At 71.4% G+C, this 55,705-nt stretch carries 53 protein-coding genes (1 of these 53 cut by a window edge); 23 read left to right on the top strand and 30 right to left on the bottom strand.

The window, feature by feature from the left end:
• From ygfZ to VT50_RS13190, 3 genes are all read right to left on the bottom strand, one after another.
• Positions 1–687, bottom strand: the 5' portion of a protein-coding gene (ygfZ, locus tag VT50_RS13200; RefSeq protein ID WP_046087790.1) for a CAF17-like 4Fe-4S cluster assembly/insertion protein YgfZ. The gene continues 279 nt to the left of window position 1, outside the view; the window shows 687 of its 966 coding nt (coding positions 1–687); its start codon is at positions 685–687; its stop codon lies beyond the left edge, outside the window.
• Between the two features lie 9 nt (positions 688–696).
• Positions 697–1,206, bottom strand: coding sequence for a Fur family transcriptional regulator (locus tag VT50_RS13195; RefSeq protein WP_046087789.1), 510 nt, complete (start codon positions 1,204–1,206; stop codon positions 697–699).
• A gap of 89 nt (positions 1,207–1,295) precedes the next feature.
• Complete coding sequence (locus VT50_RS13190; protein ID WP_046087788.1) at positions 1,296–1,859, bottom strand: heme-binding beta-barrel domain-containing protein; 564 nt, start codon at positions 1,857–1,859, stop codon at positions 1,296–1,298.
• 270 nt (positions 1,860–2,129) lie between these two features.
• Here VT50_RS13190 and VT50_RS13185 point away from each other — a divergent pair, with 270 nt between their 5' ends.
• On the top strand, positions 2,130–2,495 hold the full coding sequence (locus VT50_RS13185; RefSeq protein ID WP_046087787.1) for a DsrE family protein: 366 nt from the start codon (positions 2,130–2,132) through the stop codon (positions 2,493–2,495).
• 106 nt (positions 2,496–2,601) lie between these two features.
• On the opposite strand, the gene VT50_RS13180 is transcribed toward VT50_RS13185, so the two are convergent.
• The 7 genes from VT50_RS13180 to VT50_RS13155 form a co-directional block, all read right to left on the bottom strand.
• Positions 2,602–2,859, bottom strand: a complete 258-nt coding sequence (locus tag VT50_RS13180; RefSeq protein ID WP_014053929.1) for a DUF3099 domain-containing protein — start codon at positions 2,857–2,859, stop codon at positions 2,602–2,604.
• Between the two features lie 115 nt (positions 2,860–2,974).
• Positions 2,975–3,262 (bottom strand): DUF1416 domain-containing protein, encoded by a 288-nt coding sequence (locus VT50_RS13175; RefSeq protein ID WP_046087786.1) that lies wholly within the window; start codon positions 3,260–3,262, stop codon positions 2,975–2,977.
• 32 nt (positions 3,263–3,294) lie between these two features.
• Entirely contained in the window at positions 3,295–4,134 is an 840-nt protein-coding gene (locus VT50_RS13170) for a sulfurtransferase (RefSeq protein WP_046087785.1), read from the bottom strand.
• Positions 4,135–4,291: 157 nt separating this feature from the next.
• On the bottom strand, positions 4,292–4,372 hold the full coding sequence (locus tag VT50_RS41340) for an Ms5788A family Cys-rich leader peptide (protein WP_351229977.1): 81 nt from the start codon (positions 4,370–4,372) through the stop codon (positions 4,292–4,294).
• A 211-nt stretch (positions 4,373–4,583) separates the two neighbouring features.
• On the bottom strand, positions 4,584–5,270 hold the full coding sequence (locus VT50_RS13165; protein ID WP_046087784.1) for an LmeA family phospholipid-binding protein: 687 nt from the start codon (positions 5,268–5,270) through the stop codon (positions 4,584–4,586).
• An 86-nt stretch (positions 5,271–5,356) separates the two neighbouring features.
• Positions 5,357–6,655: a hypothetical protein gene (locus VT50_RS13160; protein WP_046087816.1), complete on the bottom strand. Its 1,299-nt coding sequence runs from the start codon at positions 6,653–6,655 to the stop codon at positions 5,357–5,359.
• An 11-nt stretch (positions 6,656–6,666) separates the two neighbouring features.
• Positions 6,667–6,942, bottom strand: a complete 276-nt coding sequence (locus VT50_RS13155; RefSeq protein WP_206269403.1) for a MoaD/ThiS family protein — start codon at positions 6,940–6,942, stop codon at positions 6,667–6,669.
• A gap of 121 nt (positions 6,943–7,063) precedes the next feature.
• Here VT50_RS13155 and VT50_RS13150 point away from each other — a divergent pair, with 121 nt between their 5' ends.
• Complete coding sequence (locus VT50_RS13150) at positions 7,064–8,806, top strand: ABC transporter ATP-binding protein (RefSeq protein WP_158083204.1); 1,743 nt, start codon at positions 7,064–7,066, stop codon at positions 8,804–8,806.
• 34 nt (positions 8,807–8,840) lie between these two features.
• A complete protein-coding gene (locus VT50_RS13145) occupies positions 8,841–10,802 on the top strand; it encodes an ABC transporter ATP-binding protein (RefSeq protein WP_046087783.1) in 1,962 nt (653 codons plus the stop codon).
• A gap of 77 nt (positions 10,803–10,879) precedes the next feature.
• On the opposite strand, the gene VT50_RS13140 is transcribed toward VT50_RS13145, so the two are convergent.
• Positions 10,880–11,839, bottom strand: coding sequence for an alpha/beta hydrolase (locus VT50_RS13140; RefSeq protein ID WP_078840806.1), 960 nt, complete (start codon positions 11,837–11,839; stop codon positions 10,880–10,882).
• Positions 11,840–12,093: 254 nt separating this feature from the next.
• Between VT50_RS13140 and VT50_RS13135 the strand changes: the two genes are divergently transcribed.
• The 5 genes from VT50_RS13135 (at position 12,094) to VT50_RS13115 (ending at position 17,608) form a co-directional block, all read left to right on the top strand.
• Complete coding sequence (locus VT50_RS13135) at positions 12,094–12,993, top strand: response regulator transcription factor (RefSeq protein ID WP_046087782.1); 900 nt, start codon at positions 12,094–12,096, stop codon at positions 12,991–12,993.
• Positions 12,994–13,066: 73 nt separating this feature from the next.
• On the top strand, positions 13,067–14,089 hold the full coding sequence (locus VT50_RS13130) for a LacI family DNA-binding transcriptional regulator (protein ID WP_046087781.1): 1,023 nt from the start codon (positions 13,067–13,069) through the stop codon (positions 14,087–14,089).
• Positions 14,090–14,225: 136 nt separating this feature from the next.
• Positions 14,226–15,365, top strand: coding sequence for a S1C family serine protease (locus VT50_RS13125; protein WP_046087780.1), 1,140 nt, complete (start codon positions 14,226–14,228; stop codon positions 15,363–15,365).
• 84 nt (positions 15,366–15,449) lie between these two features.
• Positions 15,450–16,190 carry a response regulator transcription factor gene (locus VT50_RS13120; RefSeq protein WP_046087779.1) on the top strand — a complete coding sequence of 247 codons (741 nt, stop codon included), beginning with the start codon at positions 15,450–15,452 and terminating at the stop codon, positions 16,188–16,190.
• A gap of 47 nt (positions 16,191–16,237) precedes the next feature.
• Positions 16,238–17,608 carry a HAMP domain-containing sensor histidine kinase gene (locus VT50_RS13115; RefSeq protein ID WP_240529159.1) on the top strand — a complete coding sequence of 457 codons (1,371 nt, stop codon included), beginning with the start codon at positions 16,238–16,240 and terminating at the stop codon, positions 17,606–17,608.
• Positions 17,609–17,666: 58 nt separating this feature from the next.
• Here VT50_RS13115 and VT50_RS13110 read toward each other — a convergent pair whose 3' ends face one another.
• Positions 17,667–18,680, bottom strand: a complete 1,014-nt coding sequence (locus VT50_RS13110) for an LmeA family phospholipid-binding protein (RefSeq protein ID WP_240529155.1) — start codon at positions 18,678–18,680, stop codon at positions 17,667–17,669.
• Positions 18,681–18,779: 99 nt separating this feature from the next.
• Here VT50_RS13110 and VT50_RS40400 point away from each other — a divergent pair, with 99 nt between their 5' ends.
• A complete protein-coding gene (locus VT50_RS40400) occupies positions 18,780–18,926 on the top strand; it encodes a hypothetical protein (protein WP_240529154.1) in 147 nt (48 codons plus the stop codon).
• A gap of 155 nt (positions 18,927–19,081) precedes the next feature.
• On the opposite strand, the gene VT50_RS13105 is transcribed toward VT50_RS40400, so the two are convergent.
• From VT50_RS13105 to VT50_RS13090, 4 genes are all read right to left on the bottom strand, one after another.
• The gene (locus VT50_RS13105) at positions 19,082–19,342 is read right to left on the bottom strand and encodes an RNA recognition motif domain-containing protein (RefSeq protein WP_046087776.1); all 261 of its coding nucleotides are present in this window, start codon (positions 19,340–19,342) and stop codon (positions 19,082–19,084) included.
• A 114-nt stretch (positions 19,343–19,456) separates the two neighbouring features.
• Positions 19,457–20,590 carry an NADH:flavin oxidoreductase gene (locus tag VT50_RS13100; RefSeq protein ID WP_046087775.1) on the bottom strand — a complete coding sequence of 378 codons (1,134 nt, stop codon included), beginning with the start codon at positions 20,588–20,590 and terminating at the stop codon, positions 19,457–19,459.
• An 882-nt stretch (positions 20,591–21,472) separates the two neighbouring features.
• A complete protein-coding gene (locus VT50_RS13095; protein WP_046087774.1) occupies positions 21,473–21,667 on the bottom strand; it encodes a DUF397 domain-containing protein in 195 nt (64 codons plus the stop codon).
• Between the two features lie 11 nt (positions 21,668–21,678).
• Positions 21,679–22,569 carry a helix-turn-helix domain-containing protein gene (locus VT50_RS13090; RefSeq protein WP_046087773.1) on the bottom strand — a complete coding sequence of 297 codons (891 nt, stop codon included), beginning with the start codon at positions 22,567–22,569 and terminating at the stop codon, positions 21,679–21,681.
• Positions 22,570–22,749: 180 nt separating this feature from the next.
• Here VT50_RS13090 and VT50_RS13085 point away from each other — a divergent pair, with 180 nt between their 5' ends.
• Both VT50_RS13085 and VT50_RS13080 read left to right on the top strand, forming a co-directional pair.
• Positions 22,750–23,184, top strand: a complete 435-nt coding sequence (locus tag VT50_RS13085; protein WP_046087772.1) for an ATP-binding protein — start codon at positions 22,750–22,752, stop codon at positions 23,182–23,184.
• A complete protein-coding gene (locus VT50_RS13080; protein ID WP_046087771.1) occupies positions 23,181–23,405 on the top strand; it encodes a hypothetical protein in 225 nt (74 codons plus the stop codon). Before VT50_RS13085 ends, VT50_RS13080 begins: the two co-directional genes overlap by 4 nt.
• On the opposite strand, the gene VT50_RS13075 is transcribed toward VT50_RS13080, so the two are convergent.
• Entirely contained in the window at positions 23,347–26,382 is a 3,036-nt protein-coding gene (locus VT50_RS13075; protein WP_046087770.1) for an NACHT domain-containing protein, read from the bottom strand. The two genes, VT50_RS13080 and VT50_RS13075, sit on opposite strands and share 59 nt — an antisense overlap.
• A 329-nt stretch (positions 26,383–26,711) precedes the next feature.
• On the opposite strand from VT50_RS13075, the gene VT50_RS13070 reads away from it, so the two are divergent.
• Entirely contained in the window at positions 26,712–27,338 is a 627-nt protein-coding gene (locus tag VT50_RS13070) for a M23 family metallopeptidase (RefSeq protein WP_046087769.1), read from the top strand.
• Positions 27,339–27,366: 28 nt separating this feature from the next.
• Here the strand turns inward: VT50_RS13070 and VT50_RS13065 are convergent, their stop codons facing one another.
• Positions 27,367–27,945, bottom strand: coding sequence for a TetR/AcrR family transcriptional regulator (locus tag VT50_RS13065; RefSeq protein ID WP_046087768.1), 579 nt, complete (start codon positions 27,943–27,945; stop codon positions 27,367–27,369).
• A 160-nt stretch (positions 27,946–28,105) separates the two neighbouring features.
• On the opposite strand from VT50_RS13065, the gene VT50_RS13060 reads away from it, so the two are divergent.
• The 3 genes from VT50_RS13060 (at position 28,106) to VT50_RS13050 (ending at position 30,885) form a co-directional block, all read left to right on the top strand.
• Positions 28,106–29,743, top strand: coding sequence for an MDR family MFS transporter (locus VT50_RS13060; protein ID WP_276207305.1), 1,638 nt, complete (start codon positions 28,106–28,108; stop codon positions 29,741–29,743).
• 83 nt (positions 29,744–29,826) lie between these two features.
• Positions 29,827–30,345, top strand: coding sequence for a helix-turn-helix transcriptional regulator (locus VT50_RS13055; RefSeq protein WP_079343826.1), 519 nt, complete (start codon positions 29,827–29,829; stop codon positions 30,343–30,345).
• Positions 30,346–30,414: 69 nt separating this feature from the next.
• Positions 30,415–30,885, top strand: coding sequence for a VOC family protein (locus VT50_RS13050; protein WP_046087766.1), 471 nt, complete (start codon positions 30,415–30,417; stop codon positions 30,883–30,885).
• A 21-nt stretch (positions 30,886–30,906) separates the two neighbouring features.
• Here VT50_RS13050 and cseC read toward each other — a convergent pair whose 3' ends face one another.
• The 5 genes from cseC to VT50_RS13025 form a co-directional block, all read right to left on the bottom strand.
• On the bottom strand, positions 30,907–32,229 hold the full coding sequence (cseC, locus tag VT50_RS13045; protein ID WP_046087765.1) for a two-component system sensor histidine kinase CseC: 1,323 nt from the start codon (positions 32,227–32,229) through the stop codon (positions 30,907–30,909).
• Positions 32,230–32,235: 6 nt separating this feature from the next.
• Positions 32,236–32,943, bottom strand: coding sequence for a two-component system response regulator CseB (gene cseB, locus VT50_RS13040; RefSeq protein ID WP_046087764.1), 708 nt, complete (start codon positions 32,941–32,943; stop codon positions 32,236–32,238).
• A gap of 9 nt (positions 32,944–32,952) precedes the next feature.
• Positions 32,953–33,651 carry a hypothetical protein gene (locus VT50_RS13035; RefSeq protein WP_053048654.1) on the bottom strand — a complete coding sequence of 233 codons (699 nt, stop codon included), beginning with the start codon at positions 33,649–33,651 and terminating at the stop codon, positions 32,953–32,955.
• A 26-nt stretch (positions 33,652–33,677) separates the two neighbouring features.
• Positions 33,678–34,286 (bottom strand): SigE family RNA polymerase sigma factor, encoded by a 609-nt coding sequence (locus VT50_RS13030; protein WP_046087763.1) that lies wholly within the window; start codon positions 34,284–34,286, stop codon positions 33,678–33,680.
• Between the two features lie 256 nt (positions 34,287–34,542).
• A complete protein-coding gene (locus tag VT50_RS13025; RefSeq protein ID WP_046087762.1) occupies positions 34,543–35,469 on the bottom strand; it encodes an HhH-GPD family protein in 927 nt (308 codons plus the stop codon).
• 301 nt (positions 35,470–35,770) lie between these two features.
• Between VT50_RS13025 and VT50_RS39965 the strand changes: the two genes are divergently transcribed.
• A complete protein-coding gene (locus VT50_RS39965) occupies positions 35,771–36,646 on the top strand; it encodes a hypothetical protein (protein WP_046087761.1) in 876 nt (291 codons plus the stop codon).
• A 234-nt stretch (positions 36,647–36,880) separates the two neighbouring features.
• Here VT50_RS39965 and disA read toward each other — a convergent pair whose 3' ends face one another.
• Together disA and radA are read right to left on the bottom strand one after the other, a co-directional pair.
• Positions 36,881–37,939 carry a DNA integrity scanning diadenylate cyclase DisA gene (disA, locus tag VT50_RS13015; RefSeq protein ID WP_046087810.1) on the bottom strand — a complete coding sequence of 353 codons (1,059 nt, stop codon included), beginning with the start codon at positions 37,937–37,939 and terminating at the stop codon, positions 36,881–36,883.
• A gap of 394 nt (positions 37,940–38,333) precedes the next feature.
• A complete protein-coding gene (gene radA, locus VT50_RS13010; protein WP_046087760.1) occupies positions 38,334–39,758 on the bottom strand; it encodes a DNA repair protein RadA in 1,425 nt (474 codons plus the stop codon).
• Positions 39,759–39,932: 174 nt separating this feature from the next.
• On the opposite strand from radA, the gene VT50_RS13005 reads away from it, so the two are divergent.
• Complete coding sequence (locus VT50_RS13005; RefSeq protein WP_046087759.1) at positions 39,933–41,636, top strand: BACON domain-containing protein; 1,704 nt, start codon at positions 39,933–39,935, stop codon at positions 41,634–41,636.
• A gap of 509 nt (positions 41,637–42,145) precedes the next feature.
• On the opposite strand, the gene VT50_RS13000 is transcribed toward VT50_RS13005, so the two are convergent.
• Positions 42,146–43,045 carry a DUF3109 family protein gene (locus tag VT50_RS13000; RefSeq protein WP_046087758.1) on the bottom strand — a complete coding sequence of 300 codons (900 nt, stop codon included), beginning with the start codon at positions 43,043–43,045 and terminating at the stop codon, positions 42,146–42,148.
• 178 nt (positions 43,046–43,223) lie between these two features.
• On the opposite strand from VT50_RS13000, the gene VT50_RS12995 reads away from it, so the two are divergent.
• The 4 genes from VT50_RS12995 to ilvD all read left to right on the top strand — a co-directional run bounded on the left by VT50_RS12995 (position 43,224) and on the right by ilvD (position 47,907).
• Positions 43,224–44,153 carry a Ppx/GppA family phosphatase gene (locus VT50_RS12995; protein WP_046087757.1) on the top strand — a complete coding sequence of 310 codons (930 nt, stop codon included), beginning with the start codon at positions 43,224–43,226 and terminating at the stop codon, positions 44,151–44,153.
• Between the two features lie 193 nt (positions 44,154–44,346).
• Entirely contained in the window at positions 44,347–45,192 is an 846-nt protein-coding gene (locus VT50_RS12990) for a sugar phosphate isomerase/epimerase family protein (protein ID WP_046087756.1), read from the top strand.
• On the top strand, positions 45,189–45,824 hold the full coding sequence (locus tag VT50_RS12985) for a TetR/AcrR family transcriptional regulator (RefSeq protein WP_046087755.1): 636 nt from the start codon (positions 45,189–45,191) through the stop codon (positions 45,822–45,824). The genes VT50_RS12990 and VT50_RS12985 overlap by 4 nt, the downstream gene beginning before the upstream one ends.
• 232 nt (positions 45,825–46,056) lie before the next feature.
• Positions 46,057–47,907 (top strand): dihydroxy-acid dehydratase, encoded by a 1,851-nt coding sequence (gene ilvD / locus VT50_RS12980; RefSeq protein WP_046087754.1) that lies wholly within the window; start codon positions 46,057–46,059, stop codon positions 47,905–47,907.
• Positions 47,908–48,030: 123 nt separating this feature from the next.
• Here ilvD and VT50_RS12975 read toward each other — a convergent pair whose 3' ends face one another.
• Positions 48,031–50,352 (bottom strand): serine/threonine-protein kinase, encoded by a 2,322-nt coding sequence (locus VT50_RS12975; RefSeq protein WP_046087753.1) that lies wholly within the window; start codon positions 50,350–50,352, stop codon positions 48,031–48,033.
• 146 nt (positions 50,353–50,498) lie between these two features.
• Here VT50_RS12975 and VT50_RS12970 point away from each other — a divergent pair, with 146 nt between their 5' ends.
• Positions 50,499–50,819, top strand: a complete 321-nt coding sequence (locus tag VT50_RS12970; protein WP_046087809.1) for an SH3 domain-containing protein — start codon at positions 50,499–50,501, stop codon at positions 50,817–50,819.
• Positions 50,820–50,931: 112 nt separating this feature from the next.
• On the opposite strand, the gene VT50_RS12965 is transcribed toward VT50_RS12970, so the two are convergent.
• Together VT50_RS12965 and VT50_RS12960 are read right to left on the bottom strand one after the other, a co-directional pair.
• Complete coding sequence (locus VT50_RS12965; RefSeq protein WP_075200551.1) at positions 50,932–52,506, bottom strand: SulP family inorganic anion transporter; 1,575 nt, start codon at positions 52,504–52,506, stop codon at positions 50,932–50,934.
• 199 nt (positions 52,507–52,705) lie between these two features.
• Entirely contained in the window at positions 52,706–53,137 is a 432-nt protein-coding gene (locus tag VT50_RS12960; protein WP_240529153.1) for a hypothetical protein, read from the bottom strand.
• Positions 53,138–53,402: 265 nt separating this feature from the next.
• On the opposite strand from VT50_RS12960, the gene proC reads away from it, so the two are divergent.
• On the top strand, positions 53,403–54,212 hold the full coding sequence (gene proC / locus VT50_RS12955) for a pyrroline-5-carboxylate reductase (RefSeq protein WP_046090180.1): 810 nt from the start codon (positions 53,403–53,405) through the stop codon (positions 54,210–54,212).
• Positions 54,213–54,264: 52 nt separating this feature from the next.
• Here the strand turns inward: proC and trpS are convergent, their stop codons facing one another.
• Positions 54,265–55,284 (bottom strand): tryptophan--tRNA ligase, encoded by a 1,020-nt coding sequence (trpS, locus tag VT50_RS12950; RefSeq protein ID WP_046090179.1) that lies wholly within the window; start codon positions 55,282–55,284, stop codon positions 54,265–54,267.
• Between the last annotated feature and the right edge of the window lie 421 nt (positions 55,285–55,705).

Here is a 55,705-nt window from a genome sequence, read left to right as displayed (position 1 = left end):
CTGACCGCGGTAGCAGCCCTTCTGGAGGTGGACGGCGGAGCCGATCCAGCCCAGCTCGTGCGGGATGGTGCGGTGGTCGGTCTCCAGGCCGACCCGCGGCCGGTGGGCCTCGACCCGCAGCGCCTCGTACGCCAGCACCCCGATCGGCGGGCCGCTCTCCTCGGCGAAGGCGGTAAGGCGCTCACGGGGCAGGAAGAGGTCCCGGCCGTGCGGGGTCTCACGGACGACGGCGTCCTCGGGGGAGTCGGTGATGCTGCCCGCCGGGAGGTGGACGACCGCGTACTCATCGGTGCGGTCCGCGATGTCCACCCGGTAGAAGAACTTCATGCTCTCCAGGTAGGCGATCAGATCGCCCTGGCTGCCGGGCTCCACATGGGCCCAGGTGGTGTCGCCGTCGTCGACGAGGTAGAGCGCGTGTTCGATGTGGCCGTGGGCGGAGAGGATCAGGGCTTCGGTGGCCCGGCCCGGCGGTAGTTCGCTGACGTGCTGGGTGAGCAGCAGATGCAGCCAGCTGAGCCGGTCGGCACCGCTGACCGTGACCACTCCGCGGTGCGAGAGGTCCACGAAGCCGGTGCCGTCGGCGAGCGCGCGCTGCTCGCGGAACAAGTCGCCGTAGTGGGCGGCGACGCCTTCGTCGGGGCCCTCGCCGGGGACGGCGCCGGGCAGCGACAGCAAAGGGCTCTTCATGAACTCAGCCTACGACCTGTGGGCTCGGCCCTCACCGGAGCGGTTTTCCGCCCCGCCTCCACCGATCCGTCCGGGGCCTCCGCCGGCCTCTCCGGCGCGCTGCCGGGCGGAGCAGGAGGCACACCGGCCGAAGATCGCGAAGTGCTTCAGATCGGTGTCGAAGCCGAAGTCCGCCCGCAGCTGCCGGGTGAAGGCGTCGGCCACGGAGACATCGGCCTCGATCACGTCCGTGCAGTCACGGCACACCATATGGATGTGATGGTGCCGGTCGGCAAGGTGGTACGTGGGGGCGCCGTGGCCGAGATGGGCATGGCTGACCAGGCCCAGCTCCTCCAGCAGCTCCAGCGTGCGGTAGACCGTGGAGATGTTGACGCCGCTCGCGGTGCGGCGCACCTCGGTGAGGATCTCATCCGGAGTGGCGTGCTCCAGATGATCGACGGCTTCGAGCACGAGCTGGCGCTGCGGGGTCAGGCGGTAGCCGCGCTCCCGCAGATCGCTCTTCCAGTCGGTGGTCGCCACGGTGCAAGTGTAGGCGGGCCCGCGACAACCGGCCGTACGCACGGGGGAGAACCGGACGCGCTACGGAGGGGCCCGACCCGGCGGGGAGCTCAGCGGAAGAAGGCGATCCCGTCGTCCGGCAGGTCCTTGAGGTCCTTGGCCCACTCCCGGGGGTCCACGACCTTCTTCAGATGCGCGGACATGTACGGGCGCAGCTCGACCTCGGGGGTGGCCTTCTCGCCGACCCACATCAGATCGCTGTTGACGTAGCCGTACAGCCGCTTGCCGCCCGAGTACGGGGCCGCGTGGGCGGTCCGCGCCACGGCGTCCGTCGCCAGGTCGATCTGCGGCTTGCCCTCCGCGAGCTCGCCGTACCAGACCTCGATGATGCCCTGGTCGCGGCTCATCACGACCTCGACCTTACGGTTCTTGTCGATCCGCCAGTAGCCGGACTCGGTCTCCAGGGGGCGGACCTTCTTGCCCTCGGAGTCCAGCACCCAGGTGTGCGAGACGTACTCGATGAAGTCGCGGCCGTCGTGCGTGAAGGTGGCCTCCTGGCCGAAGTTGCACTTCTCGGCCCCGGGGAAGTCCGAGACGCCGGCACCTTCCCAGTTGCCCAGGAGGAAGGCGAGCGGCACGAGGTCCGGGTGGAGGTCGGACGGAATCTGGATCATGAATTCAGGCGATCTGTCGAGGGGCGAGCCGTGGTGGCGGGGCGGGAGCGGTTCAGCGCTGGCCCTGGTACAGCTTCTTCCAGGTCAGCGCGGCGAAGCCGAGCGTGGCCACGGCGACCAGGATCATCAGGGTGGTGAAGACTGCCTCAAGCACGAGCGCGCTCCTCGGAACGGATGACGGACCCCACCGAGTCTAGTCGCCGCCGGGACGGCCGGTGGCGACAGGGCCGTGCGGCGCCGGGCCCCGGGCGCCGAGCCTAAGGTTGGCGCATGGCGAAGAAGCTGGTGATCAAGGTGACGGCGGGCGCGGACGCTCCCGAGCGGTGCTCCCAGGCGTTCACGGTGGCGGCGGTGGCCGCGGCGAGCGGGGTCGAGGTCTCGCTCTGGCTGACCGGGGAGTCGACGTGGTTCGCACTGCCGGACCGGGCCGCGGAGTTCGAGCTTCCGCATGCCGCACCGCTTCCGGATCTGATCGACGGCATCCTTACGGGCGGCGGGACGATCACGGTGTGCACACAGTGCGCCGCGCGCCGGGAGATCGAGGAGAAGGATCTGATCGAAGGTGCCCGGATCGCGGGCGCCCAGGTCTTCGTGAGCGAGATCATGCCGGACGGCGTCCAGGCGCTCGTGTACTAGCCCGTGTGCGAGAGGGGCGTCTGACCCGTCGTGACGCCCGCGGCGGGCTGTTCGGCGCCGCGGTGAGGCGTCGCCCGGCCGGGCCGGTCAGCGGGTGTGCCCATGGTCAGTGCCGGTGGTTGTGCTCGTCCAGCTCCCGCCACCACCGGTCGGACTCCTCGTCCCCCGATTCGTCCCACCACCGGTCGTCCGGGCCCCGGCGGTTGGCGACGATCGCCGCCAGCGGCGGGATCACCATGGCGACGATGCACATCGCGACCGCGGCGGGGACGGACCACAGGCGCACAAAGGCCCACGCCGAGATGAAGAGCGTCAGACACGCGCCCATCAGGAAGAAATATGCGTGGCGGCGTCGCGCGTACATATGTCCAGCGTACGTCCGGGACCGCCGCGCCGACAGACGGAGGGCCGCACCCCGCCAAGGCGTCCAACCCCGGGGTGCGGCCCTCCGGCCGTGACTCACGACGCGCCGTGGCGCGTCAGACGGCGATGGCGACCTCCGCCAGCCCGCCCTTGTGGGCGACGACGGTACGGTCCGCGGTGCCGCCGGGAACCAGGGCGCGCAGCGTCCACGTGCCCTCCGCGGCGTAGAAGCGGAACTGCCCAGTCGCGGAAGTGGGGACCTCGGCGGTGAACTCGCCGGTGCTGTCCAGCAGCCGGACGTAACCGGCGACGGGCTCGCCGTCGCGGGTCACCGAACCCTGGATCGTGGTCTCACCGGGCTTGACCGTCGAGGCGTCGGGGCCGCCGGCCTTGGCTCCACACATGGATGTCCGTCCTTACGTTCGGGGGAGGGGGGTCAGCCGTCGGAGCCGAGCTCCACCGGCACGCCGACCAGCGAGCCGTACTCGGTCCAGGAGCCGTCGTAGTTCTTGACGTTGGGCTGGCCGAGGAGCTCGTGCAGGACGAACCAGGTGTGAGCGGAGCGCTCACCGATGCGGCAGTAGGCGATGGTGTCCTTCGACAGGTCCACGCCCGCGCCCTCGTAGATCTCCTTGAGCTCGTCGTCGGACCGGAAGGTGCCGTCGTCGTTGGCCGACTTCGACCACGGGATGTTGCGGGCGCTCGGGACGTGGCCCGGACGCTGCGACTGCTCCTGCGGAAGGTGGGCCGGGGCGAGCAGCTTGCCGGAGAACTCGTCGGGGGAGCGCACATCGACCAGGTTCAGCGAGCCGATGGCGTCCACGACCTCGTCGCGGAAGGCGCGGATGGCGGTGTCCTGCGGCTTGGCCTGGTACTCGGTCCGTGCGCGGGTCGGCACCTCGGCGACCAGGTCGCGGGAGTCCAGCTCCCACTTCTTGCGGCCGCCGTCGAGCAGCTTGACGTCCTGGTGGCCGTAGAGCTTGAAGTACCAGTAGGCGTAGGCCGCGAACCAGTTGTTGTTGCCGCCGTAGAGGACGACCGTGTCGTCGTTGCCGATGCCCTTCTCCGACAGGAGCTTCTCGAAGCCGGCCTGGTCGACGAAGTCACGGCGCACCGGGTCCTGGAGGTCCTGCTTCCAGTCGATCCGGATGGCGTTCTTGATGTGGTTCTTGTCGTAGGCCGAGGTGTCCTCGTCCACCTCGACGATGACCGTCTTGGGGTCGTCGATACGGGCCTGGACCCAGTCGGCGTCCACCAGGACGTCACTGCGGCTCATGTTCTCTCCTCCGGGGCAGTTGCGGCGGTACGGGCGCGCTCATGACGCGACGCCGCCGCGGGGCGTGCGGCGAGCGTACGAGCGAAGGTGGGGAAAGGCCCGGCTTGACGGGCCGAGGAGGGGGGTACGTCCGCGGCGTGTGCGGATCACGTCCCCTTCAGACGGGGCGACAGAGCATGGCGGCGACGCGGCACAGGTCGACTGCCCGCCGCTTCGTGAGATCCGCCTGTCGCTTCATGGGTCCGATCGTAGGGACGGACAGGCGGGCATGTCACCGGAGTGTCGCATGGTGAGACATTATTGTCCGGGCTGTGAGATGAGCGAGGCGTGAGCGGCCGGGGGCCGCGGCCGGAGGGTCCCGCGGTGGGCAGAAGTGTCCATATGCGCGGACATGATCGTCTCAGTGAATGGACCGGGGCGTGGTCGGACGCCCCCTGGTGCGGATCGCCTCAGCCCGTCAGCTGGACGTCGTTGCCCGTGACCGAGACGTCTATGCCGTCCTTGGACGCCTCCACCTTGTCCAGCCGCATGCCGGTGGGCAGCCCCTCGATCTTCCGCTCCATGTCGGTCTTCTCGCGCACCTTGTCCTCCCACTGGGGGATGCTGCCGCCCGGTATGGACTCGGCGTGCAGCCGGATGGTGTTGCCGTTCACGATGGTGACCTGGGAGTGGGCGGTGAGGCTGAAGCCCAGCAGACTGCCGGTGATCTTGACACGGTTGGCGCCCGACGGGTCGTGGGCGACCGTGATCCCCGGACCGGCGGCCCGTGACAGATCCGCGTAGCTGATGTGGGCCGAGCCGGTGGCGCGGTCGGCGGCGGCCGACGAGAAGTTCCCCGAGATGCGGACGTCGTGCAGCTGGGCGTCGAGCTCGGTGACCCGGACGCTGTGGCCGTCGCCCGTGTCCGTCGTCAGCCCGTCCACGCCGATGTCGACCTCATCCAGCTCCTTGCCCACGACCTGGGTGAGGAACGGGAAGCCCTTGATCGAGACATTGGGCGTGGTGGTCAGCCCCTGAGAACTCTTGATCTTGTCGGCCGCCTTGGACTCGGCCATGTACACCGCGATGCGGTCGGCGGCCACGAAGAGGCCGCCGAGTATCACGACGACGATCAGTGTGATGCGTAGTGCTCGCATGTGCGTGGGTCCCCCAGGCTCTCGCTCAGGCCCTCGCGCCTGAGGCCTGCGAGCCTATCCGGAGCGGATGAACGGGGACCGGGGAGTCAGCCCAGGGCGCGGCCGATCACATAGACCACCGGGGCGGCGGCCGCGAGCGGCAGCGCCACGCCGGCCGTCATGTGGACGAAGCGCGAGGGGTAGTCGTAGCTGGCCACCCGGTGGCCGATCAGCGCGCACGCCCCGGCCGCGAACCCGAGCAGCGCGGCGGTGGAGGTGCCCGTTCCGGTGAGCTGCCCGGCCCCGACCCCGGCGCCCGCGGCGGCCGCAAGAGCGACCACGACGGCGGCGGCCGTCGGCAGCGGCAGCGCCCGGACGAGCACGGCCACGGCGACGGCCGCGGCCCCCACCACCACGGCGTCCGAGGACTCGGCGACGGCGGCCAGATGTCCGGCCGCGAGCACGGCGAGGGCCGTGGCCGCCACGGCGGCCGTAAGGCCGTACAGCCGCTCGTCCGGGGAGGCGTGGCTGCGCAGCTGGAGGATCAGCACCAGCAGCAGCCAGACGCCGATGGTGCCGATGACGACCGTAGGGGCGTGTGACGGCTCGGTGGCGAGCAGGCCGACATCGGCGGCCAGACCGCCCGCGAAGGCGAGCGCGATGCCCTGCCGGGCGGGCCACATGCCGTTCAGCCGGAACCAGCCGGCCGCCGTGACCGCCTGGAGCGCCGCCACCGCGACGGCGACCGCCGGGCGGCCCAGCGGCGCGGTGGCCGCGAGCAGCGCGGCGAGCACGGAGGTCAGCACGGCGGGGACGAACCCCGGGTGGAGGATCTGCGGGCGGCCCTCGGCCTTGGCCTTCTCGGCGGCGGTGAGCGGCCGGTCGGGCTGCGGGGCGGGCGGCTCGGCGGTCGCGGTCGCGGCCTGGGCCTGAGCCGGGGCGGGGGTCTGCGCCGGGGTCTGGTACGGCGCCTGGGACGGGTCGGCGGGCTGCTGGTACGGCTGCTGCCGATCCCAGCCCGGGGCGTACTGGCCCTGATGGCCCTGGTGCGGCTGCTGGCTCTGCTGCCCCTGGTGGCCCTGCTGGGCGGCGGCGTAGGGATCCGGGTACGGCTGCTGCTGGTAGGGCTGCTGCGGGTGCGGGTACTGGGGCGGCTGGGCCTGGGCGTACCCCTGCTGCTGTGGATACCCCGCCTGCTGTGGATACCCCGGGTACCCCTGCCAGTCGGCCGGCTGCTGGGCACCCTGGCCGCTGCCGCCGTGAGCGCCGTAAGGATGCGCGCTCTGGTCGTGCCCCCCGTAAGGAGCCTCGTACGACCCGTACGGGGGATACGGCTGCTGACCTTGCTGCTGATGAGGCTCGTGGGGCTGATGAGGCTCGTTGGGCTGGTGCGGCTGGTTGCTCATGAGCTCGGGGTTCACCCTCCTGCGAACGGCGGGAGCACCTCGACCGTGCCGCCCTCGGCGAGTTGGATCGTCTTGTGGTCACGGGTGCCGACCGGAGTTCCGTCGACCAGGAACGAACAGCGCAGCAGGACCCGCGCGAACTCCGGCCGCGCGGTGTGCCGCTGCCGGGCCACGTCGAGCGCCTCCGCCAGCGTCCACGCGGTGTACGGCTCCTCCGCGGTGCCGGCCGCCGCGCGGGCCGCGGCCCAGTACCGGATGGTCCCGGCGGGCGTGCTCATCATCGCCATCGCGATCCCTTTCCCGTCATCTGCCGCCTCCATGATGACGGGTGCGGGACCGAGCCCGGGACCACACGCGGTTCGTCGAAGATACGGCCGGTTCGAGACGGGAGTCACCTAAGGTTTCCGTGTGCTGGTACGACTGATACGGGCGTATCTGAGGCCCTATACCCGAACGATCACGCTGATCGTCTTACTGCAGCTGGTACAGACCCTCGCCACGCTCTACCTGCCCGCGCTGAACGCGGACATCATCGACAACGGAGTGGTGAAGGGGGACACCGGCTACATCCTCCGGGTCGGCGGAGTGATGATCGCCATCACCCTTGTCCAGATCGTGTGCGCCGCGGGAGCCGTCTACTTCGGCGCCCGCACCGCCATGGCGCTCGGCCGCGATGTGCGCGCCGCCGTCTTCGACCGGGTGCAGTCCTTCTCCGCCCGGGAGATGGGCCACTTCGGCGCGCCGTCCCTGATCACCCGCACCACCAACGACGTCCAGCAGGTGCAGATGCTGTGCCTGATGGCCTTCACGCTGATGGCGTCGGCGCCGATCATGTGCGTCGGCGGTGTCGTCATGGCGCTCAGGGAGGACGTGCCGCTGTCCGGGCTGCTCCTGCTCATCATTCCGGCCCTGGGCCTCGTGGTGACGCTCGTCGCCAGCCGGATGCGGCCCCTGTTCCGCCACGTCCAGCGGCGCATCGACACCGTCAACCGGGTGCTGCGCGAGCAGATCACCGGGATCCGGGTCATCCGCGCCTTCGTCCGCGACACCCATGAGCGCGACCGCTTCACCACCGCCAACACCGACCTGATGGACGTCTCGCTGCGCGCCGGGCGGCTGATGTCGCTGATGTTCCCGTCCGTGATGCTGGTGGTGAACGTCTCCAGCGTGGCCGTCGTCTGGTTCGGCGGACACCGCATCGACAGCGGCGGGATGCAGATCGGCGCGCTGACCGCGTTCCTCAGCTATCTGATGCAGATCCTGTCCTCGGTGATGATGGCCACCTTCATGTTCATGATGGTGCCGAGGGCCGAGGTGTGCGCCGAGCGGATCCAGGAGGTGCTGGACACCGGGACCAGTGTCGTACCGCCGCTGGTGCCCGTCACGCCCACGCCCGCCGACGCCGGACGGGGGCTGCTGGAGCTGCGGGGCGTGGAGTTCCGCTACCCCGGCGCCGACGCGCCCGTGCTGCGCGACATCTCACTGACCGCCCGCCCCGGCCGGACCACCGCCGTCATCGGCTCCACCGGCAGCGGCAAGTCGACCCTGCTCGGGCTGGTGCCGCGGCTGTTCGACGCGACCGACGGCAGCGTCCACCTCGACGGGGTGGATGTGCGCGACCTCGACCCCGAGGCGATGACCCGGACCATCGGGCTGGTGCCGCAGAAGCCGTACCTCTTCGCCGGTACCGTCGCCTCGAACCTGCGGTACGGCGACCCAGAGGCCACCGACGAGGAGCTGTGGCGGGCCCTGGAGACCGCCCAGGCACGGGAGTTCGTGGCGGCCATGGAGGGCGGTCTGGACGCCCCGATCGCCCAGGGCGGGACCAATGTGTCCGGCGGCCAGCGGCAGCGGCTGGCGATCGCCCGCGCCCTGGTCCGCAGGCCGTCCGTCTACCTCTTCGACGACTCCTTCTCCGCGCTCGACTACGCCACCGACGCCCGGCTGCGGGCGGCGCTCGCGGACGAGACGGACAACGCGACGGTCGTCATCGTCGCCCAGCGGGTGTCCACCATCCGCGGCGCCGATCTGATCGTGGTCCTCGACGCGGGGCGGATCGTCGGCGCCGGTACCCACGGTGAGCTGATGGCCGCCAATGAGACCTATCGCGAGATCGTGCTGTCCCAGCTCACCGAGGAGGAGGCGGCATGAGCGGCCCCACGGCGCCCCGCGAGGAGGAGGCCGCATGAGCGGCCCCACCGCGCCCCGCAGGGGGCCGGCGCCCGCCGCCGGTCCCGCCCGCTTCCTGGGCGGGCAGCCCACCGAGCGGTCCATGGACTTCCGCGGCTCCGGCCGCCGGCTGCTGGCCCGGCTCCGCCCCGAGCGCGGGACCGTCCTGCTGGTGCTCGCACTGTGCACGGTCAGCACCGGGCTCACGGTGGCGGGTCCGAAGATCCTCGGCGAGGCCACCGACCTGATCTTCTCGGGCATCGTCGGACGGCAGCTGCCCGACGGCGTCAGCAAGGAGCAGGCCGTCCAGTCGCTGCGCGACGAGGGCCGGGGCACGGTCGCCGACATGGTCGCCTCGATGGACGTCACGCCGGGCCAGGGCATCGACTTCCACGCGGTCGGCGGTGTGCTGCTGTGGGTCACGGCGCTGTATCTGGCCGCCTCGCTCCTGGGCCTGGTCCAGGCGCGGGTGGCGACGCTCGTCGTCCAGCGCACGGTCTTCCGGCTGCGTGAGGACGTGGAGCACAAGCTGGCACGGCTGCCGCTGTCGTACTTCGACAAGCAGTCGCGCGGCGATGTGCTCTCCCGCGCCACCAACGACATCGACAACGTCCAGCAGACGCTGCAGCAGACCCTCAGCCAGATCATGGCCTCGCTGCTGACGATCGTGGGCGTGCTGTCGATGATGTTCTGGATCTCTCCGCTGCTGGCGCTGGTGGCGCTGATCACCGTCCCGGTCTCGGTGTGGGTGACCACGCGCATAGGCAAGCGCGCCCAGCCGCAGTTCGTCGCCCAGTGGAAGACCACGGGCAAGCTCAACGCCCATATCGAGGAGATGTACACCGGCCATGCGCTGGTGAAGGTCTTCGGACGGGAGAAGGAGTCCGCGCAAGCCTTCCGGGAGCAGAACGACAAGCTCTACGGGGCGGGCTTCCGGGCCCAGTTCATCTCCGGCCTGATCCAGCCGTCGATGATGTTCATCGGCAACCTCAACTATGTGCTGGTGGCCGTGGTCGGCGGGCTCCGGGTGGCCTCCGGCGCGCTGTCGATCGGCGATGTCCAGGCGTTCGTCCAGTACTCCCGGCAGTTCAGCCAGCCGCTCACCCAGGTGGCGTCCATGGCCAACCTGGTGCAGTCGGGGGTGGCCTCCGCCGAGCGGGTCTTCGAGCTGCTGGACGCGCCGGAGCAGAGCGCCGAGCCGGTGGAGGCGGGGCGGCCGGAGGCGGTGCGCGGCGGGCAGGTCGCGTTCGAGGACGTCTCCTTCCGCTACCAGCCGGAGACGCCGCTCATCGACGGTCTTTCGCTGTCGGTGCGGCCGGGCCAGACCGTGGCCATCGTCGGACCGACCGGCGCCGGGAAGACCACCCTGGTCAATCTGCTGATGCGGTTCTACGAGGTCAACGGCGGGCGGATCACGCTGGACGGGGTGGACGTCGCCGAGATGTCACGGGAGGAGCTGCGCTCCCACATCGGGATGGTGCTCCAGGACACCTGGCTGTTCGGCGGCACGATCGCCGAGAACATCGCGTACGGCGCGGAGGGGGCGAGCTCCGAGCGGATCGTGGCGGCGGCGAAGGCCACCTATGTGGACCGCTTCGTACGGATGCTGCCGGACGGCTACGACACGGTGATCGACGAAGAGGGCTCCAATGTCAGCGCCGGTGAGAAGCAGCTGATCACGATCGCCCGGGCGTTCCTCTCCGAGCCCTCGATCCTGGTGCTGGACGAGGCCACCAGCTCGGTCGACACCCGTACTGAAGTCCTCATCCAGCGGGCGATGGCCTCGCTGCGCAGCGGCCGTACGAGCTTCGTGATCGCCCACCGGCTGTCGACCATCAGGGACGCGGACGTGATCCTGGTGATGGAGTCGGGGCGGATCGTGGAGCAGGGCTCGCACGACGCGCTGCTCGCGGCCGGGGGTGCGTACGCGCGGCTCTACGCGTCCCAGTTCGCCGAGCCGGTGGCGGAAACCGAATAGCTGGCGGAAACCGAATAAGTGACGGAAACCGAATAGGCGACCGCCGGGGACCGCGTGGACGGCCGCCCCGGCACGGGTCAGGCGTGGGCAGCGGCGTGGGCCGCGGCCCAGTCGGCGATGCGGCTCAGCAGCTCGGGGGAGGCGGCGGTCTCGGCGTGGCCGTAGCCCGGTTCGATCCACAGCTCCGAGGCGGCCGGGTCCGCCGCCGACGCCAGCATCCGCGGATGGTCCAGCGGAAAGTACGGATCCCGGTCGCCGTGCACGATCAGCAGCGGCGTCGGCGCGATCAGCGGCGCCGCGGCCACCGGGGACAGCGGATCGACGACCCAGCCGCCGGGGTCGACGCGGGTGCGCAGCCCGTAGCGGGAGACCAGCCGCCCCGTCGGCCGGGTGATCGCCCAGTGGAGCCGCCGCATGGGCGCGGTGCCGCGGTAGTACCAGCGGGCGGGTGAGCTCACGGCGACGACGGCATCGGGCGCCGCGCCATCGGCCCATCCGGCGGACCCGCGGGCCGCCCCGAGGGGCCCGGGTGCGCCGACCGTGCGCCCCGGTGAGCGCCCTGTGCGCTCCCCCTGGTGTACGCCGTGCAACGGCTGGATTTCATCGGTCTTCCCGCACAGCGCCGCCTGCCGGACCACCACCGACCCGCCCATCGAGAAGCCGACCGTGGCGACCCGCCGATGCCCGAGCCCGCGTGCCCAGCGCACCGCGGCGGTCAGGTCCAGCACCTCGCGATCGCCGACCGTGGACCGTCCGCCGGACCGCCCATGGCCCCGGAACGAGAACGTGATCACGGCTGTGCGCTGGCGGAACGCCGAGGCCACCCGCCGCAGCGCGGGGCGCTCCAGGGCGCCGGAGAAACCGTGTCCGACCACCAGCGCGACCTGGTCGGAGGGTTCGGTGCCGGAGACCGGGGAAGGCTCGTAGCGCGCCTCGATCGAGACCCCGTCATCGGTCAGGAGCGTGGCCCGTTGCTCCCCCGCGGCGGCCGTGGAAGGACAACGGGGAGCGGATTCAGCCTCTCGGGCACATGTCATGTGGGTTATTCTGTCGTGAAGAGGATCCGGGCAACGTCGCCCCCGGGTCCTTTTGTGCTTTCGGGGCGGGGTGCGCGTTTGAGCGCACCGTCGCTCCAAGGGCGCGGAGCGTGACCGTACGAAGTAGTAGCCGCAGACTCCCCCGGGCACGGCCCGGGAGGTGCCCCTCTCGCAAGGGACCGAGGAGGAACCGACGTAATGGGCGAGCGAAGCGTGCACAACCTCGAGAAGACGGCCTGGGCAGGTGATGGACGATGAGTTCCCTGCTGCTGCTGACCAACGCACTCCAGCCCTCGACGGAGGTGCTCCCCGCCCTCGGCCTGCTGCTGCACAGCGTGCGGGTGGCCCCCGCCGAAGGCCCCGCCCTGGTGGACACCCCGGGCGCCGACGTCATCCTGATCGACGGCCGCCGTGATCTGCCGCAGGTGCGCAGCCTGTGCCAGCTGCTGCGGTCCACCGGTCCCGGCTGTCCGCTGATCCTGGTGGTGACCGAGGGCGGGCTCGCCGCCGTCACCGCCGACTGGGGCGTGGACGACGTCCTGCTGGACACCGCGGGCCCGGCGGAGGTCGAGGCCCGGCTGCGGCTGGCCACGGGCCGCCAGCAGATCACCACCGACGACAGCCCGATGGAGATCCGCAACGGCGATCTGTCGGTCGATGAGGCCACCTACAGCGCCAAGCTCAAGGGGCGTGTGCTCGATCTCACCTTCAAGGAGTTCGAGCTGCTGAAGTACCTCGCCCAGCACCCCGGCCGGGTCTTCACCCGGGCGCAGCTGCTCCAGGAGGTCTGGGGCTATGACTACTTCGGCGGCACCCGCACCGTGGACGTCCACGTCCGGCGGCTGCGCGCCAAGCTGGGCCCGGAGCACGAGTCCCTGATCGGCACGGTGCGGAACGTGGGCTACCGCTTCGTCGCGCCGGAGAAGGTCGAGCGCGCCGCGGAGGAGGCCCGGGCCAAGGCCGCGGCGCGGGACGCCGGGCCGGGCGGCGCCGCACGGGACGCCAGTGCGGGCGGTGCCGCGCGGGAGCGGGACGCCGGAGCGGGTGGCGTTGCCCGGGACACCGGAACGGGCGGTGCGGCACGGGGCGGGCGCCCCGACGGCGCGCTGGGCGCCGCGTCGAGGGCGGCTGCCGCGCGACCGGCCAACAGTTAGCCGTACGACCGGCCGATAGCCAGGCCCACGCACGACCGGCCAATAGCTAGCTGGACCCGCGTAGACTTCGCGCGTGGCCAAGGTGACGCGGGATGATGTGGCAAGGCTTGCGGGAACGTCGACCGCGGTCGTCAGCTATGTCATCAATAACGGACCCCGGCCGGTCGCCCCGGCCACGCGCGAGCGGGTGCTCGCCGCGATCAAGGAGCTCGGCTACCGGCCGGACCGGGTCGCGCAGGCGATGGCGAGCCGCCGGACCGATCTCATAGGGCTGATCGTCCCGGACGCCCGGCAGCCGTTCTTCGCGGAGATGGCGCACGCCGTCGAGCAGGCGGCCGCCGAGCGCGGAAAGATGGTGCTGGTCGGCAACTCGGACTACCTGGACGAGCGCGAGGTGCACTATCTGCGCGCCTTCCTGGGGATGCGGGTGTCCGGGCTGATCCTCATCAGCCAGGGCCCGAGCGAGAACGCGGCGGCGGAGATCGAGGCGTGGGACGCCCGGGTGGTGCTGCTGCACGAGCGCCCCGAGGCGATCGACGACGTGGCGGTGGTGCTGGACGACATCGGGGGCGCGCAGCTCGCGGTCCGGCATCTGCTCGAGCACGGCTATGACTACGTGGCCTGCCTCGGCGGCACCGAGATAACCCCGACCGTCGGCGACCCGGTCACCGACCATGTGGAGGGCTGGCGCCGCGCGATGCACGAGGCGGGGCGGCCGACGGACGGGCGGCTCTTCCAGGCCCCTTACAACCGGTACGACGCCTACAAGGTCGCCCTCGAACTGCTCGCCGGTCCCGACCGGCCCCCGGCCATCTTCTGCGCCACCGACGACCAGGCGTTCGGGGTGCTGCGGGCGGCGCGTGAGCTGCGGCTCGATGTCCCCGGGGAGCTGGCGGTGGCCGGTTTCGACGATGTGAAGGAAGCCCATCTCACCGACCCCCCGCTGACCACGGTCGGCTCCGACCGCCCCGCGATGGCGCGCGCCGCGGTCGACCTCGTCCTGGACGACGGCGTACGCCTCGCCAGCTCCCGCCGCGAACGGCTCAAGCAGTTCCCGTCGGCCCTGGTGGTCCGCCACTCCTGCGGCTGCGCATAGCGCTTCGCGCCGCTGGCCCGGGTCGGGCCCTGCGGCCCGGCCCCGTGGGGGACCTTATGTCGGGCATACCGACTTCTGGTGGGGTTCTCAGCGGACCCTCAGAGGACTCTCATACTCCGGCCGCACAGTCATAGACATGACGGACAGCACACGCCGCAGCGGCGCAGACGAGCCCTATCCCTACGCGTACGGCGGCGGTGCGGGATATCCCGATCCGCCCGCGTATCAGCCCCAGCAGCCGGTCACCACGCCGTCCGGGGTCACCGTATGGCCGGGCGACGGCAGCGGCAGTGACGGTGGCAGTGGTGGCAGTGGCAGTGGCGGCGGCGCCGGGGAGGACGGCGGCGCGTTCGCGAGTGAGGGGGCGCACGGTAGCGGGGGGCGGCGCAGGGCGCGGGCCTCGCGGCCGGTCGCGCTGATCGCGGCCGTGGCGGCCGTTTCGGCGCTCGTGGGCGGCGGGGCTGCCGCGCTGGTCACCCACGCCACCCAGAAGTCCGACACCACGGTCTCCACCCCCGTGGTCAACGCCAACTCCAGCAGCCGCAGCGGGGTTTCCGCCGTAGCGGCGGCCGTCAGCCCCAGCATCGTGGAGGTCAGCGCCAGCGGCACCAGCGGCCAGTCCACCGGCTCCGGCGTGGTCATCACCAGCGGCGGCGAGATCATCACCAATAACCATGTGGTCTCCGGCGCCGACGCGATCAAGGTGACCTTCAGCGACGGCAGCAAGAAGACCGCGACGGTCGTCGGCACCGACAGCAAGAAGGACCTCGCCCTGATCAAGGTGGAGGGCGCGAGCGGGCTGAAGGCCGCGTCCCTCGGCGACTCCAGCAAGGTCACGGTGGGCGACCAGGTCGTGGCCATCGGCTCGCCGGAGGGCCTTACCGGCACCGTCACCAGCGGCATCGTCTCCGCGCTCGACCGTGACGTCACCGTCTCCGCGGACCAGGGGCAGGGGCAGGACGGTCAGGGGCCGGGCGGCGGCGGACAGTGGCCGTTCGAGTTCGGCGGCGGCCGGTACAACGGCGACGTCGGCTCCTCGACCACCACCTACAAGGCCATCCAGACCGACGCCTCGCTCAACCCCGGCAACTCCGGCGGCGCGCTGATCAACATGAGCGGCCAGGTCATCGGCATCAACTCGGCGATGTACTCCGCGGCCTCGGGCCAGAGCTCCAGCAGCGCGGGCAGCGTCGGCCTCGGCTTCTCGATCCCGGTCAACACCGTCAAGTCCGACCTGGCCTCCCTCCGCGCGGGCGGAAGCGACAGCAACAGCTGAGGGACGTGCGAGGCTGGCAGCAGCGCCGCACAGCCCGCCGCGGCCACCTCCCCGCCCCACCGCCACCGTTTAAGGAACCGACCCATGAGCCCCGCCGACCACGGCGATCAGCCGGCCCGCATCCTGATCGTCGACGACGAGCCGGCCGTCAGGGAAGCCCTGCGGCGCAGCCTCGTCTTCGAGGGCTACGCGACCGAGACCGCCGTGGACGGGCTGGACGCGCTGGACAAGGTCGGCTCCTACGACCCCGAGCTGATCGTGCTCGACGTGCTGATGCCCCGGATGGACGGGCTGACCGCCGCGCGGCGGCTGCGCGCCACCGGGGTGACGCTGCCGATCCTGATGCTCACCGCGCGGGACACGGTCGGCGACCGGGTCACCGGGCTCGACGCGGGCGCCGACGACTACCTCGTCAAACCCTTCGAACTCGACGAACTGCTGGCCCGCATCCGCGCCCTGCTGCGCCGCACCTCCTACGCCGCCCAGCAGGGCGCGCCGCCGCCCGAGGGGGATGTGCTGGCCTTCGGCGATCTCCGGATGGACCTGACGACCCGCGAGGTCGCCCGCGGCGGGCGCCGCGTGGAGCTGACCCGGACCGAGTTCACCCTGCTGGAGATGTTCCTGGCCCACCCCCGTCAGGTGCTCACCCGTGAGCAGATCCTCAAGGCGGTGTGGGGCTTCGACTTCGAGCCGTCGTCCAACTCGCTGGACGTGTACGTGATGTATCTGCGCCGTAAGACGGAGGCGGGCGGCGAGCCGCGGCTCGTGCACACCGTGCGCGGGGTGGGGTACGTCCTGCGGTCCGCGGAGGGCGAGCCCTCGTGAGCCCCCACAGACTGCCGCTGCGCTCGCGGCTGGCCCTGCTGACCGCCATGGCGGTCGCGGTGGCGGTGGCGGTCTCCGCGTTCGCGTGCTGGCTGATCGTCCGGGAGCAGCTCAGCGCCCAGCTCGACTCGTCCCTGCGCAACGTCACGGTGGACGAGCGCAATGTGCTGAGCATCCTGGAGGCGTGCCAGAGCCCCGACGGCGCCGACGACCGCACCCCGCACGCCCTCGGCTCGTACTCCGTGCAGATCGTGCTGGCCGACGGGAGCCGCTGCACCCAGCCCGGGGCGACCAAGCTGCCGGTGACCACCGCCGATGTGGGGGTGGCCGCCGGGGAGCGGCCGAGCGCGCTGCATGACGCGACGGGCGCGGGCGGCGAGGGCATGCGGGTGTTCACCTACCGGCCGGCCACCGGCCCCGGCAGCCCGCTGCCGCGCGGGATCGCGGTCTCCATGGCGCGTCCGCTGAGCGAGGTCGAGCATCCGCTGGGCACGCTCGCGCTGGTCCTGGCGCTCGTCGCCGGGGTCGGCGTCGTCGGCGCGGGGGCGGCGGGCCTGTGGATCGCCAGGACCGGGCTCAAGCCCGTGGACCGGCTGACCGAGGCGGTCGAGCACGTGGCCCGCACCGAGGACCTGGCCGTGCGCATCCCGACCGAGGGCGATGACGAGATCGCCCGGCTGTCCCGGTCGTTCAACTCCATGACGGCGGCGCTCGCCTCCTCACGCGACCGCCAGCAGCAGCTGATCGGGGACGCGGGGCATGAGCTGCGCACCCCGCTGACCTCGCTGCGGACCAATATCGAACTGCTCGCGCGCAGCGAGGAGACCGGCCGCGCGCTGCCGCCCGCCGACCGTAAGGCGCTCATGGGGAGCGTCAAGGCCCAGATGACCGAGCTGGCGGCGCTGATCGGCGACCTTCAGGAGCTGTCCCGTCCCGACGCCGTGCCCGGCAGCGGCCCCCCGCAGGTGGTCGCCCTGCACGAGGTGGTGCGGACGGCCCTGGAGCGGGCCCGGCTGCGCGGCACCCATCTCACGATCAACGCCTCGATCGAGCCGTGGTACGTACGCGGTGAGGCGACCGCCCTGGAGCGGGCCCTGGTCAATCTGCTGGACAACGCCGTGAAGTTCAGCCCTTCGGGTGGTGTGATCGACGTTGCCCTCAGAAGCGGAGAGGTACGGGTGCGGGACCATGGCCCCGGGATCCCCGCCGAGGAACTGCCGCATGTCTTCGAGCGCTTCTGGCGCTCCCCGTCCGCCCGCAGCATGCCCGGCTCCGGCCTCGGCCTGTCGATCGTGGCCCGTACGGTCCAGCAGTCGGGCGGCCAGGTGGGGCTGGAACCGGCCCCGGGCGGCGGCACGGTCGCCTGGGTGAGGCTCCCGGGCGCGCCGACGGCTCCACCGGAGATGGACCTCGGCTGAGCCGCGTCCTCCGGCCCGGTTCCCGCGGGTCCACCCGTAACCCCGGTCCAGCGGAGGCCTAGCGGTTCTTTCCGTAATGCAGCCCCGCGCCGGTCAGATCGGCCCGGATCCCCTCCGGGGAGACGCCGATGTTCGCCAGCCGGATGCCCTTGGCCTTTTCGGGCAGCTGGAAGGAGAGCTCCAGCTTGTCCGTCAGCTCCGGCACCTTCAGCCGCGCCAGCGCCGCCGCCACCGTCGGATCGATGCCGAGCTTCCTGGCCAGCTGGGGATGGTCATTGGCCGCCTGGACGAGGTTGACCGCGAGCAGCGCGGGCACGAACCGCGGCGAGTCCGTGATCTCGTCCAGCTTCCGCTCGTCGTTCAGCGCCTTCCCCGCCTCCACCGGCGACACCCCGAGCTTCTTCGCCACCGAGGGGATCGCCAGTAGCGCCTTCGCCTTCTCGGAGTCCTCGCTGATCTGCTGGGCCGCCTTCTTGTGCAGATACAGCCCGGCGCGCGGCTCGGGGCCCGGCCGGTAGGTGGCGATCCCGGGGATGTCCAGCCGCATATCGGTGACGCTGGTGGAGATCCCACGGTCTCCCTGGCGCCGGATATGTGCCTGTGCGTGCAGCGACACCTGCTGGCCCGCGACCGGCAGCTTCCCGTCCGCCCGCACCGAGCTGGGCCCCAGCGCCCGGAACCGCACCTGGGAGGCGCCCAGTTCCCGGCTGAGGTCCTCGAAGGACAGCAGCACATCGCCCTTCATCCGGCCCACCGTCGCACCCCGGAAGGAGCTGGGCAGATCCCCCACGATCCGGATGTCCTGGGCCTGGGCGCGCACCTCGGCGATCGAGACACGGTCGGCCGCCACGTCCGGTACGGCGATGTCGACCTGCTGGAGGTCCTTGCCCAGCAGCTGGGTGACGAACGGGAAGCCGTGGATGGTCACGTTCGGTGCCGTGGCCAGGTTCAGCCTCTTCTGCAGCTCCTGCTCGGCCTTGCGCTCGGCGTACATCACCGCGCAGCGGTCGCCCAGCACCAGCAGCAGGGCCAGCACGACCAGCCCGATCAGCGCCTTCGCGGTGCGCGGCACCGCACGGAAGCGGCCGCGCCGACGCCGGGAGGAGCGCCGGTGGTTGGGCGGTGACCACCGCTCGCCGCCCCCGGACCCGGAGCCCGTAGCCGCGGCGGCTTGCCCGTCTCCGCGCCCGCCGGCGTCGGCGTCGTCGTCATCGTCCGAGGTCAGGCCGAGGCCGAGGCCGAGGGGGTCGTCCGGATCGTACGGGTCGGCCAGGTCGGCAAGTTCCTCGTACGGGTTCCGGTAATGAACACCGGGTGAACGGCCGTGAGGATATGGGGGCTGGGGTGAAGATATGCGTGTGGGGGATCGCATCAGTCCATACCACCACGGCACACTGCTCCACCCGCAAGTCCTAGCGGCGCTACGTGGCGAACGGCACGTTCCGTTTTTTCCTTCCGTACACGTGCCGTTTCTCAGCGCGTGCCGCGTGAGACGGCCCTCGCCTCGGTGACCGTCACCGCCCTGCCGTCCATCTCGTGGCCGTCGAGCTGGGCCATCGCCTTCTCGGCGGCCATCTCGTCCATCTCCACGAACCCGAACCCCCGGGAGCGGCCGCTCTCCCGGTCGGTGATCACGGTGGCGTCCAGCACCTCGCCGAACTGCCCGAACAGGGTTGCCAGGTCCTGTGTCGTCGTCTGGTAGCTCAAGTTGCCCACATGCAGTCGTTTGGACATGACCGGCTCTCCTTGTTCTCCGTGGTTCCCAGGGGAGCGAACCGTGTCAATCCTCTCAACAGGGTGCGAAACCGGCCACCCACATGGGCTGAACCGGTCATCCCCTACGGCTGCTCAGTGCAGGGTGCCGAGCTGTTCCCTGGAGTACGGCACGAGCGCGTCCGCGCGCCCGGTCAGCACCTTCTCGGCCCACTCGGGGTCGGCGAGCAGCGCCCGCCCGATGGCCACGAGATCGAACTCGTCCCGCTCCAGCCGGTCCAGCAGATTCTCGATATCGGCCACCTGCGCCTGCTCGCTGCCGGTTCCGGGCACGAACGTCGGCAGGAAGTCCTGGTTCAGGCCGACCGAGCCGACCGTGACCGTCGGCTTCCCGGTGAGCTTCTTCGTCCAGCCCGCGAGGTTCAGGTCCGAGCCCTCGAACTCCGGCACCCAGTAACGGCGGGTGGACGAGTGGAAGACATCGACCCCCGCCTCCGCGAGCGGGGTGAGCAGCGCCTCCAGCTCCTGCGGGGTCCCGGCCATCCGCACGTCGTAGTGGTCCTGCTTCCACTGGGACGTACGGAAGATGATCGGGAACTCGGCGGAGACGGCCTTACGGCAGGCCGCCACCAGCTCGGCCGCGAAGCGGACCCTCGACGCCGGGTCGCCGCCGTAGGCATCGGTACGGCGGTTCGTGGCGCCCCACAGGAACTGGTCGATCAAGTACCCGTGCGCCCCGTGGAGTTCGACCCCGTCGAAGCCGATCCGCTCGGCCGCGGCGGCCGCGTCGGCGAACGCGGCGATCACCGCGTCCACGTCGCCCCGCGTCATGGCCCGCCCGGCCGGCTGTCCGTTCAGCCCGACGCCGGACGGGCTCAGCACGGGCGCCTCGGGGTGCGGGGGCGCCCCCTCCTCCCGGGAGACCCCCACATGCCAGATCTGCGGCGCGATCCGTCCACCCGCGAGATGCACCCGCTTCACGACCTCGGCCCACCCGGCCAGGGCGTCCTCCCCGTAGAACCGCGGCACCCGGTCGCTCAGCCCCGCCGAGGGGTGCTCGACATAGGTCCCCTCGGTGATGATCAGCCCCACCCCGGCGGCGGCGCGGCGCGCGTAGTACGCCACGACCTCGGCATTGGGCACGCCGCCCGGCGAGAACATGCGGGTCATCGGCGCCATGGCGATCCGATTGCGCGCGGTGAGCCCGCCCACGGCGAAGGGACGCGACAGCACCTGGGCCGCACGCTCGGCGCTCCTGCTTATGGACACGTGGATACTCCTTGACCGGACGTCATCACCGCGCGGAATCGCACGGCCCGGCCAAGCTAAAACCTGACGTCAACGTCAGGGTCAAGTACCGGAGGCCCCCTCCGGCCAGCCGTGCCCCCGGCTGGTGGGTACGCGCTCCATCGCTCCTCGACGGGCGAAGCGCACACCGGCCACTTGGCGATGCCAGGAGGCTCACCGTGGATCGCAAGTGGCCGACCTGGAAGGGCTCCACGCCCGGGCGGCCGAGGCGCTCGACATCACCGAGCCGTGGGTGCGGCGCGCGGTCGATGCCGTCCCGCGACACGAGTTCGTGCCCGGCGCCGTCTGGGTGGTGGACGGCGGCGCATACCGGCCGCTCCGCCGGGAGGACGCCCCCGGTGTGCCGTCCTGCTCGCCCGACGGGCCGCCTCGGTCGGGGGTGCCGTATCGGTCGGCGGTGCCGCGTTGGTCGGGTGCGGCCGCGCGTCGGTCGGGTGCGGCGCCGTCTCGCGCGCTTCGCGCGATTGAGCATCGGGGCAAGGGGGGGGCGGTGGTGCCGGGCGCGTTGCCGACCGCCGGGCCGGTGGGGGCGACCGCCGGTGGTGGCATCCGTGCGCGGGGGCGAGGCCCGTCGCCGGACTCCGTGTCCACTGCGGCGCCGCAGGGGGTACCCCTCTCGAAAACCTTTGACAAGGTAGTTGCTTTTGGTCAAGCGTTTTCGGAGGAGGTACCCCCACCGGGCCGCGCTCCGGATCGGCAGCGACCCCCGAGCGCGATGGCCGTCACGGCACGGCCCCCACCGGCCCGGCGCCCGGCAACGCGCCTTACGCCCCGCCCCCTGCCCCGCTGCTCAATCGCGCGAAGCGCGCGAGACGATGCCCGCACCTGACATCCGGCCCGCGCTCAGACGACCTGGTCCAGGCGGCCAGTCTTTACGGTACGTATGAACACGCCGAGCGCGGCGGGCGTCGTACGGACCACCGCGTCGGGCCCGTCGCTCTCCCGTACGCGGATGCCGTCGGGGGCGGCGGCGAGTTCCACGCAGTTTTGGTGGACGTCCGTGCTGAAGGATGACTTGCGCCACTTGAGATCAGGCATGACCACGCTTCCTAGTAATGGCTGTAGAGGATGTGTCGGATCAGGCCGAGCGAATCTCGAACGTCATGGCTGATCACGGAAGGGCTGGTGTCCACTGGCGGTAGGGCTACGCCACGGAGCCGGTCGAAGTGCCTTCGGTACTGGGCGACCGAGTCCGGGTCGTGGAGGAACATGGACTGGCTTGCGTGATCCAACTGGATGGTTTCCAGAATCCCGCCGTGTGAAGCGATCAGGTTGAAGGGTGTGTTCGCCATCGGAAGGCCGTCTGCCGCGAAGGGCAGGACCTGAATCGTCACATGCGGCAGTTCCGCCGATTCTATGAGCCGCAGCAACTGCTTGCGCGTCACGGCCGAGCCGCCGAACCGCATGTGCAGCGCAGCCTCGTGGATGACGGCATGGATCGTGGGCGGGTCTTCAGCGGCGAGGGCCGCCTGGCGGCGCATCCGAAACTCCACTGCCCGGTCGATGTCGGAAGGGTTCGTCACCATGTCGCTGACCCGAAAGATGGCGCGGGTGTATTCCTCCGACTGGAAGATTCCGGGGATGAACAGCGACTCGTACGAGCGAAGCCCGATGGCACGGGACTCAAGTTCCGCCAAGTCGAGGGCTGCGGCGCGCATGTCGTCCTTGTAACCGCTCCACCAGCCCTTGCCCTTGTCTTCTCCGAGGCTGACCAACGCCTCGATAAGGGGCACACTTGTGCACCCGTAACCCTCGCAAAGTCGACGCAGCCGCTCGCTCGGGATTGCCGTGCGGCCGCCCTCGATGTGCGTCAGGTGCACACGCCCCATGTCGATGAGCGCTCCCGCCTCATGCAGCGTCAACCCGGCTTGCTCGCGCAACCTTCGCAGCTCTGCGCCAAGGCGGCGCTGTCTCTCGGTGGGGTTGGTTCGCAGTGCCAACGGGGTCTCTCCTCAGGGTGTGGGCCACAGTCTGCCGTCAGGGGGTGGGCCGGTCCACTTATTCTGACGCACAGGTTGAACTTGTCATCCTTCATCTCTACCGTGTGTGTGGTGGCAATCACACAGCGGAGCTGTGGGGGCCGCACGATGCCCGTTTACGAAGCGCCACGGAGGCGTCGCATGGGAGCACCCGCACACCCGGAACACCCGCACCGCTACACCCTCTCCGCCCCCGCTCTCCCCACCTCACCCCGTCTGTGCCGCGACTTCGTGCGCGGCGTCTTCACGGCCTCCGGCCTGGAACAACTCGCCGAGGCGGCAGCCCTCTGCACATCCGAGTTAGTCACCAACGTCCACCGGCACGGCAAGGGCGACGTACGGATGGCCGCCACCGTCCAGCACGACCGCGTCCGGGTGACCGTCCACGACGACAGCCCCGAACTCCCCTCGCCCCGCCGCGCGGCAAGCCATGAGACCAACGGGCGCGGCCTCTTCTTGGTCACGGCCCTCTCCGATGTCTGCGGCATGATCCTCGACGAATCCACCGAAGGCACCGGCAAAGCGGTGTGGTTCGAGTTCAACGTCCCGCCCGCGCACACGAAAAGCCCCGTATGAACCCCACTCCCGCCGAGCGGGTCGCCACGGTCCTCCGCGACGACTTCGCCGCCCACGGCGTACGGCTCCCCGACATACGGGCAGACCTCAGCAACCCCCGCCAACCGCAACTCGAACTCGGCACCATCCCCCTCGGCACGGGCTTCGCGCTGCTGCGCGTGCTCACGGACTACCAGCGCCTCCTGAACGCCGAGCGGAGGAGGAAGAGGCCGTCACCGTGACACCGGGCAGGCTTGCGGCACCCGTGATCTCCGCGTTGATCGTGACCGCCTCCAGGTCGGGGAGGACGGCGAGCGGGGACAGGTCGATGGGGCGGTCGGCGCCACCGGGAAAGTGGACGTTCAGGTGGCGAAGGCGGGGGAACGCCGAGGGCAACCAGGCGGCGTCCAGGAACTCGTGCAGAACGTGCAGGTCCAACCACGTGATGTTGGGCGGGAAGTCGCGCTCCATCCGTGCGTGTCCGATCGCGACCTTCAGCCGCTTCAGCGATGTCAGCTTCTCCAGGTGCCAGGGCACGACGCCCACGCCCGACAGGCCCGGCGTTTCGAAGATCAAGGTGCGGAGGGGGAGATCGGACAGGCCGGTGAAGAAGAAGGCCCTGAGACAGTCGGTCAGATAGAGCGTTTCGAGGCTCGTCAGGTGACCGATCGCGGCGCCGAGGTCTTCGAGTACGTGGTTACCGTTCAGCCGGAGCCGGGTCAGCTCCGCCCCATCGAGGTTGTCCCTGATCTCATCCTCCGTGAAATCTCCTCGGAGGATGAGCCGCGGACGCGGCCCCGTGTCCAGGAGCAACCGCAACTGCTCCATGGACTCGGCCACGAAGTACAGGCCGTCCCGGTCCAGACGGAGGATCACCTCATGGAAGTACCGCCCGGTGTCGAACCGCCCCCAGCTCGACGCCAGTTGGGCGCGGACCCCGACCGCCGGGTGGTCGGCGAAACGGGCCAGATACGGGATCGCCGCGTCCACCGGTATGCGGGAGGCCGTCACCACGCAGCACTCCGCGACCTCGTCCGTCAGCCCCTCCGGGCCCGGAAGCAGCTCCAGCGCCAGGGGGCCCACCGTGGCCAGGTCCCGCGCCTGCGGGATGGTCACGGGCGGGACGAACTCCATCGCGTGCCGCGTGACCTCGTCCCGTATCGCCGGGTCCAGGTCGGGCGCGTGTTCCAGGCAGGCCATGGCCAGCAGGAACAGACGGGGCGTCGACTCGGCGCTGTCCTTGCTCCGCGCCACGTCCAGCAGCTTGCGCAGCAGCTCCGCCCGTTCGCGCGGGCGCGCATGGGCCACCGCCATGCGGATGACGTCCTCCCACTGCGCGTCATGCGCGTTCCGGATCAGCAGGCCGACGTCCCACGCCTCCACCGCCGCCTTCGCGCCCAGATAGTCCTGGAAGGTGCGGTGGACGAAGTCCACCGTGGTCAGCGACGGCTCGCGCAACAGCCCGCTGCGCAGCAGCAGATGGCGCAGGATGGCGGGCGCGTCGCCGAGGGCGCGGGCGGCGGGGACCGATGGAAGGGCCTCCTCGATCAGGCGCTCCGCGCGGTCGCGGTCCAGCTCGGCCTCGCCGTTGCGGATCAGGTAGTAGGCGAGCCGCTGGAGGAGCTGGATCTGGGGCTCCTCGTCCAGCTGGACGTCGCCCGGTGCGTAGACGTGGCGCTCGGTGTCGCGCCGCGTCAGCAGCATCGACAGCGCCGCGTCGTACAGCGCCTTGCGGCCCGGCGGCAGATAGCCGCGCCGGGCGCGGTGCAAGGCGCAGATCAGGCCGCACATCAGCGGGTTGGTGGCGAGCCTCGTCAGGTCCTGCTTGGTGCGGACGGCGGTCTGCAGGGCCGATTGGTACGCGTTCAGCTCCGCCCGATCCTCCTCCCCACGGCAGGTCCGGCGCGCCGCCTCGTGCCAGCGGTCGATGAACGCCGCCATGTCCTCGCGGCTCATCGGGGACAGCGTGAACTCGGTGAAGTCCTGCGCCGCCAGCCAGTCTTCGGCGACGGCGGAGGGGCGGGAGGTGACCAGCCACAGGTTGTCCGGGTAGGCGATCAGGAGGTCGGACAGCCAGGCGCGGGTGCGCTCGCGGTCGCGCTCGGGGATCTCGTCGATGCCGTCGACCAGGAGCAGCCCGCGCCCGGCGGACAGCAGGCGGTCGGCCCAGCCGTGCGGCTGGGCGCCGTCCAAGGAGTTGTGGACGGCAGCCAGGAAGGAGGCCGGGGAGGGCAGCGACCCCTGGCGGGCGATCGTCCGCAGGGGGAGGACGAACGGAACGCGGCCGATCAACTGCTCCAGGCCGCGCGGCGGCTCCTGCCGCGCGGTGCACACGGCGAGCCACTGCACAAGCGTGGTCTTGCCGGAGCCCGCGATTCCGCGTAACAGCACCCGCCGGTGGCCGGAGAGCGCCCGATCGGCGGGGAGCGCGGCGTGCTGCGGGGCGTCGGCGGCCGTACCGGCGAACGCGTCGCCCAGCGGGTGCTCCCCACCGGACGAGACCGCCTCCAGACTGAGATACGCCGCGTCCAGCGGCCACGTGGCCTCCGCGTGGCTGAGGTCGACCCCGACGATCGTCAGCGTGGAGTGCTTGCCGACTGTGTACTCCGCGTACCGCCGCTCGAACCCGGCGTCCTGTGCGGCCTGTGACGGTAGCCGCTCGATCAGGACATCGGTCTTGGCGATCAGCTCGCTGAGCTGGTCGCTCTGCTCGACGAGGGTGCGGGCGACGAACGTCGAGCGCTGGGTGAAGAAGTGCAGGATGTGCAGACAGGCGGTGTGCAGCAGGCGCAGGAAGAACAGCATGCCGCTGGGGCTCAGCGGTGGCGTGCTCCGCCCTTGTGCATGGGTGGCACGGGTCAGCTCATGGGCCAGCCCACGGTGGCCGAGCCGCACCGCCTGGACGTCGTCCATGTCGAGGTCGCCGAGTGCGTACAGCATGGTGGCCAGCTGCTCCGCCACGAGCTCGTCCTCGTCGGCGGGGCAGGGCCGCTCGCCGGGTCCGGCGGTGCGGATGGCCTGTACGACCAGTTCGGCGGCGAGCTTGCCGAGGTCCCTCTCGGTCAGGGTGCGCTTCTCGCCCCGGAACGAGACGAGGGAGGAGACGCGGACCGGCTGCTCCACCAGCCCGGCGCCCGGACCCTCCTTGACGAACAGCTTCTTGATGAGCGGTGTGACGACGCTCGACGCGAGACGAGCGCCCATGGTCGCGGGATCCATGTCCCATTCCCCCCGGCGGTTGTGTGCCCCCGGCCACGGCGGGCCGCCGTCAGCGTACAGCGGGACCGGGCGGTCGGGCCCTTGGTCCCGAACCGGACATCCGAAGGTCCCGGCGAAGGTGATATCCCACACAGACCGTTCGGGGTCTACTACGGGAAATAGGGGATCGCGCAGGTCAGAGGCGCCATGGGCATGTCTGGGAATTCCGCGCGGGATACGGCACCCATAGGCAATTCACTACGTAACCACTTAGTAGAAGAACGCCTTGGCCAATTAACGGGAGCGGGATAACAAGGGGCGTTCCGAAGACGCTTCTGGAGGTACTTCCCATGGCCCCGCGCGCCACAAACCGCCGCCGTTTTTCGCTCACCCCCGTGTCCCGAGGACGCGCAGCCGTGGTCGCCGTGGGCCTGGGTGCCTCGCTCGCCCTCGGCGCCGGTACGGCGTTCGCCGTGGGGGCGGATACGGCCGCCTCCGCCCCGTCCGTCAGCCAGGCCGCCGCGAAGGTGTCCGCCCCGAAGGCCCCCGCGAAGGCGGACGCCTGGAAGACCCCGGTAGACAAGTACTCGATAGGCGCGGCCTTCGGCCTCGCGGGCAACCTGTGGTCGTCGAACCACAGCGGTCAGGACTTCGTCGTGCCGTCCGGCACCCCGGTGCACGCCGCGCACGGCGGTGTGGTCGTCAAGGCGGGCCCGAACGGCGGCGGTGACGGCCCCGCGTACGGCAACGCGATCGTGATCAAGCACGACAACGCGACGTACTCGCAGTACGCCCACCTGTCCCGGATCGACGTGCGGATCGGGCAGTCCGTGAGCACCGGCCAGCAGATCGGCCTGTCCGGCAGCACCGGCAACTCGACCGGCCCCCACCTGCACTTCGAGATCCGTACGACGCCGAACTACGGCTCCGCCGTCGAGCCGCTCAAGTTCCTCCGCGACCACGGCGTCAAGGTCTGACGCTCACGCGTCACCCCGCGCTCACGCGTCATCCGCGAGCCGACGACGCGTGCGCCTGCTCCAGCAGATCGAGGGCGACCTCCAGGACGGCCTGCCGCTTGTCCCCGGGGTCGCCCTCGACCGTCTGCAGCGCGAACATCCGCGCATGCATGCTGAACAGCGCGGTGATGCTCCGGACCTGTTCGACCAGGGGCGCCTCGGGGTCCCGGACCAGGGCGGACATCGCGAGCATCCGCTCCTTGAAGATCTGGCCGATGCTCAGCTCGCGCACCGTGGCCTGGTTCTCCTGCATGAAGCGCATCAGTGGCTCGCCGATGTCCAGGGCCACGCTGTAGCGGCGCAGCAGCTCCTGCTTGGTCTCCAGGGTGCGCGGCTGCTGCTCGCCCCAGGCGATCAGCTCGTCCAGCGGTCGGCCCAGGTCCTGGAACAGGCCGAGGACGATGTCCTCCTTGGTCTTGAAGTGGTAGTAGAGGGCGGCCTTGGTGACCTCGAGCTGCTCGGCGATCTCGCGCAGCGACGTCTTCTCGTAGCCGTGCTCCGCGAAGAGCGCCAGGGCCACGTCCTGGATGCGCTGACGGGTGTCGCCCCGCCGCGGTGTGCTGCCCATGGTGCTCTCCCGTACTGCTGGTCTGGCTGCCTCGCCAGGCCGAAATTAACTTACTTGACGCCCGGCTAGTTGGCACCTTACCTTCTCTACTGTACTGAACTAGCCGGGCGGCAAGTAAGTGGGCGTCAGGGCTCTCATCACCCAGGGGGAGACGGAGAACATGGTCCGTAAACAATCAGACGACGAAGCGCCATCCGCTTCGGCACCGGCTCAGGCCGCCCGGGAGGCCCAGCAGCCCCCGGCCAAGGCCGAGCCCAAGCAGCGCAGCACCAGTGTGGTGATCTTCGCGCTGATGATCGCGATGCTGCTCGCGATGCTCGACAACATGATCGTGGGCACCGCGATGCCGACCATCGTCGGCGAGCTCGGTGGGCTCGACCACCTCTCCTGGGTGGTGACCGCCTACACCCTGGCCACCGCCGCCTCGACCCCCATCTGGGGCAAGCTCGGCGACATGTACGGCCGCAAGGGCGTCTTCCTCACCTCCATCGCGATCTTCCTCGGCGGCTCGGCGCTGTCCGGTATGGCGCAGACCATGGGTGAGCTGATCGGCTTCCGGGCCATCCAGGGCCTGGGGGCGGGCGGTCTGATGGTCGGCGTGATGGCGATCATCGGTGATCTGGTGCCGCCCCGGGAGCGCGGCCGCTACCAGGGCATCATGGCCGGTGTGATGGCCGTGGCCATGATCGGTGGCCCGCTGGTCGGCGGCACGCTCACCGACCACCTCGGCTGGCGCTGGATCTTCTACATCAACCTCCCGCTCGGTGCCATCGCCCTCGCGGCGATCACCGCCGTGCTCCACCTGCCGAAGAAGCGCTCCGAGGGCCGGATCGACTACACCGGCGCGGCCCTGCTGACCGTGGGCATCACCGCGCTCGTGCTGATCACCACCTGGGGCGGCAACGAGTACGCCTGGGGGTCGGGCCAGATCGTCGGGCTCGGGGCGGTCGGTGTCCTCGCGCTCGCCGCGTTCCTGTACGTGGAGAGGCGGGTCGCCGAGCCCGTACTGCCGCTGCACATCTTCCGGAACCTCAACTTCACGCTGGTCACCGCGATCGGCTTCCTCACCGGTTTCGTGATGTTCGGCTCGACCACCTTCCTGCCGCTCTACCAGCAGACCGTCCAGGGCGCCACGGCCACCAACTCCGGGCTGCTGCTGCTCCCGATGCTGCTGGGCATGCTGGTGGTCTCGCTGGTCGCGGGCCGGGTCACCACCGTGACCGGCAAGTACAAGATCTTCCCGATCGTCGGCGGTCTCTTCATCACCGGCGGGATGTTCCTGCTGTCCACGATGGACACCGAGACCACCCGCTTCACCTCCGGTCTCTTCATGGCGCTGCTCGGCATGGGCATGGGCTGTCTGATGCAGACGACCATGCTGGTGGCGCAGAACAGCGTCGAGATGAAGGACATGGGCGTCGGCAGCTCCTCCGCCACCCTCTTCCGCACCCTGGGCGGCTCCTTCGGTGTCGCCATCCTCGGCGCCCTGTTCACCAACCAGGTGCGGGACACCATGACCGAGCGGGGCGGGGGCAAGGCCGCGGCCATCACCTCCGGGAGCGCCCAGCTCGACCCGGCCAGCCTCAAGCTGCTGCCGCCGCCCGTCCGGGACGCGTACACCCACGCGGTGGCCAGCGGTGCCCACCAGGTGTTCCTGTGGGGCGCGCTGATCAGCATCGTCGGCGCCGTCGCCGCCTGGTTCGTCAAGGAGGTCCCGCTGCGCGGGGCCGTCACCAAGCCGGCCGACGGCGACGCGGCCGCGGCCGAGACCGCGGCGCCGATCGCCGAGACCGTCTGACCAGCGGTCCGGGGGGAGCGGGGCCGCTGTCAGGGGGCTGTGAGCAGGGGCCGCTGTCGGTGGGGCATGACAGCATCGGACCCATGGTGACCTCGCCGGACGAGGCGCGGCTGGCGCAACTGCGTCGGCTGCGCCTCGCGAAGGACGTGATGGACCGCGACTGGGCCGAGCCGCTCGACCTGGGCGCGGTCGCCGCGCACGCGGGCTATTCGCGCTATCACTTCATCCGCGCCTTCAGGGGCGCGTACGGATCCACCCCCGGCCAGTACCTGACCCGGCGCCGCATCGAGCGGGCCGAGGAGCTGCTGCGCTCGGCCAATCTCTCGGTCACCGAGATCTGCTCGCTCGTCGGCTTCAGCAGCCTCGGCACCTTCTCCACGAGCTTCAAGCGGCAGACCGGGCTCACCCCCAGCGCCTACCGGGACATGCATGTCGACCGGGCCGCGGCGGTCATCCCGGGGTGTTACGCGATGCTGTGGTACGGCGGGCGCGACGCCCGCGCTCCTGGCTCCGACGCCCGCGGCTCCCGCGCCCCCGCCCCCCGCGGCTCCCGCGCCCCCGCCCCCGGCGCGAAGGACCGCAATTCTCGAGAAGCGGATTGAATCCGCCGCTGCCTACCGTGGCCACGTCGCGACGACGCGCGCGGCCCACCCCTACCTCCGGAGGCAGCAATGATCAAGGGGATGTCCATCGTCACCGTCTGGGTCCTCGACCAGGACCGGGCCAAGGCGTTCTACACCGAGAAGCTGGGCCTCGAGGTCCGCACCGATATGAGCATCGGCGGGGACGGCGAGGGCGGCGGCGGTATGCGCTGGCTGACGGTCGGCGCCAAGGGCCAGCCGGATGTGCAGCTGACCCTGATGGTGCCGAGCTCGCCCGGGCTGGACCCGGAGTCCGCCGAGGCCCTTCGGACGCTGGTCGCCAAGGGGGTGCTCGGCGCCGGAGTGTTCACCACCGATGACATCCACCGGGACTACGAGGCGCTGAAGGCGAAGGGCGTGGAGTTCGTCCAGGAGCCCCAGGAGCGTCCGTACGGCACCGAGGCGCTCTTCCGCGACGACTCCGGCAACTGGTTCTCGTTCACCCAGCCCCGCGAGGAGATGGACTTCAGCAAGCCCTGGGAGGGCTGCGTCGCGGACTGAGGGGTCCGCTGGGGCCGAGCCTCAGTCCGGTACCTCGATGACCGGGAAGCTGCCGGTGTTGGTGGGTGCGGACTCCGGCAACCAGAGCACGGCGACCGCGCCCCGGTACTTCCCGTCCGCCTCGTCGCCGCCGTCCATCAGCCCATCCGCGTTGCGGAACGTCAGCCGGGCGCCCAGCACCCGCGCCTGGCCCGCGGCTATGGTCAGCCCCAGGCCGTGCCCGGTGCCCGCGCGGTCCTTGCTGCCGGTGCGGAACCGGCTCGGCCCGTCCTTCAGCAGCCCCTCGGGGAAGCCGGGACCGTGGTCGCGGACGCGCAGTATCCGCCCCTCGACGGTGACCTCGAACGGCGGTTTGCCGTGCCGGGCGGCGTTGGCCAGCAGATTGCCCATGATCCGCTCCAGCCGCCGGGGGTCGGTGGAGACATGGGCGTCGCGCACCACGGTGACCACCGCGTCGGGGGCCATCACCCGGACCCGCCGGACGATGAACTCGGCCAGGGCGATCTCCTGGAGCTCCGCGCGCTCCGCGAAGCCGTCCAGGCGCGCGACCTCCAGGACGTCCTCGACCAGGGTGCGCATCGCCTGCGCCCGGTCCCGTACCAGCTCGGTGGGGCGGCCGGGCGGCAGCAGTTCGGCGGCGGTGAGCAGCCCGGTGACCGGGGTGCGCAGCTCGTGGGCGATGTCGGCGGTGACCCGGCGCTCCGCCTCCAGCCGCTGCTGCAGCGCCTCGGCCATGCCGTCGACCGCCCGCGCCAGATCGTCGGTCTCATCGCGCACCCGGCCGCCGATCGACTCGCGCACCCGGACCTCGGAGTCGCCCTCGGCCAGCTTGCGGGCCGCGGTGGCCGCCTTGCGCAACCGCCGGGAGAGCTGGTCGCCGATGAGCACACCGAGCGCGATACCGCCCAGCACCACCGCCACCGAGCCGATGATCAGCACCCGGTCCAGGTCGTCGAGGACCGCGAACCGGTCCTGGAACTTGGTGTGGACCGACAGCACCTTGCCGTTCCGCAGCGGCACCGAGGCCCACACCTCGGGGGTGCCGGTGCCGGAGTCCTCCAGATAGGTGGCGCGCTGGCCGCGCCACGCCTCCTTCTTCAGCTGCTCGGGCAGCCGGGGGTCGTCCAGCTTGGCGCCGAACCCCAGCACCCGTGACTGCTCGTACCACCGCTGGGCGACCTTCACCCGCTCGTCCATCACGGTGCGGCTGTTGTCGAGCATCGAGACGCGGGCCGCGTTGTGGACGACGAGGCTCAGCACCACCGCGACCAGCGTGCTCACGGCGGCGATGGCGAGGCTGACCTTCCACCGCAGACCCGTGCGCAGGGCGAACCGCCGTCGCAACGCCGCTCAGCCCCTGAGCTTGTAGCCGAAGCCGCGGACCGTCTCGATGCGGTCCTGGCCTATCTTGCCGCGCAGCCGCTGCACATGGACGTCCACGACCCGGGTGTCCCCGCCCCAGCCGTACTCCCAGACCCGCTCCAGCAGCCGGTCGCGGGAGAGCACGGTGCCGGGGGCGGTCGAGAACTCCAGCAGCAGCCGCATCTCGGTCGGGGTGAGCGCCACCTGCAGCCCGCCCTTGCGTACCTCCATGCCCTCGGGGTCGACCTCCAGGTCGCCGAAGCGCAGCACCCCGCCGTCGGGCTCCTCGGGGACCGGCTCCGCGCCCCGCCCGCCGGGGCCGCTGGCATGGCCGAAGCGGCGCAGTACGGCCCGGATGCGGGCCACCAGCACCGCACCGTCGAAGGGCTTGGTCACATAGTCGTCGGCGCCGGCCTCGAGGCCGAGCACCACATCGATGGAGTCGGCCCGCGCGGAGAGCATGATCACGGGGACGGTGGACTCATCGCGGATCCGGCGGCACAGGCTGACCCCGTCCAGGCCCGGAACCATCACATCGAGCAGGGCGATATCGGGGCGGTCGGCGCGGAAGCGCTCCAGGCCGGTCAGCCCGTCGGGCGCGGCCGTCACGAGGAAGCCATCGCGCTCCAGGGCGAGCTGCGTGGCTTCACGGATGACGTCGTCGTCCTCGACGAAGAGCACATGGGTCTCGGCCACGGCCTCGCTTCAGCCTTCCGTTCCGTCGTCGTCGGTGCGCGCGGTCGGCACCGGGGTCGCCTCTTCCTTGGGCACATTCTTGCTGTAGTCGGTGCGGTCGCGGGACCGCACCGTGAACGAGCGGTCCACCCCGGACCAGCCGTAGGTGATCACGGTCTCGCTCGAAGGGCAACAGACCGAGTCCCCGGAGGTGTAGGAGAGCTTCGTCACCCGCAGCTCGTCCTTGGTGACGTCGGCGTAGACGGGCGGCTGCTCATCGCTGAAGACGTTCTCGTACCTGTCGCCCGCCTTGCGGTACACATACGAGCCGATGCCGAAGCCGTCGGTGCAGCTCATGACGTTGATGACCAGGTCGGAGTCGGCGGAGTCGGTCAGCCGGCCGGACGTCACGTCCACCGGGTAGCCCTTGATCCCCTGCTTGGCCCCGCGCTCGGTGGCCGTGGGGCAGGGCTTGAGGCTCGCCTTCAGATCGTCGCTGACCCGCGGATCCGCCTTGACCAGCTTGATCACGTCGACCTTCTTCCCGGCTGCCGGTGACGGCCGGTCGGATCCACGGCCGCCCGCGTAGGCACCGGAGTCCGCGGCGGCCGAGGCCCACTCGGTGTTCGCCGGTCCCTCCTTGCGCACGCCCTGGCTCGCGTCACCACATCCGGCCAGCATCCAGCCGCCGGCGGCCACGAGGCCCACGACCGCGCCGCCGGTGAGCATGACTGTTCTGCTGGGAGAGGCCCTGGTCAGGCCGCGCACCGTTCCTGCCCCTGCTCCTGGCGGGCGCGCCGGACCCGACCCGTGTGCTGCCGGACGTTGGCGGCCTGCTTGGTGTCCCCGTCCCGGCGGCCGAGCGCGCGGGTGTCCACATCGCGGCTCTCCAGCTCCTGCCGCAGCCGGGCCAGCGCCCGGTGCAGCGTGCTCTTGACCGTTCCGGTCGACATTCCGAGCGCCTCCGCGGTCTCTTCGGTCGTCATCTGCTCCCAGTGTCGCAGCACCACGACACTGCGCTGCTTGGGAGCGAGCACCGAAAGGACGTCCATCAGCAGGGCGCGGTCGGCGTGCTGCTCGGTGCCGTCGTCGACGCTCGCCTCCGGAAGCTGCTCGGTGGGCACCTCGTCCAGCTTGCGGGCGCGCCACCACTCGGTACGGGTGTTGATCATCACGCGTCGGAGATAGGCGTCCGCGAGCGATTTGTCCGCTATGCCGTCCCAGCGGCCGTAGGTGCGCACCAAGGCGGTCTGGAGCAGGTCCTGTGCCTCGACCGGGTCGGGGATCAGCCGACGTGCGCTGCGCAACAGCGCGTCCTGCCGATTCCGCACGTACTCCTCAAAGTCCAGAACATTGCTGCTCATGGTGTGCAGCCTCCATCCGCGTTTTCCCCGCCGTCGATGTGCCCGGCTTCTCGCTCGGCACGGGAAGGACGCTACGGAGGCGCTGTTGCGGCGCCAGGCGCAACTACGCCTCGGCGAACGCACAGCTACCCATAGGTTGTGTAACAACGGAACCCGGCCCGACTGAGTGTCAGAACCGGGTCCTGGGAGTGTCACAGGTCTGTCACAGACGGGCCGTGACGAGGAATCTTCTCGGGTCGGCTCAGCTGAGCTCGGGTCACGTCAGCGGCAGTCGGTAGAGGCCGCCGGACAGCGGCTCCACCAGCCCGTCGGAGACGAGCCCGTCGAGCGCGCGGGCCCGCTGCACCGGCTCGTCCCACACCTGGTCCAGCGCCGTCTGCGGCACCGGTGTCACCGCCTCCCGCAACACCGCGAGCAGCTTGCCCCGCACCTGGCGGTCAGTACCGGCATAGGTCTGGCCGCGCCGCGCCGGTCCGTCGTGCTCCGGGGAGCCGGCCTGCCGCCAGGCGCACAGCGCGGCGATCGGGCAGCGTACGCAGTCGGGGGTGCGGGCCGTGCAGACCAGCGCGCCCAGCTCCATCGTGGCCGCGGCCCAGCGCGCCGCGGTCGGCTCGTCCCCGGGGAGCAGGGCGCGGGCCAGCTTGCGCTCGGCGGCGGTGGTGGCGTTCGGCGGGTACTGCGCACCGCTGACCGCGCGGGCGAACACCCGGCGCACATTGGTGTCCAGCACCGGATGGCGCTGGCCGTACGCGAACGAGGCCACGGCCGCCGCCGTGTACTCACCCACCCCCGGCAGCGCCAGCAACTGGGCGTGGTCGCGCGGTACGTCACCGCCGTGCCGCTCCCTTATGGCGGCCGCGGCGCCGTGCAGCCGCAGCGCCCGGCGCGGATAGCCGAGCCGGCCCCAGGCGCGGACCGCCTCACCGGGCGGTTCCGCGGCCAGGTCGGCCGGGCGCGGCCAGCGGGCGAGCCACTGCTCGTACACCGGCAGCACCCGGCTCACCGGGGTCTGCTGGAGCATGAACTCGCTCACCATCACACCCCAGGCGCCCGCCTCGGGGCGGCGCCAGGGGAGGTCGCGCGCGTGCGCGTCGAACCAGTCGATGACGGGCCGGTGCAGAACGGCTCCGTCGGAGTCGGAGGATGCGGCGGCCGGGACGGCGGAAGCGGAAATGGCAGTCATCGCATCCGATCCTGACACGACGGGACGGCTCGCGGGGCCCAGGGCGCGGGCGTTCGGGTCGAGCCGCGCCAGTCGTTGCCAAATCGTGCGATACGGCGCCCGTACGGGAACGGACGGCCGCTTGTCGCGCCCGGGTGCGGTCTTACGGTGCCCCTGGGGTGATCGCGGGGCACTTGGTGGACCTCCGCCGACCCCTCAGGTACCGGATCGGGTACCGGATCCGGTCGGATCATGAGAAAAGTAGGGCTTGGGGCGGGGGTTATTGGCTGGTAGCGCTCCCGATCTCTCGTAGAGTTTCCGCGTGGGATCTCTGCGCAATCCGATCGGGCCGCTTCCCTCCTCCATTTACTGGCGGCGGAGGGCCGTTGCGCTGGCCCTGCTCATCGCCATCATCCTCGTGGTCATCTGGGCCTTCGGCTGGGGTGGTTCGGGTGGCGGCGGAAGTGACGACGGCAAGGGGCCGGGCGGCGGGGGACCCGCGAGCACGATCACCCCGGGCCCCTCCTCCTCCGGGCCGGTCAACAGCGAACGGCCGGGCGGGCGCGATGAGTCGGACGGCGGTGGCTCGGGCTCGGGCGGCGGCGGGGGCAGTGGCTCCGGCGGCGGCGGCTCGGACGACGGCGGTGCGGACGCGAGCGGCGGCGGCGCGGGTGGCGGCGGCTCCGGCGGTGGGGGTGGCGCGGGCGGCTCATCGGGTGGCGGTGCGGGCGGTGGCATCGGCACCGGGACCGGACAGGGCCTGCCCGCCGGGTCGAGCCTGCGCGACTGCCGCTCCGGCGACGTGGAGTTGACGGTGCGCAGCGTCAAGGACTCCAAGGTCAAGAACACCTGGGCGCCGGGCGAGAAGCCCACCTTCGAGATCGTCGTGAAGAACACCAAGTCGAGCTCCTGCAAGGTCGACTTCGGGCGCGCCGCGGCCTCGCTGACCATCACCGACGCCCACAACGCCCATGTCTGGGCCTCCGACGACTGCCCGGAGGGCAGCGCCGCCGCGCTGATCGAGGTGCCGGGCTCCGGCCAGATCAAGCGCACCGTGGACTGGGACCGCAAGCGCAGCGCCGAGCACTGCGCCACACCGTCGGGCAGCGCGTCGGCCAAGCCGGGCACGTACCTGGTCGAGGTGAAGGTGGACGGCCTCGGGACGGCCAAGGTGTCATTCGTCCTCGAGAAGGACTGACCGGCGGCGGCCGGGACCGCGCCCACGACCACGTGTGCGGCGCCCACCTACCGGATATACCGCGGCTACGGGGTGCCCGGCGGGTCTGTCCCCTCCCCGCCCCTTCCCGATACCAGCGGCTTCGCCCCTGGACCCCGGGCGACGCCCGCGCACATCCGGGTGGTCCGGCCGGTGGCTGGGGCGGAGTCCCAGTTACGGGAAGGGGCGGGGCGGGGGAAGGCCGCCTTGGGCAGGCTAGACGTACCGCTCCAGGATGGAGGACTCCGCCAGCCGCGAAAGACCCTCGCGGACCGACCGCGCACGGGCCTCGCCCACGCCGTCCACCATCTGCAGATCGTCCACGCTCGCGGCCAACAGCTTCTGCAGGCCCCCGAAGTGCTCCACCAGCCGCTCGATGATGGCGCCCGGCAGCCGCGGCACCTTGGCCAGCAGCCGGAAGCCGCGCGGCGAGACCGCCGAGTCGAGGGTCTCGGGCGAGCCGGTGTACCCCAGCGCCCGGGCCACGATGGGGAGTTCGAGCAGCTCGGCGTGGGCCAGCCGGTCCAGCTCGGCGAGCGCGTCGGCCACCGTACGGGTGCGCTTGGCGGTCGGCTCGGGCACGTAGTCCCGCACCACCAGCTCACGCTCGGGCTCCACGCCCGCGATCAACTCGTCCAGCTGGAGGGAGAGCAGCCGGCCGTCGGTGCCCAGCTCGACCACGTACTCCGCGATCTCGGTGGCGATACGGCGGACCATCTCCAGCCGCTGCGCGACCGCGCTCACATCCCGGACGGTGACCAGGTCCTCGATCTCGAGGGCCGAGAGCGTGCCCGCCACCTCGTCGAGGCGGAGCTTGTACCGCTCCAGGGTGGCCAGCGCCTGGTTGGCGCGGGAGAGGATCGCCGCCGAGTCCTCCAGCACCCGCCGCTGACCGTCCACATACAGCGCGATCAGCCGCATCGACTGGCTGACCGAGACCACCGGGAAGCCGGTCTGGATGGAGACGCGCTGCGCGGTGCGGTGCCGGGTGCCGGTCTCCTCGGTGGCGATCGCCGCGTCCGGCACCAGCTGCACCCCCGCCCGCACGATCTTCGTGATGTCCTTGTCGATCACCAGCGCGCCGTCCAGCTTGCACAGCTCGCGCAGCCGGGTCGCGGTGAACTCGACGTCGATGACGAAGCCGCCGGTGCACAGCGACTCGACGGTCTTGTCGGTGCCGAGCACGATCAGCCCGCCGGTGTTTCCCCGGAGAACGCGCTCGAGGCCGTCGCGCAACGCCGTGCCGGGCGCGACCGCGCTCAGGGAGGCACGCATCAGACCGTCGGCCTTGCCGGGTGCCGTTGCCCGGTCGCCTGCTGCCACTGCACTCCTCCGTCGCAAGGTCTGTCGGTGCCACGAGTCGCCCTGCCATGCCGATGCGCGAGGCCACCTGCGCGAGGCCAACGTATGCGAGGCCACGTTTGCGCGAGGCCACGTATGGGCGAGACCAGGGCAAAGTCTACCGGCGGCCACCGGCCTCCGGTGGGGTCTCCCGGCGTACGCCCGTGGGCGCGAAGCGGAGTGCGACTCTCCATGGGCCGTGCGCCACCCGGCTCACCGACCCCCGCCGTACGCCCTCACCAGCGCACTCGGCCACGCTTCCGCCGCCGCTCCGGTGCTGCCTCGCCCACCATGTCAGCCCCGGCCGCCCGCCTCCACCCGCGCCTTCTCAGCCCCGCTCCTCCGCCTCCACCCGCCCCTTCTCGCCCCGCTCCCGGCGTCGCGGCAGCACCCGCAGCGCGTCCCCGATGTCCGCCACCTCCAGCACCCGCATCCCGTCCGGGATCCGGCCCGGGTCGCCCGGCACCAGGGCGTGGGTGAAGCCGAGCCGGGACGCCTCCGCCAGCCGCCGCTGTACCCCGGTGACCCGCCTGACCTCGCCCGCGAGACCCACCTCGCCGATCGCCACCAGGTTCTTGGGCAGCGGGGTGTCGCTCGCGGCGCTGGCCAGCGCGAGCGCCACCGCGAGGTCGGCGGCGGGCTCGGACAGCTTCACCCCGCCCACGGTGGCGCTGTAGATGTCCCGCTTGCCCAGCGCGCTGATCCGGCCGCGCTGCTCCAGCACGGCGAGCATCATCGAGACGCGGGACGTCTCCAGACCGGAGGTGGTGCGGCGCGGCGAGGGGATCTGGGAGTCCACGGTGAGCGCCTGCACCTCGGCCACCAGCGGGCGACGGCCCTCCAGGGTGACCGTCAGACAGGTGCCGGGCACCGGCTCGTCGCGGCGGGTGAGGAACAGCCCGGAGGGGTCGGCGAGCCCGGTGATGCCCTCGTCGTGCAGCTCGAAGCAGCCGACCTCGTCCGTCGCCCCGTAGCGGTTCTTCACCCCGCGGACCAGCCGCAGCCGGGCGTGCCGGTCGCCCTCGAAGTGCAGCACGACATCGACCAGATGCTCCAGCAGCCGGGGCCCGGCGATGGCCCCGTCCTTGGTGACGTGGCCCACCAGCAGCGTGGACATCCCGCGCTCCTTGGACGCGCGGATAAGCGCCCCGGCCACCTCGCGCACCTGCGCCATCCCGCCCGGCGCGCCGTCGATCTCGGGCGAGGCGACGGTCTGCACCGAGTCCAGGACGAGCAGCGAGGGCTTGACCGAGTCCAGATGGCCGAGGACCGCGGAGAGGTCGGTCTCGGCGGCGAGGTAAAGGTGCTCGCTCAGCGCGCCGATGCGGTCGGCGCGCAGCCGCACCTGACTGGCCGACTCCTCACCCGTGATGTAGAGCGTGCGGTGCTCCTCGGAGGCGGCCTTGGCCGCCACGTCCAGCAGCAGCGTGGACTTGCCGACCCCGGGCTCCCCGGCGAGCAGCACGACCGCGCCCGGGACCAGCCCGCCGCCGAGCACCCGGTCCAGCTCGTCCACGCCGGTGCCGCGCGCGGTGGCCTGACGGCCGTCCACCTGGCCGATGGGCAGGGCGGCCGAGGTGACCCGGCCGGGCGCGGTGGTGCGTACCGCGGGCGCCCCGTACTCCTCGACCGTGCCCCACGCCTGGCACTCCGGGCAGCGGCCGAGCCACTTGGCGGTGGTCCAGCCGCACTCCGTGCAGCGGTAGGAGGGGCGGTCCTTGGCGGATGAGCGGGAGGAGCTACGGGCAGCCATGCCGTAACGCTAGCGTCGGCCACCGACAGAGCCGAACGGCGGCGGGCGCGTAGCAGGTTGTGACCACCGGAGGGGGACACCTGTCCCCTTATGAGGGAGATAGTCACCCGTAAGGATTAAAACAGCGCAAGTGGCGCGAGGAAGTCTGCATCATCCGCCTACCGTCGCCGGGTGATGAGCAGCAGGTCCGAGCACTCGACACAGACCACCGGCGCACAGCGGGCGCGGCGCCGTGCGCCCCGCTCCACCACCCGCCCGCAGCGCCCTCCGGAACGCTACGAGCCGTACCTGGACGGCCTGTTCACGTACTGCCTGTCGGCCCTGTGCGAGCACGACGCCGCGGCCGTCGCGGTGGGCGACGTCCTGGCGGTGGCCGAGCGCCGCACCGGCCGGGGGCGGGGCCGGGTGACCGCGGAGGGCGAGCTGTCCCGTCCGTGGCTCTACGCGGTCGCCCGCTGGGCCTGTCTGCGCAAGCTGGCCGAGCGCCGCAGCCGTACGGGGACGGACACCCCGGGCGACGGCGCCGCGGCCGAGCTGCCCGAGCCCATCGCCGCCCAGCGCCGCCGCGAACTGGCCGCGCTGGCCTGGCCGGAGGCCGCGGGGACCTCCGCCGAGCAGCGCGAGGCGCTTGAGCTCGCGGTGCGCCACCGGCTGGGCCCCGCCGAGGTGGCCGCCGTGCTCGGCAAGGACCAGGAGGAGACCCGCGCCCTGCTCTCCAGCGCCGCCTGCGAGGTGGAGCGGACCCGTGCCGCGCTCGCCGTCGTCGAGCTCGGCCACTGCCCGGTGGTCGCGCGGCTCGCGGGCGACACCCAGGTGCTGCTCTCCGCCGCGCTCCGCCGTGAGCTGGTGCGCCATGTGGACGACTGCCGCGAGTGCCGCCGGATGGCCGAGCGCGCCACGGCCGACGGGCCCTGGCCCGGTACGGCCGCCGCGCCCGCCGCGCTGCCGGTGGTGGAGGCCCCCCGCGCCGCCGTGCACGCCGCGCTGCTGGGCGCGCTGGGCGGGCGGCCCGCCCGCGCGGGTGCCGGGCCCCGGTTCGACCGGCGCGGCTTTCCACTGGAGCCCCAGGACCGGGCCGCCCGCCGCAGCCGGATGCGCAGCCGCGTGATGACCACGACGGTGGTCGCCACGGTCGTGGCGGCCCCGGTGCTCGCCCTGTGGGCCGCCTACCGGGGCGCCCCGCTCGCCGGTGACGAGCGCGACACGGACTCGGTGGCCGCCGCCGACGCGGACGGCGCGGACCAGGCCCCGGCCGGTCAGGACCGGCCCGCCCGGCGCTCGTACGAGCAGACCGGCAGTGCGCAGGACCGTTCCGGCACCCGGGTCGGCTCCGGCCCGCACGGCACCAAGGCGGGGCGCGGGGCCTCGGACGTCTCGGTCGAGGTCATCGGCGCGGGCGGGGGCGCGGAGCGGCCGGGCCACAAGGGCGGCGGGGCGTCCCGCCCGGGCGGCTCGCCCTCCGCTGGCGGCCGCCCCGGCGGTGGCTCAGGACCCTCCCGGCCCGCCCCGGGACCGGGGCGGCTCACGGTCACCGCCCACCCCGAGGGCGATGTGACGGTCATCACCCTGACCGCGTCCGGCGGTTCACCGGTGCACTGGTCGGCCTCCGCCGGGGCGTCCTGGCTCCAGCTGAGCCGCACGGCCGGGATGCTGCGGCCCGGCGACTCCACGACCATCACGGTCTCGGTCAACCACGACCGGGAGCCCGCCGGGCGCTGGAGCGCGCGGGTCTCGGTGGATCCGGCGGGCGCGGTGGTGCTGATCGAGGGCCGGGGCACGTCCCCCGAACCCACGCCCACCCCCACGACCCCCTCCGACCCGCCGACCCCGACCGACCCGTCACCCACTCCCTCCGGCTCACCCGCCGCGAAGCGCTGACGCGCAGCGCCCACGGGTGGACCGGCCGCGTCAGGTGGCGCCTGCGGCGGGCCGCTCCCCTCCCCGCCCCTTCCCGAAACTGGGGCTTCGCCCCAGCCCCCGGACAAGGCTCCGCCCAGGTCCCGACCCAGGGCTCCGCCCCTGGACCCCAACGGCGCGAAAGGCGCCCCGAAGGGGCGCGAGGAACTGCGCGACTAGCCACGGCGGTGCCGCAGGTGATCGGTCGGGCCGCGGGGGCTCGGCCCCTGGACGGTGGGCGTGCGGGGGCCTCGAAAGGGGCGCGGGGAACTGCGTGACTAGCCACGGTGGCGCCGCAGGTGATCGGTCGGGCCGCGGGGGGCTCGGCTCCGGAAGGGGCGCGGGGAACCGCGCGATCAGCCACGGCGAGCGCCGCAGGGATCGGTCAGGGTCCAGGGGCTCCGTCCCTGGACCCCGGGGGCTGGGGCGGAACCCCAGTTTCGGGAAGGGGCGGGGAGGGGAAACAGCCCGCCGCAGGCGCCACGACCCCCTCAGCCGTCCAGGTCCACCGGATCCACCGGATCCACCGGGCCCACCGGATCTGCCGGATGCGGTGCCACCAACGGCAGCGACGACGCCATCCGCTGCTCACACAGCTCGGCCAGCCGGTCGTACCCGCCCTTCCCCATCAGCTCCATGAGCTCCGGCCGGTACGACCGGAACACCGGCTTTCCAGCCCCGTGCGCCGAAGTGGCCGACGTGCACCACCAGTGCAGATCGTGCCCGCCAGGCCCCCAGCCCCGCCGGTCGTACTCGCCGATGGTGATCCGCAGCACCCGGGTGTCGTCCGGCCGGTCGACCCAGTCGTAGGACCGGCGCACCGGCAGCTGCCAGCACACATCCGGCTTGGTCTCCAGCGGCTCGCGCCCCTCCCGCAGCGCCAGGATGTGCAGCGCGCAGCCCGCGCCGCCCGGGAAGCCCGGCCGGTTCTGGAAGATGCACGAGCCCTTGTGGCGCCGGGTCTGCCGCTCGCCGTCGTCGTCCACCTCCACCCACCCCGAGGCGTGCCCCTCGTCGTGGAACTGCCAGATCTCCGGGGTCAGCCGGGCCATATGGCGTCCGACCCGCGCCTCGTCGTCCTCGTCGGAGAAGTGCGCGCCCAGTGTGCAGCAGCCGTCGTCGGCCCGCCCCGCCTGGATGCCCTGGCAGCCCTGGCCGAAGATGCAGGTCCACCTGGAGGTCAGCCAGGTCAGATCGCATCGGAAGAGCTGCTCGTCGTCGGCCGGATCGGGGAATTCGACCCAAGCGCGGGCGAAGTCCAGACCGACCTCGTCCTCCGCACCCGGGGCGTCCTCGGCGCCCTCCGCTCCCGACGGCATCGGCTCCTCGGCCGCCCACTCCAGGGCGTCCTTCCGGCGTTTGTCCTGCTTCGCCTTTTTCGTCTTTGCCACGGTGCAAGGGTAGGCGCCTTCGGCGAAAAGCCGGGGGTGGGGACCGCCCCGGCCCGGCGGCGCGGCAGATGCGCGAGATCGGACGCGAGATCGGACGCGAAATCGGGTGCCAGGCCGCCCCCGGCGATCGTGGGGGACCTGTGCATGACACCAAGCCGAGAGCAGTAGCGTTCACGTTATGAGACTCGGTGTCCTCGACGTGGGTTCGAATACGGTTCATCTGCTCGTGATGGACGCCCACCCCGGCGCGCGCCCGCTGCCCGCGCATTCGCACAAGGCCGAGCTGCGGCTGGCCCAACTCCTCGACGGGCACGGGGCCATCGGCCCCGAGGGCGTCGACCGCCTGATCGCGGTGGTCATGGAGGCACTGGAGGCGGCCGAGGACAAGGGCGTCGAGGACGTCCTGCCGTTCGCGACCTCCGCCGTCCGTGAGGCGTCCAACGCCGATGAGGTCCTGACCCGGGTCGCCGAGGAGACCGGCGTACGGCTCCAAGTCCTCAGCGGCGCGGACGAGGCGCGGCTCACCTTCCTGGCCGCCCGCCGCTGGTTCGGCTGGTCCGCGGGGAAGTTGCTGGTCCTGGACATCGGCGGCGGTTCGCTGGAGATCGCGTACGGCATGGACGAGGAGCCCGACGCCGCGGTGTCGCTGCCGCTGGGGGCCGGTCGGCTGACCGCGGCCTGGCTGCCCGGCGATCCGCCCGACCCGGCGGACGTGCGGGCCCTGCGGCGCCATGTGCGGGCCGAGATCGCCCGGAGCGTCGGCGATTTCAGCCGTCACGGGGCGCCGGACCACGTGGTCGCCACCTCCAAGACCTTCAAGCAGCTGGCCAGGATCACCGGCGCCGCGCGCTCCGCCGAGGGGCTTTACGTGGAGCGGCGGCTGACCCGCCGGGCGCTGGAGGAGTGGGTGCCGAAGCTGGCGGCCATGACCACCCAGGAGCGGGCCGAGCTGCCCGGGGTCTCCGAGGGCCGGGCCGGGCAGCTCACGGCCGGGGCGCTGGTGGCGGAGGCCGCGCTGGACCTGTTCGACGTGGAGCAGTTGGAGATCTGCCCGTGGGCGCTGCGCGAGGGCGTGATCCTCCGCCGCCTGGACCATCTGCCCACCTGACCACGGCAGCACCCACCCGCCCGCGAGAGCACCCGGGAGCACCCGGGAGCACTCGGGAGCCCCCGGCCCACCGAGCGCCCGACCACCGCGCACCCCACCACGGAGCGTGACGAGGGCCGGAAAGCGGCGGCCGTTCAGCGGCAAAGACCGCCGCGGTTCGGTTGCGGAGAGCAGCCGCCGTACGCTGTCCCTCGTGACAGAGCCAGTGGTGCGCATCCCGGATGCGAAGGTCGCGCTGTCCACAGCCTCGGTCTATCCGGAGTCGACTGCGACGGCCTTCGAGATCGCGGCACGCCTGGGCTACGACGGCGTCGAGGTCATGGTGTGGACCGATCCGGTCAGCCAGGACATCGAGGCGCTGCGTCGGCTCTCGGACTACCACCAGGTGCCGATCCTCGCCGTGCACGCCCCCTGTCTGCTGATCACCCAGCGGGTCTGGTCGACCGACCCGTGGGTGAAGCTGCAGCGGGCGAGAGCGGCGGCCGAGAAGCTTGACGCGTCCACCGTCGTGGTCCACCCGCCGTTCCGATGGCAGCGGGCGTACGCCCGCGAGTTCGTCCGCGGAATCTGGCGGATGGCGGATGAGACCGATGTGCGGTTCGCGGTCGAGAACATGTACCCATGGCGCTATCGCGACCGCGAGATGCTGGCGTACGCCCCCGGCTGGGACGTCACCCAGGACGACTACCGCCACTTCACGATCGACCTGTCGCACACCGCCACCGCCCGTACGGACGCGCTGGAGATGGTGGACCGCATGGGCGACCGGCTGGCCCATCTCCATCTCGCCGACGGCCAGGGCTCCAACAAGGACGAGCACCTGGTACCCGGGCGCGGCACCCAGCCCTGCGCCGAGCTGCTGGAACGGCTCGCGGGCGGCGGTTTCGACGGCAATGTGGTCGTCGAGGTCAACACCCGGCGCGCCATGTCCACGACCGAGCGCGAGGCCGATCTGGCGGAGGCCCTGGCCTTCACCCGGCTGCACCTGGCCTCGCCGACCTCGGCCACCCGGTCGAGCAGGGCGGTGCCCGGTTCATGACCGCCGCCGCATCCGGGCCCGGGCCCGCCATGCCCCCGCGCAAGCGCGGCCGCCCGGCCCGTACCAGCGCCTCCGACGGACCCGCCACCCGCGACCGGATCCTGATCGCGGCGCGCAACGAGTTCGCCGAGCGCGGCTACGACAAGACCTCGATCCGCGGCATCGCCAAGGCCGCGGAGGTGGACCCGGCACTGGTCCACCACTACTTCGGCACCAAGGAGCAGGTCTTCGAGGCGGCCATCGAGCTGATCTTCGCCCCCGCCATGGGCGTCCCGGACGCGGTGCACGGCAGCCGGGAGGGCGCGGGCGAGCGGATGGCCCGCTATATGTTCGGCATCTGGGAGAACCCGGTCAGCAGGCTGCCGCTGCTCGCCGTGATGCGCTCGGCGCTGACCAACGAGACCGCCGCCGCGGTGCTGCGCGGCATGATCGAGCGCCGGGTGCTGTTGCGGATGGCGGGTGAGCTGGACGTTCCGAACCCCGAGTTCCGGGCCCAGCTCGCGGCCGGGCATCTGATCGGGATCGCGATGCTGCGGTATGTGATCCGTATGGAGCCGATGGCCTCGGCGGAGACGGACGACATCGTGGCCATGGTGGGGCCGACCCTCCAGCGCTATCTGACCGAGAGCTGACCGGAGCTGACCCAGAGCTCACCGACACCTCACCCAGAGCTCACCGACACCTCACCCAGAGCTCACCGAGCGCCGACCCAGGGCTCACCCAGAGCCGATCGGTCCGTTCCGCTCCGTGACCCGGCCGTCTCTGGATCCGGACGAACCATCCGGATCCATGGACACAAGGCGTAGGCTCAGAAGACTCCGATCCGATCCGCAGGACGCACGCATCACGAGGGAGCCGAGCACCGTGCCTGAGCTGAGGTCTCGCACCGTCACCCATGGCCGCAACATGGCGGGCGCCCGCGCCCTTATGCAGGCTTCCGGCGTAGCGCGCGAGGACTTCGGCAAGCCGATCGTCGCCGTGGCCAACAGCTTCACCGAGTTCGTGCCCGGCCACACCCACCTCCAGCCGGTCGGCCGGATCGTCAGCGAGGCGGTCCACGCGGCGGGCGGCATTGCGCGCGAGTTCAACACGATCGCCGTGGACGACGGCATTGCCATGGGCCACGGCGGGATGCTCTACAGCCTCCCCTCCCGCGACCTGATCGCCGACTCCGTGGAGTACATGGTCGAGGCGCACTGCGCCGACGCGCTGATCTGCATCTCCAACTGCGACAAGATCACCCCCGGGATGCTGATGGCCGCCATGCGGCTCAACATCCCGACCGTCTTCGTCTCCGGCGGCCCCATGGAGGCGGGCCGGACCACGCTCGTCGACGGCACCGTCCGCAAGCTGGACCTGATCAACGCGATCTCGGACGCGGTCAACGAGAGCGTCTCGGACGAGGACATCCTCCGCATCGAGAACAACGCCTGTCCGACCTGCGGCTCCTGTTCCGGCATGTTCACCGCCAACTCGATGAACTGCCTGACCGAGGCGATGGGCCTCTCCCTGCCGGGGAACGGCTCGGTGCTGGCCACCCACACGGCCCGCAAGGCGCTCTACGAGACCGCGGGCCGTACGGTCGTGGAGATCACCAAGCGCCACTACGAGCAGGACGACGCGACGGTTCTGCCGCGCTCCATCGGCTCCCGCGCCGCCTTCGACAACGCCATGGCGCTCGACATCGCCATGGGCGGCTCGACCAATACGATCCTCCACCTGCTGGCCGCCGCCCAGGAGGCCGGTCTGGACTACGACCTCAAGGACATCAACGAGGTCTCCCGCCGGGTGCCGTGCCTGGCCAAGGTCGCCCCGAACGTCGCCCCGGGCGGCACGTACTACATGGAGGACGTGCACCGCGCGGGCGGCATTCCGGCGATCCTCGGCGAGCTGTTCCGCGGCGGGCTGCTGAACGAGGACGTCCACTCCGTGCACAGCTCCTCGCTCGCCGACTGGCTCAAGACCTGGGACGTGCGCGGCGGTTCGCCGTCCGCCGAGGCCATCGAGCTGTGGCACGCGGCCCCCGGCTGCAAGCGCTCCGCCACCGCCTTCTCGCAGTCCGAGCGCTGGGACTCCCTGGACACGGACGCGGCCGGCGGTTGCATCCGCGACCTGGAGCACGCCTACTCCAAGGACGGCGGGCTCGCCGTCCTCAAGGGCAATCTGGCCGTCGACGGCTGCGTGGTGAAGACCGCGGGCGTGGACGAGTCCATCTGGACCTTCGAGGGCCCGGCCGTGGTCTGCGAATCCCAGGAGGAGGCCGTCGAGCGGATCCTGGGCAAGCAGGTCACGGAGGGCGACGTGGTCGTCATCCGCTACGAGGGCCCCAAGGGCGGCCCCGGAATGCAGGAGATGCTCTACCCGACCTCCTTCCTCAAGGGCCGCGGCCTGGGCAAGGCCTGCGCGCTGGTCACCGACGGCCGCTTCTCCGGCGGCACATCGGGTCTCTCCATCGGCCACGCCTCGCCGGAGGCGGCGTCCGGCGGCACCATCGCCCTGGTCAGGGACGGCGACCGGATCCGCATCGACATCCCCTCCCGCTCCATCGAACTCCTGGTGAGCGAGGAGGAGTTGGCGGCCCGCCGGGATGCGCTCGGCGGCGTCTACGCCCCGAAGAACCGCGAGCGCAAGGTCTCCACCGCGCTGCGCGCCTACGCGGCGATGGCCACCAGCGCGGACAAGGGCGCGGTCCGCGACATCAGCCACCTGGGCTGACGCCCCGGGCGCTGCCACCCGCCCCGGACACTTCCGGCGTGTCGTAGCCGCGGACCGTGGTGCGGGCGTCTCCGCCCCGGCGTCAGCTCGGCGGGGACGCCACCGGGGTCCGGTACGCGCCGCTCACCAATCGGCCGGATCGCGCCCGTCCACGGCGAAGAGCGTGCCGTCCGGGGCCGTGGCGAACACCTTGTCGTCCGCCACCACCGGCGCGGGCATCAGATCCAGGAAGCCCTGACCGGCCGCGCCCCCGCGCGAGCGGGTCTCGCCGATCAGCTCACCCCGCTCGGCGTCCACGGCCAGCAGCCTGCCGTCCGCCGCCGAGAAGTACAGCCGGCCGTCCGCCGCCACCAGCGGCGACGCATTGGAGACCGAGGTCTCCAGGCGCCAGAGCCGGGCCCGCGCCGAGCCCCCGCGCGCGGTGTCGACGGCCATCAACCCGCCGTCCGTGCCCAGCACATACACCCGGTCGCCGCTGGTGACCGCGCTGATCGCGGACACCGGCGCGGACAGCGCGACCCGCCGCGCCGCGCGCCGCTCCGGGTCGTAGCGGACCACGGCGGTGGTACTGGTACTGGCGTCCGTCTCGGTCAGCAGCAGCACGCCATCCGGGCCGCTTCCGGCCGGGGTGAGGTTGCCGCTGAGCGAGGCGTGCCAGCGCGTCGTGCCGCGCTCCGTGTCCACCGCCGTGACCTGGGTGCGCGAGCCGTCACCCGCGCTGGTCACGGCGTACGCGGTGCGGCCGTCGCCGTACGAGAAGAAGGCGGGCCGGGCGTGGCCGGGCAGCCGGTGGCTCCAACGCTCCTTGTTCGTCGCCCCGTTCACCGCCGTGACCGCGCCGTCCGGCGCGACCAGCAGCACGGTGTCGCCCGAGGAGTAGACCCCGCCCTGGTAGTGGGACAGATCGCGGGTCCAGCGGACACGGTGGTCCGAGGCGTCGAGCGCCCGCATCCGCCCGCCGTCCGGGGACACCGTCCGCACCAGACCGCCCGCGACCACGGGAGCCGAGATCGTCGCGCCGTCACCGGGGCGCGCCGCCGCGGACGGCCGTGACCAGACCACGCGGCCGTCGTCCGGATCGACCCGGGCGGCCTCGACACCGCGCCGCGCGCAGTACAGCGCGTCCGCTCCGTACGCGCAGAACGCGGGCCGCGCCCCCGAGCCCGCGGCCTTCCCGACGTGCAGCCCGGTCGTCCAGGGGCGCCACGCCTCGGCGGTCGCCGCGCTGACCCGCGGTCGGCCGCCGCCGGAGGTGTCCTTGCCGTCGAACGGGCGCAGTGCGACGACCGTGCCCCCGCCGAGCAGCACGACGGCCGCGGCCCCGGAGAGGGCCCACCGCCGGATCCCCCGGCGCCGCACCCCGGGCTGGTCCGCTCCCGGCCCGGGCTGGTCCGCCCCCGGCTCGGGCTGGTCGGCGGCAGGTTCGGGCTCGGGAGCCGCCTTCGCATGCGTATCGGCATCCGCCGCGTGGGGATCCGCCGTTTCGGCAAGGGCCTTCGCCCGCGTATCGGCGGCGCCGTCGTCCTGCCCCCAGCGCCCGCCCGGCAGCGAGTGCGGCTCCGGCGTCCGCTGCTGCGGCACCAGCGGTACCGGCCCGCGCGCCACCGGCGCATGGGGGCCGCGTACCGCGCGCAGGACCGTCATCAGGGCGTCAGGCGTGGGCCGTTCCTCGGGATTCTTGGCCAGACACCGCTGGACCAGCGGCAGCAGCTCATCCGGCACCCCCGCCAGATCCGCCTCGTCGTGCACCACTTGGTACGCCACGATGTACGGACTGTCGGACTCGAACGGCCCCCGCCCGGTGGCCGCGTGCACCAGCACCGAGCCCAGCGCGAACACATCCGCCGCCGGTCCCACCGCCCGTGGCCGCTGGAACTGCTCCGGCGCCATGAAGGGCGGGGTGCCGATCAACTGCCCCGTCTCGGTGCGGAGTTCGCTGTCGGACGGCCGGGAGATGCCGAAGTCGATGACCTTCGGGCCGTCCGCCGCCAGCAGTACGTTGCTCGGCTTGAGATCGCGGTGCACCACGCCCGCCCGATGGATGTCCCGCAGCGCCTCGGCGAGCCCCGCCGCCAGCCGTACCGTCTCGTCCGGCGCCAACGGGCCGCTCCGCTTGACGTGTTCGGCGAGGGTCGGGCCGGGGATGTAGAGGGTGGCCATCCAGGGCCGCGGCCCCTCCGGGTCGGCATCCACCACGGGCGCCGTGAACGCGCCGCTGACCCGCCGGGCGGCACCCACCTCCTGGCGGAACCGCGCCCGGAACTCGGGGTCTTCGGCCAGCTCGGCATGGACGACCTTCACCGCGAGCCGCCGCCCCGAGGGCGAGCGGGCCAGGTGGACCACGCCCATGCCACCGGATCCGAGGCGCGCCTCGAGCTGGTACTGCCCGGCGTACTCCGGGTCCTCCGCTTCCGGGCCCGTCCCGGCTCTGTGCACCGGCGGCATGCCCCACCCCCGTGAATTCGGCCGCATTCGCGACTCGGCGAGCCTAGTCGATGACACGTGCGAGCCTTGTTAGCCTCCGCATGTCGTGTCACTTCACACGACATATGCACAACTTCGGAATGAAGTTCAACGGGGGAGGGGCCGCCATGGCCATCGAAGAAACCGCGGACACCGCAGCCACCACCGACGCCGCGGACACCGTGGAAACCACCGCCGGAGCGATCACCTATCCGGTCGCGCCCGGCTACCAGGTGAACGTCCGCAGCGGGCCCGGCACCAACTACGGGATCGTGAAGGTGCTGCCGTACAACAGCCGGGTCCCCATCCGCTGCCAGCGGCACGGCCAGAAGGTCTCGGGGCCGTACGGCACTTCGGACATCTGGGACAACATCGCCCCGGGTCAGTACGTCGCCGACGCGTATGTGAACACCGGCAGCGACGGCTTCGTCACCGTGCCCTGCGGCTGACAGCGGTCCGTAGAGGACGTAGAGGTCCGTAGAGGAGGGGAGCCTCCCCCTCCTCTACGGACCTCTACTTCAACAGACCTCTACGCACCTCTACGGACCGATACGGAGGCCGTTACGCCGGGATCCGCTCCTCGAGCGCGGCGTCCCGCTTGACCACCGCGTTATGCCGCTCGGTCCAGGTGGCCAGCGCCATCTCACAGGCGTGGTCCACATGGCGCAGTCCGGTCAGGTCGAGCTCCACCTCGCGCTTCCGGGGCAGCCCCTCCAACTCGTCCAGCAGCTTGGGCAGTCGCAGGAAGGTCGCGTTGCCGCGCACCCGGACGCGCAGGGGCTGGTCGCCGGAGCCGGAGCCCGAACCGGAGCCCTCGTCGTCCTCGTGCCCGCTGACCTCGACATGCACATGCGAGGTCTCCCAGGCGGTCTTGGCCACGGCCATCAGCAGACCGATGATCACGCCCTCGAACATATTGGTGATCACGATCGCCCCGGCGGTGACGATCAGGATGATCGCCTCACCCCGGTGGGTCTTCCACAGCGGCACCAGGTCCTTGGTGGGGATCAGCTTCCAGCCGGAGTACACCAGCACCCCGGCGAGCGTCGCCACCGGGATGATGCCCAGCGCCGAGGGGAAGAGCACCGCGAAGACCAGCAGCCACACACCGTGCAGTACCCGCGACGCCTTCGTCTTCGCACCGGCCTGCACATTGGCCGCGCTCCGTACGATCACCGCGGTCATCGGCAGCGCGCCCAGCAGACCGCACACCGTGTTGCCCGCGCCCTGCGCCATCAGCTCCTTGTTGTAGTCGGTGCGCGGACCGTCGTGCAGCCGGTCCACGGCCGCGGCGCTGAACAGGCTCTCGGCGGAGGCGATCAGCGTGAACGCGAGCACGGTGCCGAGGACGCCCACCTCGGCGAGGGCCTGGAACTCACCGCCGCCGGGCGGCTGGACGGCGTCCAGCAGGCCCTTGACCTCGACCCGCGCGATCGGCAGGTCGAGGATCGCGGTCGCGGCGGTGGCGAGCGCGACGGCCGCCAGCGGCGCGGGCAACACCTTGGCGCCCTGGCGGAAGCGCGGCCACAGCACCAGGACGACGATCGTCCCGGCGCCCACGGCGACCGCCTTCAGGGCGTCCGCGGAACCGGCCACATCCGCGATGAGCCCCGGAATGTTGAAGATCTTGTCGAGTCCGCTGCTCGGCGCCTTGGCGTCGGCGAGCGCGTAGAGCTGTCCGGCGATCAGCACCAGGCCGATGCCCGCGAGCATGCCCTGGACCACGGCGACGGAGATCGCCCGGAACCAGCGGCCGAGGCCGAACGCGCCCATGGCCAGCTGGAGCAGTCCGGAGACGAGGACGAGGACGCCGAGCGCGGCGACGCCGTATGTCTCCACGGCCTCGTAGACCAGCACGGTCAGACCGGCGGCGGGGCCGGACACCTGCAGGCTGCTGCCCGGCAGAAAGCCGGTGACCAGCCCGCCGACGATGCCGGTGATCAGGCCGAGCTCGGCCGGTACGCCGGAGGCGACCGCCACCCCCACGCACAGGGGGACGGCCACCAGGAAGACGACGAGAGAAGCGGTGAAGTCGGCGCGGAAGGTTCCGGCGCCGGATGAGCGCCGGAGGGGTCCGGCGCCGGATGAGCCTGAGGTGCCTCCGGCACCACGGAAACGGTCAAGGAGATTTCGCATGAGGGTTGCCTCCAGTGCGCCCCGTCACCGGCTCATGGGCAGGCGGGGGCACGGCATAGCGCTACGTCAGTGGGATCGATGGAATCGGTCGCTGGCGGTTGAGATCGCTTGCTGCGAGACGCGTGGAAAGCGTTGAGAACGCGTGAGAAGCGTTGAGAAGTGCTGAGCGGGACCCGCAGGGCCACGGCGGTGTGAATTCTCAGCAGCGGAAGATCTGGAGGATGACGGGCAGTTCGCCCGATCTCGATACGGGAACGGCCTGCCGTCCGGTGACCGAGGCGGAGATGGCGGGACGCGGCACCCGAACACCGGCATCGCAACCGCACACACATCCGTATTTGCCGCCCGGTGTCGGAGCGGTGAGCGGGGCCCTTCTGCGGAGCCCCTTGCAATCCTCGGTTCCGTGGTCGCCGTGCGCGGATACCAGTGATTCTGTGGTCGGCCGCGGATCGGCTGATGCGCTGGCACTGATCAATTCTGGATGGATGACCTGCGCGGACGCGGAATCGGCGGCGATGAAGAGGGCAAGTAACACGGCAACCGCCGTTACCAGTGCATGAGCGGTATGCCGGATCGCCCTCACCATCGCCCCCTTCCCGTACGTATAGACACCGAGACCCATTGTGTCCATGAGACTGTGACCATTTGCAAGTCGATATGTAACCGACTTGTGAACTCGGAGTCATCGAACAGGGACTGATTCGTTCCGGGCGCCCTGGTTGGCGCGGGCGCAAATCGGCCGCCGGGTCACGCCGGATGGCGCGCAAAAATTAATTCATCGAACAACGAATAAGAAATTCATAAGGGCCAAGGGAAATGCGCCACCCGTGCGAGGATGGCGGAGAACAGCTACACAGCACCCGCACGGGCCGCACAGGCATGAGGAGAGCCGCACCATGACGGAGAAGGTCGCCGTGCTCGGCACGGGAAAGATCGGTGAAGCCCTTCTCAGCGGAATGATCCGGGGCGGCTGGCCGCCGTCCGACCTGCTGGTCACGGCCCGCCGCCCCGAGCGCGCCGAGGAGCTTCGGTCGCGCCACGGCGTCGAGGCCGTCTCCAACGCCGAGGCCGCCAAGGCCGCCGAGACCCTTATCCTCACCGTCAAACCGCAGGACATGGGCGCCCTGCTCGATGAGCTCGCCCCGCATGTCCCCGCCGACCGGCTCGTGGTCTCGGGCGCCGCCGGCATCCCCACCTCCTTCTTCGAGGCGCGTCTGGCCGCCGGTACCCCGGTCGTACGGGTCATGACCAACACCCCGGCGCTGGTCGACGAGGCCATGTCCGTCATCTCGGCGGGCAGCCACGCCACCGAGGAGCACCTTGCCCACACCGAGGCGATCTTCGGCGGCGTCGGCAAGACGCTCCGCGTTCCCGAGTCCCAGCAGGACGCCGCGACCGCGCTCTCCGGCTCCGGCCCGGCCTACTTCTACTTCCTCGTCGAGGCGATGACCGACGCGGGCATCCTGCTGGGCCTGCCCCGCGACAAGGCCCATGACCTGATCGTCCAGGCGGCCATCGGCGCGGCGGTGATGCTGCGCGACAGCGATCAGCATCCGGTCAAGCTGCGCGAGGCCGTGACCTCCCCGGCGGGCACCACCATCAACGCCATCCGCGAGCTGGAGAGCCACGGGGTGCGCGCCGCGCTGATCGCCGCGCTGGAGGCGGCCCGCGACCGCAGCCGCGAGCTCGCCTCCGGCAACGGCTGACGGAGAGCCCGGCGGCGACCCCGATGGAGAGCCTGGCGGAGAGCCGCCTCGCTCAGGCCGGAGGCAACAGCCCGACCGCCGCATACGCCTCGTCCACCCGGGGCCGGGCCAGCGCCCGCGCCCGCTCGGCCCCGGCCCGCAGCACCCCGTCCACATACGACGGGTCGGCGCACAGCTCGGCGTGGCGGGCCTGAAGCGGACGCAGTACCTCCAGCACCGCCTCGGCCGTCGCCCCCTTCAGCGCCCCGTACGAGCTGAACTCCTCGGCCAGCACCTCCGGTTTGCCATCGGTGCACGAGGCCAGCACATCCAGCAGATTGGCCACCCCCGGCTGCTCCGTCCGGTCGTACCGCACCTCGGAGCCGCTGTCCGTGACCGCCCGCATGATCTTCTTCCGCACCACATCCGGCTCGTCGAGCAGATAGACGATGCCCGCCGTCTCCGCGTGCGACTTCCCCATCTTGGAGGTCGGGTCCTGCAGATCCATCACCCGCGCCGAGACCCGCGGATTGGTGGCCCGGGGCACGGTGAAGACGGGTCCGTAGCGCTGGTTGAAGCGTTGCGCCAGATCCCGGGCCAGCTCCACATGCTGCGTCTGGTCCTCGCCGACCGGCACCTCATGCGTTCCGTAGATGAGGATGTCGGCGGCCATCAGCGCCGGATAGGTGAGCAGCGACAGCCGTACGCTCCCCCCTCCCGCCCGCTCCCGCGCGGACTTCTCCTTGTACTGGATCATCCGCCGCATCTCGCCGTCGGTGGCCGTGCACTCCATGAGATAGGACAGCCGTGCGTGCTCATCCACATGGCTCTGGACCAACAGCGTGCAGATCTCGGGGTCGAGCCCCGAGGCGAGCAGCAGCGTGGCGGCCTGCCGGGTGAGCCGCCGCACCCGCGCCGGATCGTGCTCCACCGTCAGCGCGTGCAGATCGACGACGCAGAACAGCGCGTCGGCACGGTGCTGGTCGTCCTGGACCCACTGGCGTACGGCCCCGAGGTAGTTCCCGAGGGTCAGATGCCCGCTCGGTTTGATCCCACTGAAGATCCGGCGCCGTGCCGACTTCGTCTCCGTCATCTCTCCGCGTCTCCCGCTGTGTCGGGGCCGCCGACCCGGCGGCCGGGATTCGCGGGAGGGAGAAACGCGAACGGCCGCCGGAGCGGCGGCCGTGGTTGCGCATGTGAAAGGGGCGGCCGCCGTCAGGCGGCCCACCAGCGTGGGTGAACACATGCGCTCGTCATGCCATAGACAGTACGCCCTGATGGGGGGTCCGGCCATGGGTTTGATGGTCCTCGGGGCGTCGTGTACTGTTCACCGGGTTGCCACGGAGCCCCACGGGGAAACGCGACAACCACTCGAGCCGCACCGGCGGCAAACCACTACTGTACGGCCCCTCATCGGGATGGATTTCGGCGTGCCCGGAATTCGGACCGGGGAACTCGATTATGAGCATCCGGGGGAATCCGCTAAAGTGGTGGACACGCCGGAAGGCGCGAAA

It is taken from the genome of Streptomyces antioxidans (assembly GCF_000968685.2).
Taxonomy (GTDB): Bacteria; Actinomycetota; Actinomycetes; order Streptomycetales; family Streptomycetaceae; genus Streptomyces; species Streptomyces antioxidans.
Note: the sequence above shows the minus strand (reverse complement) of the source record. Positions and strands in the feature narration are given on the sequence as shown.

What these genes read in the sequence shown, in the direction of transcription:
- VT50_RS13190 (WP_046087788.1), bottom strand. Translation starts at nt 1,859, where the DNA reads ATGATCCAGATTCCGTCCGACCTCCACCCGGACCTCGTGCCGCTCGCC.
- VT50_RS13185 (WP_046087787.1), top strand. Translation starts at nt 2,130, where the DNA reads ATGGCGAAGAAGCTGGTGATCAAGGTGACGGCGGGCGCGGACGCTCCC.
- VT50_RS13180 (WP_014053929.1), bottom strand. Translation starts at nt 2,859, where the DNA reads ATGTACGCGCGACGCCGCCACGCATATTTCTTCCTGATGGGCGCGTGT.
- VT50_RS13175 (WP_046087786.1), bottom strand. Translation starts at nt 3,262, where the DNA reads ATGTGTGGAGCCAAGGCCGGCGGCCCCGACGCCTCGACGGTCAAGCCC.
- VT50_RS13170 (WP_046087785.1), bottom strand. Translation starts at nt 4,134, where the DNA reads ATGAGCCGCAGTGACGTCCTGGTGGACGCCGACTGGGTCCAGGCCCGT.
- VT50_RS41340 (WP_351229977.1), bottom strand. Translation starts at nt 4,372, where the DNA reads ATGAAGCGACAGGCGGATCTCACGAAGCGGCGGGCAGTCGACCTGTGC.
- VT50_RS13165 (WP_046087784.1), bottom strand. Translation starts at nt 5,270, where the DNA reads ATGCGAGCACTACGCATCACACTGATCGTCGTCGTGATACTCGGCGGC.
- VT50_RS13160 (WP_046087816.1), bottom strand. Translation starts at nt 6,655, where the DNA reads ATGAGCAACCAGCCGCACCAGCCCAACGAGCCTCATCAGCCCCACGAG.
- VT50_RS13155 (WP_206269403.1), bottom strand. Translation starts at nt 6,942, where the DNA reads ATGGCGATGATGAGCACGCCCGCCGGGACCATCCGGTACTGGGCCGCG.
- VT50_RS13145 (WP_046087783.1), top strand. Translation starts at nt 8,841, where the DNA reads ATGAGCGGCCCCACCGCGCCCCGCAGGGGGCCGGCGCCCGCCGCCGGT.
- VT50_RS13140 (WP_078840806.1), bottom strand. Translation starts at nt 11,839, where the DNA reads ATGACATGTGCCCGAGAGGCTGAATCCGCTCCCCGTTGTCCTTCCACG.
- VT50_RS13135 (WP_046087782.1), top strand. Translation starts at nt 12,094, where the DNA reads ATGAGTTCCCTGCTGCTGCTGACCAACGCACTCCAGCCCTCGACGGAG.
- VT50_RS13125 (WP_046087780.1), top strand. Translation starts at nt 14,226, where the DNA reads ATGACGGACAGCACACGCCGCAGCGGCGCAGACGAGCCCTATCCCTAC.
- VT50_RS13120 (WP_046087779.1), top strand. Translation starts at nt 15,450, where the DNA reads ATGAGCCCCGCCGACCACGGCGATCAGCCGGCCCGCATCCTGATCGTC.
- VT50_RS13115 (WP_240529159.1), top strand. Translation starts at nt 16,238, where the DNA reads ATGGCGGTCGCGGTGGCGGTGGCGGTCTCCGCGTTCGCGTGCTGGCTG.
- VT50_RS13105 (WP_046087776.1), bottom strand. Translation starts at nt 19,342, where the DNA reads ATGTCCAAACGACTGCATGTGGGCAACTTGAGCTACCAGACGACGACA.
- VT50_RS13095 (WP_046087774.1), bottom strand. Translation starts at nt 21,667, where the DNA reads ATGCCTGATCTCAAGTGGCGCAAGTCATCCTTCAGCACGGACGTCCAC.
- VT50_RS13085 (WP_046087772.1), top strand. Translation starts at nt 22,750, where the DNA reads ATGGGAGCACCCGCACACCCGGAACACCCGCACCGCTACACCCTCTCC.
- VT50_RS13080 (WP_046087771.1), top strand. Translation starts at nt 23,181, where the DNA reads ATGAACCCCACTCCCGCCGAGCGGGTCGCCACGGTCCTCCGCGACGAC.
- VT50_RS13075 (WP_046087770.1), bottom strand. Translation starts at nt 26,382, where the DNA reads ATGGATCCCGCGACCATGGGCGCTCGTCTCGCGTCGAGCGTCGTCACA.
- VT50_RS13070 (WP_046087769.1), top strand. Translation starts at nt 26,712, where the DNA reads ATGGCCCCGCGCGCCACAAACCGCCGCCGTTTTTCGCTCACCCCCGTG.
- VT50_RS13065 (WP_046087768.1), bottom strand. Translation starts at nt 27,945, where the DNA reads ATGGGCAGCACACCGCGGCGGGGCGACACCCGTCAGCGCATCCAGGAC.
- VT50_RS13060 (WP_276207305.1), top strand. Translation starts at nt 28,106, where the DNA reads ATGGTCCGTAAACAATCAGACGACGAAGCGCCATCCGCTTCGGCACCG.
- VT50_RS13055 (WP_079343826.1), top strand. Translation starts at nt 29,827, where the DNA reads ATGGTGACCTCGCCGGACGAGGCGCGGCTGGCGCAACTGCGTCGGCTG.
- VT50_RS13050 (WP_046087766.1), top strand. Translation starts at nt 30,415, where the DNA reads ATGATCAAGGGGATGTCCATCGTCACCGTCTGGGTCCTCGACCAGGAC.
- VT50_RS13035 (WP_053048654.1), bottom strand. Translation starts at nt 33,651, where the DNA reads ATGCTCACCGGCGGCGCGGTCGTGGGCCTCGTGGCCGCCGGCGGCTGG.
- VT50_RS13030 (WP_046087763.1), bottom strand. Translation starts at nt 34,286, where the DNA reads ATGAGCAGCAATGTTCTGGACTTTGAGGAGTACGTGCGGAATCGGCAG.
- VT50_RS13025 (WP_046087762.1), bottom strand. Translation starts at nt 35,469, where the DNA reads ATGACTGCCATTTCCGCTTCCGCCGTCCCGGCCGCCGCATCCTCCGAC.
- disA (WP_046087810.1), bottom strand. Translation starts at nt 37,939, where the DNA reads ATGCGTGCCTCCCTGAGCGCGGTCGCGCCCGGCACGGCGTTGCGCGAC.
- radA (WP_046087760.1), bottom strand. Translation starts at nt 39,758, where the DNA reads ATGGCTGCCCGTAGCTCCTCCCGCTCATCCGCCAAGGACCGCCCCTCC.
- VT50_RS13005 (WP_046087759.1), top strand. Translation starts at nt 39,933, where the DNA reads ATGAGCAGCAGGTCCGAGCACTCGACACAGACCACCGGCGCACAGCGG.
- VT50_RS12995 (WP_046087757.1), top strand. Translation starts at nt 43,224, where the DNA reads ATGAGACTCGGTGTCCTCGACGTGGGTTCGAATACGGTTCATCTGCTC.
- VT50_RS12985 (WP_046087755.1), top strand. Translation starts at nt 45,189, where the DNA reads ATGACCGCCGCCGCATCCGGGCCCGGGCCCGCCATGCCCCCGCGCAAG.
- VT50_RS12975 (WP_046087753.1), bottom strand. Translation starts at nt 50,352, where the DNA reads ATGCCGCCGGTGCACAGAGCCGGGACGGGCCCGGAAGCGGAGGACCCG.
- VT50_RS12970 (WP_046087809.1), top strand. Translation starts at nt 50,499, where the DNA reads ATGGCCATCGAAGAAACCGCGGACACCGCAGCCACCACCGACGCCGCG.
- VT50_RS12965 (WP_075200551.1), bottom strand. Translation starts at nt 52,506, where the DNA reads ATGCGAAATCTCCTTGACCGTTTCCGTGGTGCCGGAGGCACCTCAGGC.
- VT50_RS12960 (WP_240529153.1), bottom strand. Translation starts at nt 53,137, where the DNA reads ATGGACACAATGGGTCTCGGTGTCTATACGTACGGGAAGGGGGCGATG.
- proC (WP_046090180.1), top strand. Translation starts at nt 53,403, where the DNA reads ATGACGGAGAAGGTCGCCGTGCTCGGCACGGGAAAGATCGGTGAAGCC.
- trpS (WP_046090179.1), bottom strand. Translation starts at nt 55,284, where the DNA reads ATGACGGAGACGAAGTCGGCACGGCGCCGGATCTTCAGTGGGATCAAA.